At 65.8% G+C, this 54,001-nt stretch carries 61 protein-coding genes and 2 pseudogenes (2 of these 63 running past the window's edge); 35 read left to right on the top strand and 28 right to left on the bottom strand.

The window, feature by feature from the left end:
- Both AC5RW2_RS22760 and AC5RW2_RS22755 read right to left on the bottom strand, forming a co-directional pair.
- Positions 1-652: the 5' portion of an amidohydrolase family protein gene (locus tag AC5RW2_RS22760; protein WP_494074655.1), read on the bottom strand. Its footprint begins 251 nt before the window's first position; the window shows 652 of its 903 coding nt (coding positions 1-652); the start codon lies at positions 650-652; its stop codon lies beyond the left edge, outside the window.
- Between the two features lie 2 nt (positions 653-654).
- On the bottom strand, positions 655-1,587 hold the full coding sequence (locus AC5RW2_RS22755; RefSeq protein WP_494024184.1) for an SDR family NAD(P)-dependent oxidoreductase: 933 nt from the start codon (positions 1,585-1,587) through the stop codon (positions 655-657).
- Between the two features lie 124 nt (positions 1,588-1,711).
- Between AC5RW2_RS22755 and AC5RW2_RS22750 the strand changes: the two genes are divergently transcribed.
- Positions 1,712-2,185: a MarR family winged helix-turn-helix transcriptional regulator gene (locus AC5RW2_RS22750; protein ID WP_494000909.1), complete on the top strand. Its 474-nt coding sequence runs from the start codon at positions 1,712-1,714 to the stop codon at positions 2,183-2,185.
- Positions 2,186-2,480: 295 nt separating this feature from the next.
- Here the strand turns inward: AC5RW2_RS22750 and AC5RW2_RS22745 are convergent, their stop codons facing one another.
- The 7 genes from AC5RW2_RS22745 to AC5RW2_RS22715 form a co-directional block, all read right to left on the bottom strand.
- Positions 2,481-3,344: an ABC transporter ATP-binding protein gene (locus AC5RW2_RS22745; protein ID WP_494000910.1), complete on the bottom strand. Its 864-nt coding sequence runs from the start codon at positions 3,342-3,344 to the stop codon at positions 2,481-2,483.
- The gene (locus AC5RW2_RS22740) at positions 3,334-4,107 is read right to left on the bottom strand and encodes an ABC transporter permease (protein ID WP_494000911.1); all 774 of its coding nucleotides are present in this window, start codon (positions 4,105-4,107) and stop codon (positions 3,334-3,336) included. The genes AC5RW2_RS22745 and AC5RW2_RS22740 overlap by 11 nt, the downstream gene beginning before the upstream one ends.
- A complete protein-coding gene (locus tag AC5RW2_RS22735; protein WP_494000912.1) occupies positions 4,104-4,949 on the bottom strand; it encodes an ABC transporter permease in 846 nt (281 codons plus the stop codon). The genes AC5RW2_RS22740 and AC5RW2_RS22735 overlap by 4 nt, the downstream gene beginning before the upstream one ends.
- Positions 4,950-5,192: 243 nt before the next feature.
- Entirely contained in the window at positions 5,193-5,420 is a 228-nt protein-coding gene (locus AC5RW2_RS22730) for a PLDc N-terminal domain-containing protein (RefSeq protein ID WP_494013690.1), read from the bottom strand.
- Positions 5,421-5,490: 70 nt separating this feature from the next.
- Positions 5,491-6,276, bottom strand: a complete 786-nt coding sequence (locus AC5RW2_RS22725) for an NUDIX hydrolase (RefSeq protein ID WP_494074654.1) — start codon at positions 6,274-6,276, stop codon at positions 5,491-5,493.
- Between the two features lie 85 nt (positions 6,277-6,361).
- Complete coding sequence (locus AC5RW2_RS22720; RefSeq protein ID WP_494074653.1) at positions 6,362-7,405, bottom strand: LLM class flavin-dependent oxidoreductase; 1,044 nt, start codon at positions 7,403-7,405, stop codon at positions 6,362-6,364.
- 29 nt (positions 7,406-7,434) lie between these two features.
- Positions 7,435-8,085, bottom strand: a complete 651-nt coding sequence (locus AC5RW2_RS22715) for an NADPH-dependent F420 reductase (RefSeq protein WP_494074652.1) — start codon at positions 8,083-8,085, stop codon at positions 7,435-7,437.
- 91 nt (positions 8,086-8,176) lie between these two features.
- Between AC5RW2_RS22715 and AC5RW2_RS22710 the strand changes: the two genes are divergently transcribed.
- From AC5RW2_RS22710 to AC5RW2_RS22695, 4 genes are all read left to right on the top strand, one after another.
- Positions 8,177-8,683, top strand: a complete 507-nt coding sequence (locus AC5RW2_RS22710) for a MarR family winged helix-turn-helix transcriptional regulator (RefSeq protein WP_494074651.1) — start codon at positions 8,177-8,179, stop codon at positions 8,681-8,683.
- Between the two features lie 10 nt (positions 8,684-8,693).
- A complete protein-coding gene (locus AC5RW2_RS22705) occupies positions 8,694-8,987 on the top strand; it encodes a DUF503 domain-containing protein (protein ID WP_494000918.1) in 294 nt (97 codons plus the stop codon).
- A 104-nt stretch (positions 8,988-9,091) separates the two neighbouring features.
- A complete protein-coding gene (locus AC5RW2_RS22700) occupies positions 9,092-9,523 on the top strand; it encodes a hotdog fold thioesterase (protein ID WP_494013685.1) in 432 nt (143 codons plus the stop codon).
- A 32-nt stretch (positions 9,524-9,555) separates the two neighbouring features.
- Complete coding sequence (locus tag AC5RW2_RS22695) at positions 9,556-10,386, top strand: aldo/keto reductase (protein ID WP_494074650.1); 831 nt, start codon at positions 9,556-9,558, stop codon at positions 10,384-10,386.
- Between the two features lie 73 nt (positions 10,387-10,459).
- Here AC5RW2_RS22695 and AC5RW2_RS22690 read toward each other — a convergent pair whose 3' ends face one another.
- Complete coding sequence (locus AC5RW2_RS22690; protein ID WP_494074649.1) at positions 10,460-11,563, bottom strand: fatty acid desaturase family protein; 1,104 nt, start codon at positions 11,561-11,563, stop codon at positions 10,460-10,462.
- 303 nt (positions 11,564-11,866) lie between these two features.
- On the opposite strand from AC5RW2_RS22690, the gene AC5RW2_RS22685 reads away from it, so the two are divergent.
- The 4 genes from AC5RW2_RS22685 (at position 11,867) to AC5RW2_RS22670 (ending at position 14,596) form a co-directional block, all read left to right on the top strand.
- Positions 11,867-12,073 carry a cold-shock protein gene (locus AC5RW2_RS22685; protein WP_127512299.1) on the top strand — a complete coding sequence of 69 codons (207 nt, stop codon included), beginning with the start codon at positions 11,867-11,869 and terminating at the stop codon, positions 12,071-12,073.
- 156 nt (positions 12,074-12,229) lie between these two features.
- Positions 12,230-12,925, top strand: a complete 696-nt coding sequence (locus AC5RW2_RS22680; RefSeq protein WP_494074648.1) for a hypothetical protein — start codon at positions 12,230-12,232, stop codon at positions 12,923-12,925.
- A gap of 1 nt (position 12,926) precedes the next feature.
- Positions 12,927-13,616 carry a PspA/IM30 family protein gene (locus tag AC5RW2_RS22675; RefSeq protein ID WP_493989820.1) on the top strand — a complete coding sequence of 230 codons (690 nt, stop codon included), beginning with the start codon at positions 12,927-12,929 and terminating at the stop codon, positions 13,614-13,616.
- Positions 13,616-14,596 (top strand): D-2-hydroxyacid dehydrogenase, encoded by a 981-nt coding sequence (locus AC5RW2_RS22670; protein WP_494074647.1) that lies wholly within the window; start codon positions 13,616-13,618, stop codon positions 14,594-14,596. Before AC5RW2_RS22675 ends, AC5RW2_RS22670 begins: the two co-directional genes overlap by 1 nt.
- A 12-nt stretch (positions 14,597-14,608) precedes the next feature.
- Here the strand turns inward: AC5RW2_RS22670 and AC5RW2_RS22665 are convergent, their stop codons facing one another.
- Together AC5RW2_RS22665 and AC5RW2_RS22660 are read right to left on the bottom strand one after the other, a co-directional pair.
- Positions 14,609-15,286 carry a TetR/AcrR family transcriptional regulator C-terminal domain-containing protein gene (locus AC5RW2_RS22665; RefSeq protein WP_494000925.1) on the bottom strand — a complete coding sequence of 226 codons (678 nt, stop codon included), beginning with the start codon at positions 15,284-15,286 and terminating at the stop codon, positions 14,609-14,611.
- A 110-nt stretch (positions 15,287-15,396) separates the two neighbouring features.
- On the bottom strand, positions 15,397-16,593 hold the full coding sequence (locus AC5RW2_RS22660; RefSeq protein ID WP_494074646.1) for an MFS transporter: 1,197 nt from the start codon (positions 16,591-16,593) through the stop codon (positions 15,397-15,399).
- Positions 16,594-16,688: 95 nt separating this feature from the next.
- Here AC5RW2_RS22660 and AC5RW2_RS22655 point away from each other — a divergent pair, with 95 nt between their 5' ends.
- Positions 16,689-16,850, top strand: coding sequence for a hypothetical protein (locus AC5RW2_RS22655; RefSeq protein WP_494074645.1), 162 nt, complete (start codon positions 16,689-16,691; stop codon positions 16,848-16,850).
- A 74-nt stretch (positions 16,851-16,924) separates the two neighbouring features.
- Positions 16,925-18,610: an amidohydrolase gene (locus tag AC5RW2_RS22650; protein ID WP_494074644.1), complete on the top strand. Its 1,686-nt coding sequence runs from the start codon at positions 16,925-16,927 to the stop codon at positions 18,608-18,610.
- A gap of 86 nt (positions 18,611-18,696) precedes the next feature.
- On the opposite strand, the gene AC5RW2_RS22645 is transcribed toward AC5RW2_RS22650, so the two are convergent.
- Complete coding sequence (locus AC5RW2_RS22645; protein ID WP_494074643.1) at positions 18,697-19,281, bottom strand: PepSY domain-containing protein; 585 nt, start codon at positions 19,279-19,281, stop codon at positions 18,697-18,699.
- A 128-nt stretch (positions 19,282-19,409) separates the two neighbouring features.
- Between AC5RW2_RS22645 and AC5RW2_RS22640 the strand changes: the two genes are divergently transcribed.
- Positions 19,410-20,108 carry a dienelactone hydrolase family protein gene (locus tag AC5RW2_RS22640; RefSeq protein WP_494074642.1) on the top strand — a complete coding sequence of 233 codons (699 nt, stop codon included), beginning with the start codon at positions 19,410-19,412 and terminating at the stop codon, positions 20,106-20,108.
- Positions 20,109-20,254: 146 nt separating this feature from the next.
- On the opposite strand, the gene AC5RW2_RS22635 is transcribed toward AC5RW2_RS22640, so the two are convergent.
- Positions 20,255-20,644 (bottom strand): cupin domain-containing protein, encoded by a 390-nt coding sequence (locus AC5RW2_RS22635; RefSeq protein WP_494049309.1) that lies wholly within the window; start codon positions 20,642-20,644, stop codon positions 20,255-20,257.
- Positions 20,645-20,892: 248 nt separating this feature from the next.
- On the opposite strand from AC5RW2_RS22635, the gene AC5RW2_RS22630 reads away from it, so the two are divergent.
- The 11 genes and pseudogenes from AC5RW2_RS22630 to AC5RW2_RS22580 all read left to right on the top strand — a co-directional run bounded on the left by AC5RW2_RS22630 (position 20,893) and on the right by AC5RW2_RS22580 (position 30,459).
- Positions 20,893-21,906, top strand: coding sequence for a squalene cyclase (locus tag AC5RW2_RS22630; protein WP_494049304.1), 1,014 nt, complete (start codon positions 20,893-20,895; stop codon positions 21,904-21,906).
- Positions 21,907-22,133: 227 nt separating this feature from the next.
- A complete protein-coding gene (locus AC5RW2_RS22625) occupies positions 22,134-22,436 on the top strand; it encodes an urease subunit gamma (protein ID WP_494013669.1) in 303 nt (100 codons plus the stop codon).
- Between the two features lie 16 nt (positions 22,437-22,452).
- Positions 22,453-22,887: pseudogene (locus AC5RW2_RS22620) on the top strand (urease subunit beta); the annotation flags it as partial.
- Between the two features lie 149 nt (positions 22,888-23,036).
- Positions 23,037-24,749, top strand: coding sequence for an urease subunit alpha (ureC, locus tag AC5RW2_RS22615; protein WP_494000933.1), 1,713 nt, complete (start codon positions 23,037-23,039; stop codon positions 24,747-24,749).
- Between the two features lie 30 nt (positions 24,750-24,779).
- Positions 24,780-25,253 carry an urease accessory protein UreE gene (ureE, locus tag AC5RW2_RS22610; protein ID WP_494025142.1) on the top strand — a complete coding sequence of 158 codons (474 nt, stop codon included), beginning with the start codon at positions 24,780-24,782 and terminating at the stop codon, positions 25,251-25,253.
- Positions 25,234-25,947, top strand: coding sequence for an urease accessory protein UreF (locus AC5RW2_RS22605; RefSeq protein ID WP_494013667.1), 714 nt, complete (start codon positions 25,234-25,236; stop codon positions 25,945-25,947). Before ureE ends, AC5RW2_RS22605 begins: the two co-directional genes overlap by 20 nt.
- Positions 25,948-26,011: 64 nt before the next feature.
- Entirely contained in the window at positions 26,012-26,626 is a 615-nt protein-coding gene (ureG, locus tag AC5RW2_RS22600) for an urease accessory protein UreG (RefSeq protein ID WP_494000936.1), read from the top strand.
- Positions 26,623-27,477, top strand: coding sequence for an urease accessory protein UreD (locus AC5RW2_RS22595; RefSeq protein WP_494000937.1), 855 nt, complete (start codon positions 26,623-26,625; stop codon positions 27,475-27,477). Before ureG ends, AC5RW2_RS22595 begins: the two co-directional genes overlap by 4 nt.
- Before the next feature lie 7 nt (positions 27,478-27,484).
- The gene (locus tag AC5RW2_RS22590; RefSeq protein WP_494074641.1) at positions 27,485-28,624 is read left to right on the top strand and encodes a FecCD family ABC transporter permease; all 1,140 of its coding nucleotides are present in this window, start codon (positions 27,485-27,487) and stop codon (positions 28,622-28,624) included.
- Between the two features lie 54 nt (positions 28,625-28,678).
- Positions 28,679-29,674: an ABC transporter substrate-binding protein gene (locus tag AC5RW2_RS22585; RefSeq protein ID WP_494074640.1), complete on the top strand. Its 996-nt coding sequence runs from the start codon at positions 28,679-28,681 to the stop codon at positions 29,672-29,674.
- Positions 29,671-30,459, top strand: a complete 789-nt coding sequence (locus AC5RW2_RS22580) for an ABC transporter ATP-binding protein (RefSeq protein ID WP_494049299.1) — start codon at positions 29,671-29,673, stop codon at positions 30,457-30,459. The genes AC5RW2_RS22585 and AC5RW2_RS22580 overlap by 4 nt, the downstream gene beginning before the upstream one ends.
- 89 nt (positions 30,460-30,548) lie before the next feature.
- Here AC5RW2_RS22580 and AC5RW2_RS22575 read toward each other — a convergent pair whose 3' ends face one another.
- The gene (locus AC5RW2_RS22575) at positions 30,549-30,995 is read right to left on the bottom strand and encodes a MarR family winged helix-turn-helix transcriptional regulator (protein WP_494013663.1); all 447 of its coding nucleotides are present in this window, start codon (positions 30,993-30,995) and stop codon (positions 30,549-30,551) included.
- 337 nt (positions 30,996-31,332) lie between these two features.
- On the opposite strand from AC5RW2_RS22575, the gene AC5RW2_RS22570 reads away from it, so the two are divergent.
- Positions 31,333-31,698, top strand: a complete 366-nt coding sequence (locus tag AC5RW2_RS22570; RefSeq protein WP_494074639.1) for a hypothetical protein — start codon at positions 31,333-31,335, stop codon at positions 31,696-31,698.
- 176 nt (positions 31,699-31,874) lie between these two features.
- Positions 31,875-33,440, top strand: a complete 1,566-nt coding sequence (locus AC5RW2_RS22565) for an amino acid permease (RefSeq protein ID WP_494074638.1) — start codon at positions 31,875-31,877, stop codon at positions 33,438-33,440.
- 131 nt (positions 33,441-33,571) lie between these two features.
- On the opposite strand, the gene AC5RW2_RS22560 is transcribed toward AC5RW2_RS22565, so the two are convergent.
- Positions 33,572-34,204, bottom strand: a complete 633-nt coding sequence (locus AC5RW2_RS22560) for a PadR family transcriptional regulator (protein WP_494074637.1) — start codon at positions 34,202-34,204, stop codon at positions 33,572-33,574.
- 253 nt (positions 34,205-34,457) lie between these two features.
- Here AC5RW2_RS22560 and AC5RW2_RS22555 point away from each other — a divergent pair, with 253 nt between their 5' ends.
- From AC5RW2_RS22555 to AC5RW2_RS22545, 3 genes are read left to right on the top strand one after another with little or no spacing between them, the layout of a single operon-like run.
- On the top strand, positions 34,458-35,201 hold the full coding sequence (locus tag AC5RW2_RS22555; protein ID WP_494074636.1) for a class II aldolase/adducin family protein: 744 nt from the start codon (positions 34,458-34,460) through the stop codon (positions 35,199-35,201).
- A 38-nt stretch (positions 35,202-35,239) separates the two neighbouring features.
- Entirely contained in the window at positions 35,240-36,223 is a 984-nt protein-coding gene (locus tag AC5RW2_RS22550) for an ABC transporter substrate-binding protein (RefSeq protein ID WP_494013658.1), read from the top strand.
- Between the two features lie 11 nt (positions 36,224-36,234).
- A complete protein-coding gene (locus tag AC5RW2_RS22545) occupies positions 36,235-37,224 on the top strand; it encodes a substrate-binding domain-containing protein (protein ID WP_494074635.1) in 990 nt (329 codons plus the stop codon).
- Between the two features lie 238 nt (positions 37,225-37,462).
- Here the strand turns inward: AC5RW2_RS22545 and AC5RW2_RS22540 are convergent, their stop codons facing one another.
- The 3 genes from AC5RW2_RS22540 to AC5RW2_RS22530 form a co-directional block, all read right to left on the bottom strand.
- Entirely contained in the window at positions 37,463-37,969 is a 507-nt protein-coding gene (locus tag AC5RW2_RS22540) for a ferritin (protein ID WP_494000945.1), read from the bottom strand.
- 71 nt (positions 37,970-38,040) lie between these two features.
- Complete coding sequence (locus AC5RW2_RS22535) at positions 38,041-38,571, bottom strand: YbaK/EbsC family protein (protein WP_494074634.1); 531 nt, start codon at positions 38,569-38,571, stop codon at positions 38,041-38,043.
- Positions 38,568-39,290 (bottom strand): alpha/beta fold hydrolase, encoded by a 723-nt coding sequence (locus AC5RW2_RS22530; protein ID WP_494074633.1) that lies wholly within the window; start codon positions 39,288-39,290, stop codon positions 38,568-38,570. Before AC5RW2_RS22530 ends, AC5RW2_RS22535 begins: the two co-directional genes overlap by 4 nt.
- A gap of 166 nt (positions 39,291-39,456) precedes the next feature.
- Here AC5RW2_RS22530 and AC5RW2_RS22525 point away from each other — a divergent pair, with 166 nt between their 5' ends.
- The 4 genes from AC5RW2_RS22525 to AC5RW2_RS22510 all read left to right on the top strand — a co-directional run bounded on the left by AC5RW2_RS22525 (position 39,457) and on the right by AC5RW2_RS22510 (position 43,910).
- On the top strand, positions 39,457-40,554 hold the full coding sequence (locus AC5RW2_RS22525; RefSeq protein WP_494074632.1) for a DNA alkylation repair protein: 1,098 nt from the start codon (positions 39,457-39,459) through the stop codon (positions 40,552-40,554).
- 249 nt (positions 40,555-40,803) lie between these two features.
- Positions 40,804-41,553, top strand: a complete 750-nt coding sequence (locus AC5RW2_RS22520; RefSeq protein ID WP_494074631.1) for a glucosamine-6-phosphate deaminase — start codon at positions 40,804-40,806, stop codon at positions 41,551-41,553.
- A 14-nt stretch (positions 41,554-41,567) separates the two neighbouring features.
- Complete coding sequence (locus AC5RW2_RS22515; RefSeq protein WP_494074630.1) at positions 41,568-42,839, top strand: N-acetylglucosamine-6-phosphate deacetylase; 1,272 nt, start codon at positions 41,568-41,570, stop codon at positions 42,837-42,839.
- Positions 42,840-42,860: 21 nt separating this feature from the next.
- Positions 42,861-43,910, top strand: coding sequence for an MsnO8 family LLM class oxidoreductase (locus tag AC5RW2_RS22510; protein ID WP_494074629.1), 1,050 nt, complete (start codon positions 42,861-42,863; stop codon positions 43,908-43,910).
- 22 nt (positions 43,911-43,932) lie between these two features.
- Here AC5RW2_RS22510 and AC5RW2_RS22505 read toward each other — a convergent pair whose 3' ends face one another.
- The 6 genes from AC5RW2_RS22505 to AC5RW2_RS22480 all read right to left on the bottom strand — a co-directional run bounded on the left by AC5RW2_RS22505 (position 43,933) and on the right by AC5RW2_RS22480 (position 49,169).
- Complete coding sequence (locus tag AC5RW2_RS22505) at positions 43,933-44,847, bottom strand: alpha/beta hydrolase (protein ID WP_494074628.1); 915 nt, start codon at positions 44,845-44,847, stop codon at positions 43,933-43,935.
- Positions 44,848-44,870: 23 nt separating this feature from the next.
- The gene (locus AC5RW2_RS22500) at positions 44,871-46,022 is read right to left on the bottom strand and encodes a cation diffusion facilitator family transporter (RefSeq protein ID WP_494074627.1); all 1,152 of its coding nucleotides are present in this window, start codon (positions 46,020-46,022) and stop codon (positions 44,871-44,873) included.
- Entirely contained in the window at positions 46,019-46,384 is a 366-nt protein-coding gene (locus tag AC5RW2_RS22495) for an ArsR/SmtB family transcription factor (RefSeq protein WP_494013649.1), read from the bottom strand. The genes AC5RW2_RS22500 and AC5RW2_RS22495 overlap by 4 nt, the downstream gene beginning before the upstream one ends.
- Positions 46,385-46,423: 39 nt before the next feature.
- On the bottom strand, positions 46,424-46,549 hold the full coding sequence (locus AC5RW2_RS22490) for a DUF305 domain-containing protein (protein WP_494074626.1): 126 nt from the start codon (positions 46,547-46,549) through the stop codon (positions 46,424-46,426).
- A gap of 26 nt (positions 46,550-46,575) precedes the next feature.
- Positions 46,576-48,660, bottom strand: coding sequence for a heavy metal translocating P-type ATPase (locus AC5RW2_RS22485; RefSeq protein WP_494074625.1), 2,085 nt, complete (start codon positions 48,658-48,660; stop codon positions 46,576-46,578).
- A gap of 158 nt (positions 48,661-48,818) precedes the next feature.
- Positions 48,819-49,169 carry a heavy-metal-associated domain-containing protein gene (locus AC5RW2_RS22480; RefSeq protein WP_494074624.1) on the bottom strand — a complete coding sequence of 117 codons (351 nt, stop codon included), beginning with the start codon at positions 49,167-49,169 and terminating at the stop codon, positions 48,819-48,821.
- Between the two features lie 188 nt (positions 49,170-49,357).
- Here AC5RW2_RS22480 and AC5RW2_RS22475 point away from each other — a divergent pair.
- Positions 49,358-49,650: pseudogene (locus AC5RW2_RS22475) on the top strand (four-helix bundle copper-binding protein); the annotation flags it as partial.
- A 78-nt stretch (positions 49,651-49,728) separates the two neighbouring features.
- Here the strand turns inward: AC5RW2_RS22475 and AC5RW2_RS22470 are convergent.
- From AC5RW2_RS22470 to AC5RW2_RS22460, 3 genes are all read right to left on the bottom strand, one after another.
- Positions 49,729-49,959 (bottom strand): hypothetical protein, encoded by a 231-nt coding sequence (locus tag AC5RW2_RS22470; protein WP_494074623.1) that lies wholly within the window; start codon positions 49,957-49,959, stop codon positions 49,729-49,731.
- Between the two features lie 236 nt (positions 49,960-50,195).
- Positions 50,196-51,386 carry an NAD(P)/FAD-dependent oxidoreductase gene (locus AC5RW2_RS22465; RefSeq protein WP_494074622.1) on the bottom strand — a complete coding sequence of 397 codons (1,191 nt, stop codon included), beginning with the start codon at positions 51,384-51,386 and terminating at the stop codon, positions 50,196-50,198.
- A gap of 472 nt (positions 51,387-51,858) precedes the next feature.
- On the bottom strand, positions 51,859-53,055 hold the full coding sequence (locus AC5RW2_RS22460) for a site-specific integrase (RefSeq protein ID WP_494074621.1): 1,197 nt from the start codon (positions 53,053-53,055) through the stop codon (positions 51,859-51,861).
- Between the two features lie 450 nt (positions 53,056-53,505).
- Between AC5RW2_RS22460 and AC5RW2_RS22455 the strand changes: the two genes are divergently transcribed.
- Together AC5RW2_RS22455 and AC5RW2_RS22450 are read left to right on the top strand one after the other, a co-directional pair.
- Positions 53,506-53,739 (top strand): helix-turn-helix transcriptional regulator, encoded by a 234-nt coding sequence (locus AC5RW2_RS22455; RefSeq protein WP_494074620.1) that lies wholly within the window; start codon positions 53,506-53,508, stop codon positions 53,737-53,739.
- On the top strand, positions 53,736-54,001 hold the 5' end (the start) of the coding sequence (locus tag AC5RW2_RS22450; RefSeq protein ID WP_494074619.1) for an HNH endonuclease signature motif containing protein. The gene runs 307 nt beyond the window's last position; 266 of the gene's 573 nt are visible here — the first part of the coding sequence; it begins with the start codon at positions 53,736-53,738; its stop codon lies beyond the right edge, outside the window. The genes AC5RW2_RS22455 and AC5RW2_RS22450 overlap by 4 nt, the downstream gene beginning before the upstream one ends.

The following is a 54,001-nucleotide window of genomic DNA, read 5'->3' as shown; positions in this document are numbered from 1 at the left end:
TCGAGTTGGCCTCGTCCTGCCAGGGCATCGAAGGGTGCGCCATGATGATCTGGAAGTCCGGGAAGTCGGCGGCGATCTCGTCCAGCAGCAGCGGGTTGGAGTAGCCGAGTTTGATCCCGGAGCCGCCGGGGGTGCCGGCCCCCATGCCGTTCTGACCGGTATGGAACACCGCCGGCAGGCCCAGCGACTGCAGGGCTTCCCACAGCGGGTAGAACCGCTCGTGGGACGGGTTGAAGCCCTGCAGGCTGGGGTGGAACTTGAAGCCCCGCACCCCGTAGTCCTCGGCCAGGGACTTGGCCCGGTCGATGGCCTCCGGACCCGTCAGCGGGTCGACGGAGCCGAACGGGATCAGCACGTCGTTGTTGCGGGCGGCGCCCTCGGCGATGTCCTCGATGCTGTTCGGCTCGTGCTTCAGGCGGGTCCGGGCATCCACGGTGAACACCACCGCCGCCATCTTCAGTTCCCGGTACGTTTCGGCGATCGCATCCAGCGACGGCGTCCGCTCCTCCGCCTTGAAGTACGCGCTCGACGCGTCCATCAGCTCCTGCGGCAGCGAGAGGTGTCCATGGCCGTCGATCTCGACGTGGACGTGCATGTCGATCGCCGCCAGCGACGCGACATCGAGCGCCGGTTCGTAACGCGTGGCAGGCATGGCTATTTCGCCGCCGACTCGGGCTGCAGGTCCGCCGGCAGCTCGGGGAACGTCTCGCCCACGCTCTGCAGCCGGCCGCCGAACAGGTCCTGGAAGCGCTCGCTCAGCGCTTCGTAGTTCCAGCCGCCGTCCAGGAACTCGGTGGCGACGGGCTCCGGATGGGACCACAACTGCAGCCGGTCGCCGCCCACCCCGATCGCCTGGCCGGTCACGTTGGCTGCCGCATCGGAGGCGAGGTAGGCAACCAGCCCGGCAACGTCGTCGGCCGTTCCAAAGCCCAGCTCCTTGCGGAAAAAGTCGGGCATGGCCTCGCCGCGCTCGTCCGCCTCCACGGCCTTCTGGAAAAACGGCACGGTCTTCGTCATCGCGGTGGCTGCCACCGGAATCACGGCGTTGGCGGTGACGCCGGCCTTCTTCATCTCCAGCGCCCAGGTCCGGACCATCCCGACGATGCCGGCCTTCGCCGCGGCGTAATTGGTCTGACCGAAGTTGCCGCGCTGGCCGGTAGGCGAACCGATCGTGATGATCCGTCCCGCGACAGCGTTCTCCTTAAAGTAGGCGTAGGCCTCGCGCACGCAGGTGAAGGTGCCGCGCAGGTGCACGTTGATCACCAGGTCGAAGTCCTCGTCGGTCATCTTCAGGAGCGACTTGTCCCGCAGCACTCCGGCATTGGTCACCAGGATGTCCAGGCGGCCGAAGGTCTCGACGGCGGCGGCCACCAGCTGGCGGGCAGTTTCGGTTGGCCCCACCGGGGCCACGACGGCCGTGGCCTGGCCGCCGGCGCCGGTAATACTGGCGACGGCTTCCTCCGCGACCTGCGCGTCCACGTCATTAACCACAACGGAGGCACCCTGGCGGGCAAGCTCCTGCGCGTAGGCCAGGCCGAGGCCCCGGCCGCTTCCGGTGACGATCGCTGTTTTTCCGGCCAAAGACATCTGCTGCTCCTTCGTCCCGCACGGTGGAGGTGCGTTGCGGTTTATGCTGGTCTAGAACCCATGACAACCCATATGATTGAAAAAGTCAATCATTTTGGTCAGCACCTACTTCTAGCGAGGAACCATGTCCGCAGCAACAACGGCCGTCCGCCCGTCGGCGACCGCCGGCCTTGAACGGCTGTACGGCACCGATCTGGCCAACGAAATCGAGTTCCTCACGGCGCGGGCGCGTTCGCTGGGGTCCGGCCTGGCCAACAACATGCTGGCCGAGCTTGACCTGAAGGTGCGGTCCTACTCGGTGCTGTCGCTGGCGTGCAGCGGGGAGAACCCGTCGCAGCGCGAACTCGCCGACTTCCTGAGCCTGGACCCCAGCCAGATCGTGGCCCTGGTGGACCAGTTGGAGCGGCGCGGCGCCGTCACCCGTGAAGCCGACCCGCGCGACCGCCGCTCCAAGGTCATCGTTGCGACGGCATCGGGCCGGAAGCTGTACAAGCAGGCCGAAGCGATCATCCGCGAGGCGTCGGACGAGTCCTTGGCCCGGCTGAACGAACAGGAACGGGAAACGCTGCGCGACCTGCTGCGCCGCATCGCCTTCTGACCGGCCGAGACGGTCGCCGCGTTCTGCGCGACCTGCTGCGCCGCATCACCTTCTAACCGGCCGCGAAGGGCGCCGCGCACCGGGCGCCGCAGGCCGGCTCTCCCCTCTCCCAAACCCCTCCCTCAACCCCACCCCAACCCCACCCAATCGGCTACTCAGATAAGGCCCTTTCAGCTGAGAAGGGCCTTATCTGAGCAGTCGATCTCGGAGGGCGGGCGGGACCGGCGCGCTGGTTAAAAATCGGAGCCGGCCGCACCCCTTGCCCAGGATGCGGCCGGCGCCCCACTGCCTTCTGCTAGCCGGCGCTGCCGGCCTGGGTGGCGGCGGCGGGGCGGTGGCCCTGCTTGGCAAGCTGGATCTGTTCGTAGACGTGGTGGCGCAGTTCGGTGAACCGCGGCAGTGCCCGGGTGTTTAGCTGGTCGCGCTCGTCGGGCAGGTCGATCTCGAGGTCTTCCTGGATCACGGTCGGCGAGGAGGACAGGATAATCACCCGCTGGCCCAGGTAGACCGATTCGTCGATGTCGTGGGTGACGAACAGGACGGTGACGCCCAGTTTCTTCCAGACCGTGCGGATCAGGTCCTCCAGGTCGGCCCGGGTCTGGGCGTCGACCGCGGCGAACGGCTCATCCATGAGCAGCACCTCGGGCTGGTAGGCCACTGCCCGGGCGATGGCCACGCGCTGCTGCATGCCGCCGGAGAGCTGCCACGGGTAGGACTGCGGCACGTGGTCCAGGCCCACGGCCTCGAGGGCGTCGTCCACGAGCTTGTCGCGCTCGGCCTTGCCCATGCCGGCGTTCTTCAGCGGCAGCTCCACGTTCTCGCGCACCCGCATCCAGGGGAACAACGAGCGGCCGTACTCCTGGAACACCACGGCCATCTTCTTGGGCGGGCCGGTCACCCGGGCGCCGTCCAGCAGCACCTCACCCTCGGTAGGGGCCAGCAGGCCGGAGATGCACTTGAGCAGAGTGGTCTTGCCGGACCCGGACGGGCCGACCAGGCAGGCCAGCTCCCCCGCCCGCAGGTCGAAGGTCAGGTTGCGCACCGCCTCGATGTCACCGCCGTCGGTGTGGTAGACCTTCTTGACGCCGCGCACCGAGAGCATGGCCTGGCCTTCGGGCAGGGTTTTGCCGGTCGGAACCGGGGTGGTTTCAGGCTGCATTTTCTACCTCTCGCAGGCCGTGGTACCAGCGCAGGATCTTGCGCTCGGTCCATTGGAAGATGAATGACATGGCAACACCGATCAGGCCCAGCACCACGATGCCGGACCACATTTCGGGGATCGCGAAGGAACGCTGGAACTGCACGATGGTAAAGCCCAGCCCCGAGGACGAGGCGAACATCTCGGAGATGACCATCAGGATCAGCCCGATCGACAGGCACTGGCGGACGCCGGCCATGATCTGCGGACCCGCAGAGGGCAGCACCAGGTGGCGCACGCGGGCCATGCCGCCGATGCCGTAGGTGTGCGCCGAGTCCGAAAGCACCGAATCAATGGCGCGGACGCCTTCGATGGTGTTCAGCAACACCGGCCAGATGCAGCCGGAGATGATGACCACAATCTTCATCGTGTCGGTGATGCCCATCAGCAGCATCAATACCGGAATCAGTACCGGCGGCGGGATGGCGCGGAAGAACTCCAGCACCGGCTCGGTGAAGTCTCGCAGCCACTTGATCGAGCCGATCAGCAGGCCGGCGACGATGCCCAGGATGATGGCCGCGGCCACCCCGATGATCAGCCGCCCGATCGAGGGCAGCACGTCGGACAAAAGCCGTTCTCCAAACCAGGTCTCGGCGAACGCGTCGACGAGCAGTGCCGGCGTGGGCACGAAGAAGTTTGTCGCGCCCAGCGTCGAGGCCCACCAGATCAGCACGAGGATGACCGGCAGCGCCAGCGCGTAGGCAATGCTTTTCAGGACTTTCACGCGATCACCTCGGAACGGATCGATTCATGCCACGACAGGGTCTTGCGCTCAATGAAGCGCATCACCAGGTTGACCAGCACGCCGATCAGCCCCGTGGCCAGCACCAACGCATACATGCCCGCGATCGCGCCGCCGGACTGCGCCAGCGCGATTTCCCGGCCCAGGCCCGGGGAACCGATCACCAGTTCGGCCGTGATGGCGAGGATCAGCGCCACCGCTGCGGCCAGGCGCACCCCGGTCATCAGGTACGGCAGGGCGGTAGGGAACACCACGTGGCGGACCCGGGCGAATCGGCCCAGGCCGTAGGACTTCGCCGTTTGCATCGCCACGTTGTCCACGTCGGCCACCCCATACAGCACCTGGATGAAGACCTGCCAAAACGATGCGTAGACAATCAGCATCAGCGAGGACTCGATCTTCACGCCGAACAGCAGCACCGCCAGCGGAATCAACGCGACCGACGGGATGGGGCGCAAAAACTCCACCGTGGAGTTGGTGAACTTCCGCAGGAAGTTTGACGAACCGATGATGAAGCCAAGTACCACGGCCAGCAGCACCGCCATCAGCAGGCCAAGGAACCACGCGAGCATGGTCTCGCCCACCGCGAGCCAGAACGCCGCCAGGCCGAAATCGTTGAACAGCACGGCGAGCACCTCGGAGGCAGGAGGCAGGAAGCGGGCCTCAACAATCCCCACCCGCGGCACTAGTTCCCACACCAGCAGGAATGCAAGGATCCCGGCAAGGCCCAGCAACTGCTTGGTGGGACGCTTCTTCGACGGGCGCCGGCGTGACCGGCTGGCCGCCGGACCCTTGCTGTCAGTTGTCACCGCGGGCGCGCTCACGGGAGCATCCCGACGAGGTGCGGCGCCCTATACAGCGCACATTTCATTTCCACTCCTTCTGCCCCGAGGAGAACGGGGATACAGACCGCCCTGTTCGCTAGCCGAACATGCGTTCACTAGCTCAAGTGTGGTCGACGCCACTTGGTGACGTCAAACACTCTAGGCCATCGTTACGCAGGCAACACTGCGCGACGGTCTCTAACACCCCTGAATTGAATAGATCAACGGTTTGTGCAGAGGAGTTCAGCGCTTTCGCCCGAGCAGGAAGTAGGCCGCCGGGCCGATGAAGTTGAGGAAGGACGCGGCAAACCACACCGGCTTCGGCCCGTTGACCAGGGCGGCCGGGCGCTTCTTCAGGTCCTTCAGAGCGGCCGTCTGCAAGACAAGCTGCAGCCCGGCCATGGTGGCTACACGCAGCCGCTGCCCCCCGCTCAAATCCCTCAAGGACTTCTTCTTCATGGCTTTCTTCATGGCGGCCTCCCGGTCGGTTGTGGCAGCAGGTGCCTCAAGTGTAGGCGTGCCGGGCCGGCGGCGCAGGGGCCTAGCGATGCCTTTCGTACCGCCAGGGCAGCGAGGCGGTGGAGAGCCGGTGCCTGGCCCCGGCGGCCGCCGCCGGCCCGGGACCGGGGTAGGCAGGGTCGCCCGCCCACACGATGACCTGTCCGCTGGCCGGGTCGTCAATCACGTGGCTCTCATAGTTGAAAGGCTCCGTGTTCCGAGCGGCTGCCAGTGCGTCCGCCACGGTGTTGAAGCGGCCCAGTTCATGCAGGGTTACCCAGGTCGGCGGGACCAGCCGCATCAGCCCCGTCTCATGCCGGCGGAGCGCTTCGCCGGGCCGCATCCAGGCGAAGCCGGCCAGCTCGCCGTCGTTGAGCACGACCTCGCCGACCGGCGCCGCTGCCGCGAAAAACCATGTTTGGAAGCGGCGGACCAGGCTGTGGCGGGGTACCCAGTTGGATAGGTGTACCAGGTCCTGACCGGCGATCCGCAGACCGGTCTCCTCGAAGGTCTCGCGCGCCCCTGCGATCTTTGCCGCCGCCAACTGCCGACCCTGGTCACGTTCGACGGCGCCGCCGGCCTCTGTGCCGATGCCCGCTTCGGCTTCGGCTTCTGCTTCGGCTTCGGCTTCGGCTTCGGCTTCGGCTTCGGCTTCACGGTAGTCCCCCGGGTCCACCTTGCCGCCGGGGAATACCCAGGCCCCCGCGAAGGATCCACCGCCGGGGCGTTCCAGCATCAGGACTTCCAGTCCCTCCGGGCCGTCGCGCAGCAGGATGACTGTTGCCGCCAGCTCTGCCTGGTCCGTTTGTCTGTCCAGCGCTTTATCCACGCCCTTAGCTTAGGACGGCGGCCGGAGGCGTTGCTTCGAGCCGTGGATAGACATGGCCAGCGAGCGCGCAGGCGGCGCGTCGTGCCTACTTCCGGGACAGCAGCCGCTCAACCCGCGGCTTGACCTCGGTGGCCAGCAGCGTGATGGAGTCGATCAGGTGCTCGTGCGGCAGCCCGCCGATGTCGGTCTGCAGGAAGTGGCGCACATGTCCGAGGTATCCGTGCAGGTGGGCAATCCGCTCGGCCACGTCGTCCGGATCGCCGACGTAATAGGCGCCCGGGGCCTCGGCCTGGGCCAGGAAAGCGCGCTTGTCGGGTGCGGGCCAGCCGCGCAGCCGGCCCATTTCCACGTTGAGGTTGTGCCAGCCGGGGTAGAACCGGTCGAGGGCCTCCTGCTTGCTCGGCGCCACCAGCCCGAGGGCGGCAACGGAAACCTTGATCTGCGGACCGCTGTGGCCGGCCTGGGCCGCGGTGCGCCGGTAAAGCTCGGCCAGTGGAGCGAACCGGTGCGGGGCTCCGCCGATAATCCCGTAGGAGACGGGCAGTCCGAGCTGCCCGGCCCGGGCGGAAGAACCGGCGTTGCCCCCGGTGGCCAGCCAGATGGGCAGCGGCCCGGCGGCAGGGCGCGGCACGACGGCCAGGTCCGCGATGGGCGGCCGCCGGGATCCGCTCCACGTCACTTCTGGGGCGCGGCTGTTGTTGATGGCCATCAGCAGATCCAGCTTCTGCGCATATAACTCGTCGTAGTCGCCCAGGTCGTAGCCGAACAGCGGAAATGTTTCCACCGAGGAACCGCGGCCCGCGGTGATCTCGACGCGGCCGCCCCCGGAAATCGCGTCCGCCGTGGAGAACTGCTGGAACACACGAACGGGGTCGTCCGTGGAGATGATGCTGGCGGCGCTCCCGAGCCGGATCTGCTGCGTGGCGGCCGCGGCCGCGGCGACGATCGCGCCCGGCGAGGACGCGGGCATGCTGGTGGTGTGGTGCTCGCCGATCCCGAAGTAATCCAAGCCAACCGTGTCGGCGTGGAGGATCGCCTCAAAGAGGTTACGGATGGCCTCCGACGTCTCCCGCTGGCTGCCGTCCGGATTGAGCTGCGTGTCGCCGAAGCTGTAGGCACCGATTTCCATGTCTTGTCCTGTTCTGCCTGTTGATGCCGTCATCGACACGCCGGTTCGGTGGCCTCCGCCAAGAGGCCTCGGAGCTCGTCGGCGGCATGGGCGGCGTTGAAAATGCGGGTCCCCGGCTGGAAGGCGCGGCCGGCCGAGAGCGGGCCGGCATCGACCGGGTCGTAACCCAGGCGATCGATGAAGGCCGCGACCAGGGATTTGGCGTCGTCGTGATCGCCGGCAAGAGCCAAGGCTCGGCGGTCGGCGGAACCCGGATCGCGGCCCTCCTCTTCGAGTTCCCGGTACCCGATGTGGTTCAGGGTTTTCACCAGTCGCGCGCCCGCCAGGAAATCCTGGACGACCTCGCTGCTGCCGCGCGGGTCGTTCTCAAAATCGCGGATCACGCCGTCGGTCGGTGCCCAGTAGTTCATCGCATCGATCACGGTCTTGCCGGCCAACCGGCCCGGATCCAGCGTGCGGTAACGGTGCAGCGGGATCGCGGCGAGAACCAGGTCCGCCTCCCCCACTTCTGCGGCGTCGACCGGCTCCGCCCCCGGCGTGATGATTTCCGTCAGCAAGGCGATCTCTGCAGCCGGCTTGGACGTTGCGATCTTCACCCGGTAGCCGGCCTTGAGCGCCTGTCTGGCGAGGGCCGTGCCCACGCGGCCGGCCCCCAGGATGCCAACGGTGCCAAGCTTCATTTCAACTCCAGTCTGCCTATATGCTGTCCGACAGACTATATTCATCGCAGATTATCTGTGCAACTTCGCATGATTAGTTATCATGAGAGGCATGACAGGAGAACGAGCCGCCACAGCAGACAGGACGCACAGCCCGGTTCCCGGCGACTTCGGCTGGAACCTCGGCATGGTCCTGCGCGGGTACCAGTCAAATTTCGAGGAGGCCGTCACCGGCATGCCGGAAGGCATCCGCGGCTACCAGATCCTCTCCGCCGTCGTTCATCGGGACCCGCCGAACCAGCAGGCCCTCGGGGCCCACTTGGCGATTGACCGCACCGTACTGACCTACATCCTCGATAAACTCGTGGCCGCCCGGCTGGTGGAGCGCATCCCCGCCGCCAACGATCGGCGCGCACGGAAAATCGTCCCCACCGCGCAGGGACGGGCCGCACTTTCGGAGCTTGAGGTCCGCGTCGCACGTGCCGAGCAGGACCTGCTCTCCGGCCTGTCGCCGGAGGACGTGCGCACGCTTTCCGCCTTGGTCGAGGTGTTGGCCATGGGAATCCACCGCGCGCAGCCGAACTCCAGCCCGTGCGAGGCGATGGACCACCTGCCCTAGACTCGTCAGCATGTGGATCGGCTGGATTGAGTTCGACCTGCTCCTGGGCGACGTGCACTCGCTCAAGGAAAAGCGTTCCGTGCTGCGGCCGATCATCGCCGAGGTGCGGAAGCGGTTCGATGTCTCAGTGGCGGAAGTCGGCCAACAGAACCTCTACCGGCGGGCCGAGCTGGGCATCGGGCTGGTAGGCGGCGACCGGGCCCATGTGGTCCAGGTGCTGGACACGGCCGAGAACTACATTGCCTACCGCCCCGGCGTGGACCTGCTCAGCACGCGGCGGAAAATACACTCAAGCGACGACTGAGCCCGGCCCCGCGCCGCTGCCTGCAGGCCGCCGTGCGCATCGACCGGCGTGGATCTTGGTAGCGTTGGTCACGCCCATGATCCGTGCCACATCCGGAGGCTCTGTTGACTACCCCCGCCACCGACGAGCAGTTTTCCACCGTCGAGGAGCTTGTCCGCCACCGCTATGCCTCCGACAAAGCGTCGCAACACCTTGGCATCGAGGTGCTGGAGGCCGAAGAAGGGCGCGTGGTGATGTCCATGGGCGTCCAGGACTACATGCTGAACGGTCACCACATCCTGCACGGCGGCTACCTGTTCACGCTCGGCGATACGTGCTTCGCGTTCGTTTGCGAGTCGCTGGGCCGGCCGTCGGTCTCCCGTCAGGCGGAAATAACGTATATCGCGCCCGGCGCGGCCGAAGCCCGCCTGGTGGCCACCGGCGTCGAACGCACCCGCTATGGCCGCAACAACATCGTGGATATCTCCATTCACGACCATGACGGCCAGCATCTGGCCGAGATGCGCGTCTACGGCGTGCTGGTCCCGAAGAAGTAGTTCCGCCCCCCTGCACCGAAGGAGCATTCCCGATGGCCGTAGTGCCCGCGATCGATCTCAATAACGGCGTCAGCATCCCGCAGTTGGGCTTCGGCGTTTTCAAAGTGCCGCCGGCTGAAACGCAGCGGGCCGTTGAAGCTGCGCTGGAGGCCGGTTACCGCCACATCGACACCGCCGCCGCCTACCGCAACGAGTCCGGCGTGGGCGCGGCGATCAGATCCAGCGGGATCCCGCGCGAGGAACTGTTCATCACCACCAAGCTCCGCAACGGCGAACAGGCCGACGCCCGCCGGGCTTTTGATAACAGCCTGCGCGAACTCGGCTTGGACTTCGTGGACCTGTACTTGATCCACTGGCCGGTGCCCTCGCAGAACCTGTACGTGCAGGCATGGCAGGCGCTCGAAGAACTCTACGCCGAAGGCCTCAGCCGGGCCATCGGCGTCTCCAACTTCCTGTCCGAGCATCTACAGACCCTGCTGGCCGCCGGAGGCATGGTGCCGGCGGTCAACCAGATCGAAATCCACCCGACCTTCCAGCAGCGCGAAGTGGCGGCGCTCAGCCGCCGGCACGGCATCGCCGTCGAGGCCTACAGCCCCCTGGGCCAGGGCGCCGATTTGGAGAGCCGGACGGTCACCGCCATCGCCGCAAAGTATCTGGCGACACCGGCCCAAGTGGTGCTCGCCTGGCATCTGGCCAACGGCAACATCGTGATCCCAAAGTCCGCCAACCCGGACCGGATAGCGAAAAATCTGACCGCGGCACGGCTCACGCTCGATGCGGAGGACCTGGCCGCGATCACGGCGCTTGACGCAGGCGGTCGCATCGGCGCGGACCCGGCCACGGCAGCCTTCACGCAGCTCTAGAAACGACGGTTGCCGGTGTCCGCGTTGGACACCGGCAACCGTAGGGAACCTGCTGAGCGCAAGAGGCTGAGCGCTAGAGCCGGCGGTACTCGGCCACCATCGGGCAGTCGAACGGGTCCCGCGCCGACAGGCCAACCTTGTTCAGGTACCGGACCACGATGCCGTAGGACTTGGGCAGCGACGTTTCGGTGTACGGGATGCTGTGGCTGGCGCAGTATTCGCGCACGATCCGGGCGGCCTTGGCCAGGTTGGGCCGCGGCATGCTCGGGAACAGGTGGTGCTCCACCTGGTAGTTGAGCCCGCCCATGAGCGCGTTGATGGCGCCGCTTCCCCCGGGGGTGCGGCCGACGATGTTGCGGCTGGTCAGGACCTGGCGGCTGAGGAAGTCCACCTTCGAGTCCTTGGGGATCAGCGGCATGCCCTTGTGGTTCGGCGCGAAGGACGCACCCATGTAGACGCCAAAGACGGCCAACTGCACGCCGAGGAACGCGAACGCGATGCCGGGCGGGAGGAAGAAGAAGATGGCCGCAATGTAGAGAGTGAGCCGCGCGAAGAGCACGGAAATTTCCCTCTTCCGGCCCTTGACGGGGCCGCGTGCAAACAGCGATCTGATGGAGGTGGCGTGCAGGTTGATGCCCTCAAGCATCAGCAGCGGGAAAAACAGGTAGCCCTGCCGACGGGTGAACCAGGCCATCAGGCCGCGGCGTTCGGCAGCCTGTTCGGGCAGGAAGGAGACGGTGTCCTGCTCGATGTCCGGGTCTTTCCCGATGGTGTTCGGGTTGCCGTGGTGTCGGGTGTGTTTGTTCATCCACCACTGGTAGCTGATGCCCACGACGGCGTTGGCCAGGAACCTTCCGGCGCGGTCGTTGGCCGGACCGGTTTCGAAGACCTGCCGGTGGGCGGCCTCATGGGCCAGGAACGCCAGCTGCGTGAACAGGATGCCCAGTGCGCCGGCAATCAACAGCTGGAACCAGCTGTCGCCAAGCAGTACGAATCCGGTGACCGCGCCCGCCAGCCCCAGCGCCAGTGCAACAAAGAGGCTGATGTAGAACCCCCTGCGCTTTCGCAGCAGACCTGCATCCCGCACGGTGCTCAACAGCTGGGAGTAGCCGCTGGCGGCGGAAGAACCGCGCTTGCTACGGGTAGAAGTTGTCGGTGGAGATACAGATATGCTCATGCAGCCTTCAGTGGTTCGGGTCCGACTTCCCAGCCGCGGAATAGGGCGAGTGCCCCGTAGATGAAGATCACTTTACGATAACAACCTGAACGCGCCCTGAACAGGGGGTGCCGTGGTAGCGCCGTTCGGATTCCCGGCCAAAGTCCTGTACAGTAATTTTTGTAGTTGTTGTGTTGCGCATTTGATTTTGAGCAACAGGCCCTTCACCGAAGGGTTTGTGCTTCTCTGAACGGCGGACGAAAAACACCGCTGCAAGCGACCCGTGAAGTCCGCGGGCCGTGTAAATACTCGGAGGAGTACAAAATGGCAACTGGAACCGTCAAGTGGTTTAACTCTGAAAAGGGCTTCGGCTTCATCGCTCCGGACGACGGCTCGGCCGACGTTTTCGCTCACTACTCGGCTATCGAGAACAGTGGCGGATACCGCGAACTGCGTGAAGACCAGAAGGTCGAATTCGAAACCGTGCAGGGCCCCAAGGGCCTGCAGGCTGCCAACATCCGCGGCCTCTAAGACGGCAGCGGCAACGCCGCTCTAGTCTTTTCCAATGGAGCCGGTTCCCGTACGGGAACCGGCTCCATTGTTGTGCCCGGCTGTTTTGCCCCGCCGTTTTGCCCGGCAATTCACTCCCACTGGCAGGAACCGCTCATCCGGGGGCAAACTTGAGGCATGCCCTTGACACCAGTGCCCGCCAGTACCGGAACCTTTTTGGCCGACATGGTCATGCAAATCCTGATGTTCACCGGCATCGCCGTGCTGTGCGTCGGGACGGCCGCGGCGGTGAGCGTTTGGCTGGTGATCCGCAGGATCCGGCGCTCCCGCCGGTTGCGGAACGGGCTGCGCCGGGGGTCGCTCACCGTCCGCAGTTTCAGCAAGGACGCCGCCGGCCGCCGCCTGGCCCGCCAGCGGCTCGGATTGCAGCGCTCGGCGGAAGCGACGGAACGGACACTCGCCTCCGCTCGGGCGGAGGGCCGCCCCGTCGGGGAACTGCCGCTGGTGGCCGCCAGGCTTGAAACGGCTTCCCGGTCCCTGGACGAACAGCTGAAGTTGGCGGAAGGCGAGCCGGTCCCGGAGGTCAAACGCTCCCTCGCCGCCAGCCTGGGCGGGCGGACCGAACAACTCACCCGGCTGTCGGGCCAACTGCGGCAACACCTGGTGGAAGCCGGGTACTCTGCCGACGCCGAACAGCTGGAACTGGCCGGGCGGCATTTGTCTCGGGAAATCGAGGCGCTGCACGCATGGTCCTCGGCCTACCGCGGTGTCCGCGACGGGCTCAGCCCCGCCGTCCCGCCCCACCTTCGGTCCGGCCCGCCGCGCCGCCAGCCCGCCCCGGCGCGGCGTCGGCCCGATCCCATGAGGAGCTAACGTGTCCATCAAGCACCGCCTTGGACGCATCATCCGCGCCAACCGCGCGGCCAAGGAGACTCCGGTCGATCCCCTGGCGGCCATAGAGGCCAGCCAGCAGCAGCAGTCCGAAGCGGTGGACCAGGCCCGCCGCAGCGTCGCGGACATCGCGGCCGACTGCCGCCGCATCGGGCTGCTGTTGGATGAGGCCAAAGCAGAGCAGGCGTACTGCGACCGCCAGGCCGAAGAGTGCGTGGCCCGCGGCGACGACGACGGGGCCCGCGAGTTCCTGCACCGGAGCATTACGGCGTCGAAGCGCGTGGAAACCCTCGCCCGGCAATATGAGCGCATGGCCGATCAGTGGCGCCGGTTGGACGGGGAGCTCGCCCGCCTGTCCTCGCGGATAGACGAGAGCCGCCTGCGGTACCAGACCCTCCAGGCACGCCACAACGTCGCTCAGGCCACGCTCGGCATGCAGCAGGCCGCCTCGGCGGCAGCCGGCAGCGCAACCGGAATGCAGTCCGCTGCCCGGGATGCCGAGCGGGAGACCCGTCGCATCGAGGCCGAGGCATCCGCCCGCAACGAAATCGCATGGTCGGACCCGGACTCGCCGCAAGTGCAGGAGGCCTTCGAATGGCTGGAGGCCAGCACGGAAGTTGACGACCAGCTGGGCGCGCTGAAGTCGCGGCGCAACAAGGCGCCGGAAGCCTGATGGCCGCAGCCGCCAGACCCGTCGTCACCGTCCTGTACAAAGACCACCTGCCGCCGGGCATGGAGGACGTGGAGGCCGCCGCGGAGGTGCGTTACGCCACCGCGGACGACCTGGAGGAAGCCTTGAACGGCGCCCAGGTGCTGTTCCTCTGGGATTTTTTCTCCCCCGCGCTGGAGGACGCCTGGCATGCGGCCGGCTCGCTGGAGTGGATTCATGTGGCCGCCGCCGGCGTGGACAAGCTCCTGTTCCAGGAACTGCGGGATTCAGGCGTGGTGGTTACCAACGCCCGCGGCATCTTCGACCGGCCGATCGCCGAATTCGTCCTCGCCGGGATGCTCGCCTTCGCCAAGGACCTGCCAGGTCTGCTGTCTTTGCAGCGGGAGCGCACCTGGCGGCACCGTGAGACCGAACGACTGGAGTCCGGCCGCGCCCTCATCGTGGGCACCGGTGCCATTGGACGCGAGATCGCGCGCGTGCTCAAGGCCCTCGGCCTGCACGTTGCCGGGGCCGGGCGCACTGCCCGCAGCGACGACGCGGACTTCGGCGAGGTGTACGCGTCGTCGGAACTCGCCGCCGTCGTCGGAACCTTCGACTGGGTGGTGATGGTGGCACCGCTGACCGAAGAGACCCGGCACCTCGTCGACGCAGCCGTGCTGGAGGCCATGAAGCCCACGGCCCGGCTGGTGAACGTGGGCCGCGGGGCGTGCGTGGACACCGACGCCCTGGTGGCGGCGCTGCGATCCGGCGCCATCGCCGGGGCCGCCCTGGACGTGTTTGAAACCGAGCCGCTGCCGGCCGACCACGCGCTCTGGAAGATGGACAACGTGATCATTTCGCCGCACCTCAGCGGTGATGCCCGTGGCTGGCTGCCCCAGCTGGCCGGGCAGTTCGCGGACAATTTCGCCCGCTACACCCGGCAGCAGCCGTTGGAGAACATCATCGACAAGACGCTGGGTTTCGCGGCGCCCGCAGGATCCTGAACGAGCAGGGCGCTACCCGGCTAAGCGGGCTTCAATGCCGTCAAGCAGCAGGTCCAGCGAGAATAGGAAGTTCTCGTCGTCGTCGATAGCTGACATGGAGGCTGCAGCAGCCGCAGCGTTCGGGAAGCGGCCGGCCGGAGCTTGGGCGTAGGCTTCTGCCCAAGCCCGAACGTCCGTTGCCGACTTCTCGCCCAGTAACTTCAGGGCAGCACTGAAACCTGTCCAGGCGAGCATAAAGTCGGCGCAAGCCCGGTAAATTTTGACAACGTCGTCACCCTCGAATCCTGCTTTTCGTAAGGTGGCGAGGATCGTCTCCACGAAGCGCATCTCGGACTCTTGTCGCGTCACACGCACGGCGGCGAGGGCAGCCACTTGGGGATGTGCCAGGTAGGCCCTGCGCCCGCGAATGAGCAACTCCCGGATGTCCTCTCGCCAAGATTGGGTTGGCTCAAAATCACGGAGGGCTTCGCCGATCAGACGGTCTGTCAGCGCCAGAAGCAGTTCGTCTTTGTCTTTAAAGTGTCTGTACAGTGCGGTGGGGTCCGCGCCCAGGGCTCGCCCGATGCGGCGGAACGTTAGTGCGGAAGCACCGGACTCGTCAGTCAGCTGCAGGCAGGCATCGATGATGATTTCGCGATTGAGCCCTTTTGCCCGCTGCCGGGGATTAGCGAGTTCCGCCTCTGCCCCCATTAGGTTTCCCGCCCCAAGATGTGCGCCACACCTGTAGCCTCGCACATCGGATGCCGTGGTGTCAGGTGGAGGAGGGCGGAGACGGATTCTCGCCGTTCACTGTTCCCCAGCTACACGACTGCGTCCTGTTGGGTCCTCACTGACTCGACGATTTCACCACCACGCTCCGCAACACCGCTGGCGCGGGATACTGCGTACAGCAGCACTCCGAAAATGAGGCTGGGAATACCGATGGCCAGTCCCAAAGCATCCGTGCTGATGATACCGATCAGGCTGCCGCCGACGACCGGTCCCAGTGCAACGCCGACGATGTAAACGCCCGTGACCAGGGTTGCCACGCGACCTGATAGATCCATCCGCGCGGCCAGCGCGAAGACCAGCGCCAGCACGGCGCCGTACATCGTTCCAGCCACGACAATGCCTGCCGACATTGTGGTTGCTTCGTCGGCTGTCAAGACCAGGTATTTGCAGATGGATCCGATGGTGATTATCAGTCCGATGGCCAGCGATCGGCCCAGGAGCTTCAGGGCAAGCGGGGAAAGCAGCGCGCCCGCGAGACCGCCGACAACGCTGAGCGAAAGGACGAGGGAAAGGTCCTCGAGTGTCATCCCGGCATATTCAGTGCCAATCACACCGGAGATGGCGTAGACGAGGTCTTCGGTCATGCTCCAAAGCCCAAAAACCAACGCCAAAATGATGGCCTTGATCCCGATCTGGCGCCCCGAGACGGGTTTCTGGGCTACCTCGATGGGCACGTTGGGCAATCCTCCGGCGGCGAGCAGTCCGACCAGCCCTACTGCCGTCAGGATGAGCAGAATCGTGCGGAGGTCGCTGCCGAGGACCGGCACGATAGCCAGAAGTGCCGCGGCAGCCAGGCGGTTGACGATCATGACTATGTTGACGGTCTTGTCCGGATCACGGGTCGCAGCGGAAGCTGCGGTACCGGCAGCCACCACTGTGCCGGCGCCGATGCCCGCAAGCACAACACCGATGCCAACGGCGGTCTCGTTCAGAGTCGCGGCGCCCACACCGAAACCGAGGGCCATAACCAGCAGGCCTATTCGGGCAACTCTGGGACGGTCTCCCTTCGCGACCAACTTGGTACAGGCGAAAATGCTTGCTGCGGTGCCCAGTGACATTGCCGTGGCCAGCGCAGAGGCCGCAGTGATGGACATGCCGAGGTCCGCAATGAGCGCCCCGATCAGCACGGGTACAAGGTTGGCCGCAAGCAGAGCCATCACCCACGTGCCAAGAAATCCAATAATTACCCTGGGCGTGAGAGGTGGGATGGAACTGGTCGGAAGCATGTGTTTCCCTTCGAGGGGTTAAGGCTAGTGGAGCGATCGACACCTGTCGGTAAAGTCAACGGCGTTGTCAACGGCGCTGACTGAAGAGTGGCATAGTGACCCACTTCACCACAACAGTCCCGGCTGTGATCTGGATCACAGTCCTGATCCGGGCGCGCCGCGGGCCCGAAGAGTGTCACGCAAGCAAAGTCAACGATGTTGACTTTGCGGCTGATTGCCTGTCTCATGATGTGCACCTGCTCATCATTCGCACCTGACACCATCCCCGGCGGAGACGAGCAGCGGGTCGAGGAAAAGCCGCCGGCCCAGGAAAGGACCGCAAAGGAGCAGCATGACCGACTGGGTATTCCACTCCGGCAGGATCTTCGACGGGGTGCGCCTGCGACCGGACGTTACGGCAGTCGCCGTGACCGGCGGGCGGATCACGGACGTCGGCACGGACGATGAGGTGCGTGCCGCGGCCGGGAAAGCGGCGGAAACGGTAGATCTGCGCGGAAGGCTGCTGTGCCCGGGTTTTACCGACGCCCACGTACACGCCGTTTACGGCGGGATTGAACGACTCAGCTGTGACCTGTCGGAGGTCTCAGGGGCAAAGGCCGCGCTCGCCACTGTGCGGGAATACGCCGCAGCTAATCCCGACAAGGAGTGGATCACCGGTGGTGGTTGGTCCATGGCCGACTTCCACGGCGGCGCCCCTCGCAAGGAGCAGTTGGACGAGGTCGTTGCAGACCGGCCGGTGTTTCTCCTTAACCGAGACCACCACGGGGCCTGGGTCAACTCCCGGGCCCTTCAGCTGGCCGGCATCGATGCCCGAACACCGGACCCTGCTGATGGGCGGCTGGAACGGGACAGCGACGGTAACCCCACTGGCACTCTGCATGAGGGCGCCATGGACCTTGTGGGCAAGCTGGTGCCGGAACCCACCGATGCGGAACTGGCCGAAGCACTGCTCGAGGCACAGCGATTCCTGCACGCGCAAGGCGTCACGGGCTGGCAGGAAGCGATCCTTGGGGACTATGCAGGCTACCCGGACGTCAGCCGGATATACCGGCAGCTGGCCGGAAACGGCATGCTCACCGCACGGGCCACAGGAGCTTTGTGGGTGCCGCGCACCACAACGTCGGGCAACCTCGCGGAGCTGGTGGAAGGATTCGAAGAACGGCGACGGGAGAACGGAGCTGCGGGCTTCACCACCACGAGCGCCAAGATCATGGTGGACGGAGTGGCTGAGAATCAGACAGCGGCGATGCTGGATCCCTACCTGCGCCCGTGCACCTGCACCGGAGGTTCCAACGACCACGGCGCAGCGGACTCCCGCGGCCTGACGTATATGCCCAGGGAAGTGCTCCTCGATGCGGTCGCAGCATTGGACGGTGCGGGCTTTGACCTGCACATGCACGTCATTGGAGACCGGGCGGTGCGCGACGGGCTCGATGCCATCGAGCACGCCCGCAACACCAACACAGGCGGCACCGCCAGACGGCACCATATGGCACACATCCAGATCGTCCACCCGCAGGATGTGCCGCGCTTCGCCAGACTCGGTGTCACAGCCAACGCCCAGGCCTTCTGGGCGCAGAATGACGAGCAGATGACCGAGTTGACCTTGCCGATCCTCGGACTCGAGAGGGCTGGCTGGCAATATCCCTTCAACTCCCTCGTCTCCTCCGGCGCCGCTTTGGCAATGGGATCGGATTGGCCGGTCTCCACCCCCGACCCTTGGCAGGCTATCCATGTGGCCGTCAACCGCCGCGGCCCCGAAATGTCGGGGAAAGAGCCTCTCATACCAAGCGAGGCCCTGGCCTTGGAGATTGCCATGGCCGCCTATACTTCCGGTTCAGCAAGGCTGAACCGCCTTGATCAGGGCGGCCTGCTCCGGGTGGGCGCGTTGGCGGACCTGGTGGTACTGGACCGCCAGCCCTTCGATCTGGCTTCAGAAGACCTGCACACCGTGGCTGCCGCCATGACCATGGTGGGCGGACGCGCCGTGCACTACCGCCAGCAGGCATGGGCATAAGAGGTGGCCACCACGACAGGTTCGGCCCCGGGTAAAAGGCCCGAGGGCAAAGATGCACCCGAATGGCCTTCGGAAGGTTCGCACTCTTAGCGGATCTGCTCACCGGTGACGGCGTCGATCAATACGTCGGCGCTGGAGCCGTCTTCGCGGTCGATCTCGATCTCCCACACCGGGAGGCCGTCCTCATCCCCCAGCGTCACCTCGTCCACGTTCCCCGGTTCGGCTTCCGCAGCGGTAACAAGTGCCTCGGACATGGAAACCCTGGCTTGCTCCAACTCTCGGGCCTGCTCCGGTTCGGCACCCCCGGATTCCCGTTGCTCAAGCACCTCGCTGCCGTCCGGCGAGACCTGCACCTCGAGCTCGGCATCGACGTCGAAGACGTCCACCTCCCAGGCCTGAAGCCGGTCGCTGTAGTCGAGTTCGATCGCGGAACTGCCGCGGACGGCACTCACCGCGGTTTCGACCGCGGCCCGCGCATTGCGTTCACCGGGCATGGCAGATCCGGTGCCGCCAGGGCTCGGGTTGCCGGCCCCGGCCGGGGTTTCGGCCGGCTGGGCCTGGCCGGGTTCGGGCTGGGATATGTCGTCTCCGGTGGCGTCACAGGCCGACACTGTAACGGCCAGCCCGGCAGCAATCGAAAGGGCGGTGAAAGTCTTCCTCAGCTGTTCCATAGACCGATTCTCCGCCCCGACAACCGGCTTGGCCATGCCACGGGCCCTCCGCCGCCCGGCAAGCACGACAACATGCGCCGCTGTCCTAGACTGGCAACGAATGCCCCCGAGTGATCAGGAGTAGGACTTTGGCCGACAACCCGACGTACCAGAACGTCACCTTCGAATCAGCAGGCACCGAGGCCCATGGTTATCTGGCCGTGCCCGAGTCCGGGTCGGGCCCCGGCGTCATCGTCATCCAGGAGTGGTGGGGCCTGGTGGACCACATCCGCGATGTTGCCGACCGCCTCGCCGCCGAAGGTTTAGTCGCGCTGGCACCGGACCTCTACGGCGGACGCATCGCCCACGACGGCAAGGAAGCCGCCGCGATGATGTCCAAGCTGCCGGAAGAGGAAGGCGCCCGGCTGCTGGCCGGCGCCGTGGACTACCTGCTGGCCCACGAGTCAGTCACCAGTTCCACGGTGGGTGCCATCGGTTTCTGCATGGGCGGCGGCTTTGTGCTGGCGCTGGCCGCGCAGCAGGGAGAGCGAATCAGCGCGGCCGTGCCGTTCTACGGCGTCGGCCAGGGCGTGCCCACATCGTACGAAGGGGTCCGCGCCGCCATCCAGGGCCACTACGGTGAACAGGATAAGTCCTACCCGGTGGAGAAGGCCAAGGCGCAGGAGGAGCAGATCCGCCGCGAGTCCGGCGCGGAAGTGACCTACTACTTCTACGACGCCCCGCACGCCTTCCACAACGACGAGAACCCGCAGGGCAACTATCGTCCCGAGGAGGCCAAGCTGGCCTGGAGCCGGTCCGTGCAGTTCCTCAAGGACAAGGTCAAGTAGCTTCGGGGATTATGGGACGACGTCGGTGCTCACCCGGGCACCGACGTCGCCTTTCTTCTCTCACAAGGCTCGGACGGCCGCCGCACACTGCTTCAAGACCATCTCCGACGGAAAAGCTGACCGGCAGGACGGAGCAGTCCGATGCATCATTCTGCTTCGGATGACTCCCGCTCTGGTGTGAGATAGAGCTTCCGCAGGGTTTCGTGCACCGTCCACGTGGTGCGCATCCCTGCCGACAGCAGCATCAGGGAGCCTGGGGCCAACGGGACCGCCGTCCCGGCGGCGTCATGGGCGTCGTCGTGGTGGAACGCCACGGTGGCGCTGCCGGAGACGACCAGAAACAGTTCATCGGCTTCCGTATCGTTCATGCTGCCGGTGGACATTTCCCATACGCCAACGCCGAGGTCGCCCAGCCGGCCCAGGCCATGCAGGCCGGTAGTCGGCGCGCCCTCGGCCACTTGGGCAGCCGGCACGGGCAGATGGTCCAGTGTCAGGTCGGTGATATTCAGCGGCAATCCGGGAATCAGTGTCTTCATCAGGGCGCTCCGTTCGCGTGTTGGCCATAAGGTCCGGCATCGGTGGCTTCAACATGCTGCCCCGGCCGGGCCTCCCATCTCTGTGATCGCATTCACCCATTGTGACCGCCTCTGGCCACTTTTCCGCGGCGGCGGTCTCCGGCCACGACGTCGTGCCCACCCAGCGCAGTCCTTCGGTTCCCCTCCCCGAGCGGCGCGGGGAACCGAAGCCATGTTGTTCTTTTCCGGGGGCCGCTACTCTGTTGATCATGAAGCCCGAGGCGGCGTTGGTCGGCTGGCTGCTCGACTCCGATCCGGCACTGCGCTGGCAGGTCGAACGGGACCTCGCACATGCGCCCCCCGAACGGTGGGCCGCGACAAAAGCGAAGGTGGCCACCGAGGGCTTCGGCGCGCGGCTGCTCGCGCACCAAGACCCCGATGGACAGTGGGCGGGCGGGGCCTATTTCCCCAGCGACTTCGACTTCCAGGGGCCGGAAGCGGCCGAGGGCGCCGGACAGCCGTGGACCGCCACAACCTGGTCGCTCAATTACCTCCGGGACTGGGGCCTCGACGCAACAGCGCTTGCCGGCACGGCGGACCTGCTCGCCGCCAATAGCCGCTGGGAATACGAGAACCTGCCCTACTGGGACGGCGAGGTGGACTGCTGCATCAACGCCTTCACCCTGGCCAACGGCGCCTGGCTGGGTGCGGACGTGGGCGGGATCGCCACCTGGTTCATCGAGCACCAACTGCCCGACGGCGGCTGGAACTGCGAATGGATCGAAGGTTCCACCCGCTCGTCCTTCCATTCCACACTCAACACCTTGAAAGGGCTGCTGTACTACGAGTCCGTCGCCGGGGGCTCGGACGATCTCCGCGCCGCCCGCCACGCCGGCGAAGAGTACCTGCTGGAACGCCGGCTGCTGTACACCCGGTCGACCGGTGAACTCGTCGGGCCTTGGGCCGCGCATTTCGCCTACCCGTTCCGCTGGCTCTACAGCGCACTGAATGCCGTGGATTACTTCAGGTCGGCCACGCTCCACGACGGCACGGCTCCCGATCCCCGGCTCGCCGACGCCGTGGAGGTGATCCGTGCCGCGCGCCAGTCGGACAGCACCTGGCTGCAGGAACGCCGCCACCCCGGCCGCGTATGGTTCGACGTCGACGTGCCGCCGGGTGAGCCGTCCAAGTGGCTTACGTTCTACGCCACGCGCGCGCTCGCTTGGTGGGACGGGGCGGAAGCCCTCCCGCCTGCTCCGGGCTACCGGTCCGAGACCGTGTGACCTTGGTCGCGGTCGCTTCAGCAGGACGAGCCGACCGGGTGTGAAGGACACCGGGAAGCTCGATGTCAAGCAATTGTGAGGCGGTGATGCCACCGGATTCCCACCAATTTGCCGGGTGCGATCTCCGTGGCTATCGTTGCCTTATCCACGGGCCTCCCGGTCTAGTCTCTGACCGGTTGTAGATAACGGGTGGACACTTCTTTTTGTTACGGACTAGGGAGTTCTACATGCATTTAACGCCCCGTGAGCACGAAAAACTCATGATTGTGGTCGCCGCCGACCTTGCCCGAAGGCGCCGGCAGCGCGGCCTGAAACTCAACCATCCCGAAGCGGTGGCCCTGATCACCTATGAACTGATCGAGGGCGCCCGCGACGGCCGGACCGTCGCGGACCTGATGAGCTACGGGACCACGATCCTCTCCCGCGGCGACGTCATGGATGGCGTGGCGGAGATGATCGCCGATGTGCAGGTCGAGGCCACTTTCCCCGACGGCACCAAGCTGGTCACCGTCCATAACCCGATCCGCTGAGCCTGAGGAGAGACCCATGAAACCGGGAGAATACATCCTGCGCGGCGAGCCCATCATCTGCAACGAGGGCGCCGAGACCCGCATCATGAACGTGACCAACCGGGGCGACCGGCCGGTTCAGGTCGGTTCGCATTACCACTTCGCCGAGGTTAATCCGGCGCTCGATATGGACCGGGTCGCCGCGCGCGGCTTTCGGCTGGACATTCCGGCGGGCACGGCCGTGCGATTCGAGCCAGGCGATGCGCGCAGTGTGCACCTGGTGGAGATCGCCGGGAACCGCGAGGTCTACGGCTTCCGGAACCACATGAACGGGTCGCTGGGCGCCAGCGTCCCCCCGGCCTACACCGACGCCATCGGCGGCACCGCCGGCATCAACGCCGAGGCTGAGCCCGAACTGGCGGCCGAATACGACATCGACCTGCCCAACGTCGGCGTCGAGGCGGCCGGCTTCCACACCACGTACGGCATGGACCTGGTCGACGAATCCCGCGGCCCCAAGGCCGGCGGCGCCGCCAAGAAGGCGGGCGGACGCGGCGAGGCCGCGGAGCAGACCGAGCAAAATGCTGCGGAGAAGACCGACGGCGGCGGGGAGGAACAGCGATGAGCTTCGAGATGAACCGCAGGCACTATGCGGAGATGTACGGGCCGACTACCGGCGATGCGATTCGGCTGGCGGACACCGACCTGCTGCTGGAGATCGAACACGACTACACCCGCTACGGCGAGGAAGTTGTCTTTGGCGGCGGGAAGGTCATCCGGGACGGCATGGGCCAGAACGGACAGCGCACCCGCGACCAGGATATTCCGGACACGGTCATCACCAACGTCGTCGTGCTGGATTACAGCGGCATCTACAAGGCCGACGTGGCACTGCGGGACGGGCACATCTTCAAGATCGGCAAGGCGGGCAACCCGGACATCTCCGACGGCGTCGACATCACCATTGGTGCCGCGACGGACGTGATCGCCGGGGAGCACAAGATCCTCACCGCCGGCGGCATCGATACGCACGTGCACTTCATCAGCCCCGACCAGGTGCCGGTGGCCCTGGCGAACGGCGTCACCACCCTGATCGGCGGCGGCGCCGGGCCGTCGGATGCCTCCAAGGCGACCACCGTGACGCCGGGGCCGTGGCACATCGGCCGGATGCTGCAGGCGGTGGACGACCTGCCGATCAACATCGGACTGCTTGCCAAGGGCCACGCCAGCGCGCGCGGTCCGCTGGCCGAGCAAATCCGGGCCGGGGCCATCGGCTTCAAGGTGCACGAGGACTGGGGCGCCACAACCTCCTCGATCGACATGTCGCTGCGGATCGCCGACGAGTTCGACGTGCAGGTCGCCATCCACGCGGACACCCTCAACGAATGCGGTTTCGTGGAGGACACCATCCGCGCCATCGACGGCCGCGTGATCCACACCTTCCACACCGAAGGCGCCGGCGGCGGGCACGCCCCGGACATCATCCGCGTCGCCGGGCTGCCCAACGTCCTGCCGGCTTCGACCAACCCGACTCTGCCCTACACCACCAACACGCTCGACGAGCATCTGGACATGCTCATGGTCGCCCACCACCTGAACCCGGACATCCCCGAAGACGTAGCCTTCGCCGACTCCCGGATCCGCAAGGAGACCATCGCCGCCGAAGACGTGCTGCACGACCTCGGCGTCTTCTCGATCACCAGCTCGGACGCCCAGGCCATGGGCCGCGTCGGCGAGATGGTGCTGCGGACCTGGCAGGTGGCGGATGCCATGAAGCGCCAGCGCGGCAAGTTCGAGCAAGACCCGGAAATCGGCGACAACTTCCGGCTCAAGCGTTACGTCGCCAAGTACACCATCAACCCCGCGCTCGCCCACGGCATCGCCGACTCCGTCGGCAGCGTCGAGGTGGGTAAGTTCGCGGACCTGGTGCTTTGGGACCCGGCCTTCTTCGGCGTCAAACCGGAAATGGTGATCAAGGGCGGACAAATCGTGCAGTCCATCATGGGCGATGCGAACGGTTCCATCCCTACCCCGCAGCCGCGGACTCTGCGGCACAACTTCGGGGCGTTGGGCAGCGCCGTGCACTCGTCCTCGATCACGTTCATGCCGAAGATCGCCATCGACGAGGGCATCCCGGACCGACTGAACCTGCGCCGGACCGTCCGCGCGGCCCACGGCATCCGCACCCTGACCAAGGCAGACCTGAAGTACAACGGGGAGACGCCGGACATCCAGGTCGACCCGCAAACCTACACCGTCACGGTCAACGGTGAAGTAGCCACCTGCGAGCCCTCGACCGTGCTCCCCATGGCCCAGCGCTACTTCCTGTTCTAAACCGAGCCATACCTTGAAAGGACGTAGTCAATGATTATTGAGCGCGTCATCGCCAACCGGCACGATCTTCCGCACACGGAGCTTGCCGGCCTGCACGAGGAGAAGGTAGCACTTCCCAGCAGCGAACTGGTCAAACGCGTCCAGCGCGTGACCACCGATCACGGCCGCGAAATCGGCATCCGCCTGGCCACCCCGGGAGACCTGCGCGACGGCGACATCCTGTTCCGCGACGAGTCGAACGTCATCGTCGTCAGCGTCCTGCCCACGGACGTGCTGGTGATCGCCCCGCGCACCATCCGGGAAATGGGCGTGGTGGCCCACAGCCTGGGCAACAGGCACCTGCAGGCGCAATTTTTCGACGCCGGAAGCGACTACCGGGCGGAGGTCATGGTGGTGCAGTACGACCACACCGTCGAAGACTACCTGCAGCACATGCAGGTGCCCTACTCCCGGCAGGAGCGGGTCATGCCCGTGCCGTTTCGACATGCCGAACACACGCACTGAGGCACCCGGGCGCCACCCGTCGTCGTACCTGCTGCCCCTGCTGCAGCTGGCCGACTCCGCCCTGCCCACGGGCGCCTTCAGCCACTCGTTCGGGCTGGAGACGTTCCTGTCACGCGGGCTGGTCCGCGACGAGAAGACCTTTGCGGTCTGGCTCGGCCAGTTCATCCACACCCAGCTGACATACAGCGACGGCCTTGCCATCCGGCTGGCCCTGGAAGCCCGCTCGACGGCGGAACTGCGGGAGCTGGACGCGATGCTGGCGGCGCAGGCCCTGCCGCGGCAGGTGCGCGAGGCGGGCGTGAAAATGGGTGCGCGGATGCTCCAGATTGCCTCGGTCATCCTCGACAGCGACGAGATCGAGCAGTACCGCGAGGACGTCGCGAGCGGCGAATGCAGCGGACATCCGGCGCTGGCGTTCGCCATCGCCGGGCGAAGCCTGCACGTTCCGCTGCCGGAACTGCTGGGCACCTACCTGTTTTCGACGGCGACCTCGCTGACGCAGAATGCCATCCGCGGCATCCCGATCGGCCAGGACGCCGGGCAGCGGGTGCTGCGCCAGGCCCATCCGGAGATCACCGTCGCAACGGCGAGGATCGCCGGACTGGGACGCGGCGACTTCGGCGCCGCCGCCCCGGGACTGGAAATCGCCCAAATGCGCCACGAGCGGCAGCGCGCCCGCATGTTCATGTCCTGACCCGCCGTCGCACGCAACAGACCCGGCCGCACCGCGGCCGGCCCACGGAACAAGGAGTAAGACAATGGAACCCATCAAGATCGGTATCGGCGGCCCCGTCGGCGCCGGCAAGACCCAGCTGGTCGAACGCCTGACCCGGCACCTGTCCGGCGAAATCTCCATGGCCGCCATCACCAACGACATCTACACCATTGAAGACGCGAAGATTCTGGCCGCCAACGGCGTGCTGCCGCTGGACCGGATCATCGGCATCGAAACCGGCGGCTGCCCCCACACCGCCATCCGCGAGGACACCTCGATGAACTCCTCCGCCGTGGAGGAATTGATCAAGCGGCACCCGGACCTGCAGGTCGTGTTCATCGAAAGCGGGGGCGACAACCTCTCGGCGACGTTCAGTCCGGAACTGGTGGACTTTTCCATCTACATCATCGACGTGGCGCAGGGCGAAAAGATCCCGCGCAAGGCCGGCCAGGGCATGATCAAATCGGACCTGTTCATCATCAACAAGACCGATTTGGCGCCGCACGTGGGTGCAGATTTGTCGGTCATGGAGTCCGACTCGAAGGAATTCCGTGGAGACAAGCCGTTCTGCTTCACCAACCTGAAGACGGACGAGGGCCTGGACAAGGTCATCGACTGGCTGCGCCGCGACGTGCTCATGCAGGACCTGGCGCAGTGAGCGCGGCCCAGCCGGCGGGCGTGCAGCTTCCCACCGGTGAGCTGCGCCTGACGGTGGGCCTGCGCGGCGGCCGCGGCGTCGCCACCTCGCAATACCACCAGGGCGCGCTGCGGGTTATCCGACCGCATTACCTGGACGCGTCCGCGCAGGTCGCTTACACGATCGTGAATCCGGGCGGCGGCTACCTTGGCGGGGATGTCTACGAGGTCGACGTCCAGGTCGAGGACCAGGCCCGCCTGTTGCTGACCACCCAGTCCGCCACCAAGATCTATCGGACGCCGGGCGAACCGGCCGTGCAGCGCACCCGGTTCCGCCTCGGCCCCGGCGCCAGCCTGGAGTACCTGCCCGACCAGCTCATCGCGTACCGGGAGGCCACCTACCGCCAGGAGACCGTCGTCGAGCTCGCCGCGGACTCCTCCCTGGTGATGTGTGACGTGGTCACTCCCGGCTGGTCCCCGGACGGCAGGCCCTTCCGGTACGAGGAGGTGCGCATCCGCAACGACATCTACCGCGACGGCCGCCTGCTCGCCCTGGACAACCTGCTGATCCGCCCCGGCGATCCGGACGCGCCGCTCTCCAGCATGCTCTTCCTCGAAGACTATTCGCACCTGGGCTCGATGCTCGTGGTGGACCCGCGGGTGGACGGCGACCTGGTGCGCGAGCTGCAGGACCGGTTGGCCCCCATGGATCCCGGCGGGCAGCTCGGCCTGTCTCTGCTCAACGGCCCCGGATTCGCCCTGCGCGCCCTGTCCCGCAGCACCGACACGCTGAACGCCATGCTGCACGCCGCCGTCGACCTGCTCCGCCACCGCTGGTTCGGCCAGCAACCACTGAATCTTCGCAAGTACTGACCCAGCCTTGTTGGAGGCACTGATCATCTTTCCGTCATCGGACCCTACCCCACGCGCACGCGACGTGCGCGACGGCCAGACCCCACGCGGCGCGGACCCGCTGCTGCGGGCAAGGCTCCGGCGTCGTCATCTCTTCTGGGTAGTGGCGCTGGCCGCGCTTCTCGTCGCCGGAATGGTGCTGTCTGTGGCGACCGGGCCTGTCATGCTGAATACCGCGACCGTGGTCCAAGTGATCCTGTCGCATATGCCGGGCCAGCCGTCCGGGTATCAGCCCGATCCGACAGCCTCGACGATCGTCTGGGACGTCAGGATGCCCCGCGTGCTGCTCGGATGCGTCGTAGGTGCCGGGTTGGCGGTGTGCGGAGCAGCGCTGCAGGCAATGGTGCGCAACGTGCTGGCCGACCCCTACCTGCTCGGCATCAATTCCGGAGCCTCCAGCGGTGCGGCAGCCATGATCCTGTTCGGCGTCGGTCTGGGGGTGGGCGAACACGCTCTGCCCGCCAGCGCCTTCATCGGCGCGCTGGCCGCGTCGATGATGGTCTTCCTGATCGCGCGCTCGGCCGGACGGGTGACCTCAATGCGGCTGCTGTTGGCCGGCGTTGCGATCGGCTACGCGCTGACCGCCGTGACCAGCTTTCTGGTCTTCGCCTCCGGCTCGGCAGAGGGCGCCCGGTCCGTCATGTTCTGGTTGCTTGGGTCCCTGGCTTTGGCCCAGTGGGGAAGCCCCTTGGCCATCGTCGTCGTGGTGGTCCTGATTACCAGCTGCCTGCTGACCCTTGCCGGAAGGCGCTTGGACGCGCTGGCCATCGGCGACGAAACCGCGCACATCGTCGGCGTTGCACCCGGCCGGTTCCGCACCCAGCTGCTGATCATCATCGCCCTGTGCATCGGTGTGGTCGTCGCTGCCTCCGGATCGATCGGCTTCGTTGGACTGGTAGTTCCGCATCTCGCCCGCAGGCTGGTCGGTGCCGCCCACTCCCGGGTCATCCCGGTCTCTGCCCTGCTCGGTGCCATCTTCCTGATCTGGGCCGACCTGCTCGCACGGATGCTGCTGCAGCCGCAGGAGTTGCCGATCGGGATCATCACGGCTTTCATCGGCGCTCCCTTCCTGCTCTACCTCATCCGCAGGATGCGCCCGGCGGGCTGAGCGTCACCCCACGTCCGCGTTATCGCCCACATCCACTAGCCCGAGGAGAATCTCATGAAAGCTGCCGCCCACCTGCTGTCCGCTGCAGCCGCGGCGGCAATCGCCCTCGGCCTGGCCGGCTGCGCCGGGACTTCCGGGAACGCCGGGACACCTGCAGCACCCGAGGCCGATGGCTACCCGCTGACCATCACCAATTGCGGCGCCGCGGTCACCCTGGACGCGCCGCCGGAACGGGTTGTCATGCTAGACAGTTCACCGGTCTCCTACTTGGCCGCACTCGGTGTCATGGACACAGTAGTGGCCCGCGCAGGTGTCTACCCGGCCGAATACTTCGACCCGGCCACGCAAGACGAACTCGCCCGCATTCCGCTCTTGACCGACCGCCTGGACACCACGGGCCACCTGCAGATTTCGCAGGAAGTCGTGTTGGCGCAGCAACCGGACTTGGTCCTCGGTACGGCCGAAAACCTTAACCGTGAAACACTAGCCGCCGCGGGCATCCCCATGCTGCAGGAACCGTCCTTTTGCCCCAACGCCTCGGAAACCCCGGGGTTCAGCACCGTTGCGGATCAGCTGCGCACCTACGGCAAGATCTTCGGCGTCGAAAAACGGGCCGAAAAAGCAGCCCGCGAGCTCAAGGCCCAGGTGGAGCAGATCACCTCCGAGACGGCCAACACCGGCCGCCGCACTGCGGCCGTCCTTTACCCGACGGTCGGCGGCGGAAGCACCTACGCCTACGGCACAAGGTCCATGGCCCAACCGCAGTTGGAGGCCGCCGGGCTGAAAAACGTTTTCAACGACGTCGACCAGCGGGTCTTCGAGGTCACCCGCGAGGAACTCATCGGCCGCAACCCCGATGTCCTGATCCTGCTCCACTCCGCCGGGGACCCAAGCAGAGTGGCCGACGCCGTCACATCTTTGAAGGGAGCCTCCTCTATGACCGCGGTGGCCAACGACGACATCCTCGTGCAACTGTTCAACTTCACCGAGCCGCCGTCACCGCTGTCGGTCACCGGACTCGAGCGGATCGTCGAGCGGTTCGGCCAGTGATTTCCGGCTCCGGCATCTCCTTCTCCTACGGCTCCCGCGACGTCCTGGATCGCGTTGACCTCCACGCCCGGCACGGCGAAGTCCTGGGCGTGGTGGGACCGAACGGCAGCGGCAAGAGCACCCTGCTGCGGATCCTGTACGGATCGCTGGCCCCGCACACCGGAACGGTCATGCTGGACCATAAGGAACTGCGCCAGCTCAACGCGCAGGAGCGCGCCCGGACGGTCTCAGTGGTCGTGCAGGAGACACCGGGCGACCTGCCCCTGCTGGTTTCCGACATGGTGCTGCTCGGCCGCACCCCGCACCAACCGCGGCTGGGCCGGCGTAAGGCGCGGGACGAACAGGCCGCGGCCCGGGCACTGGAACGGGTCGGCATGCTGGGCCGGGCGGACCAGGGCTTCGACCTGCTCTCCGGCGGGGAACGGCAACGTGTTTTGATCGCCCGGGCGCTGGCGCAGGAAGCGACGCACCTGCTGCTCGACGAACCGACCAACCATCTGGACATCCGCTATCAGCACGAGATCCTCAAGCTGGTGCGCGACCTGGCGGGGACCAGCAACCATGCCGTCGTCGTGGTCCTGCACGACCTCAACCTCGCCGCTGCCTACTGCGACCGCGTCCTGCTACTCAATGAAAGCCGGGTGGTTGCTGCCGGCACACCGTCCGAGGTGCTGGTCCCGGAGAACCTTGAGCCGGTGTACAAGATCGGGGTCAGCCGTTTCCAGTTCGACGACGGCTTTCAACTGGTATTCAGACCATTCCCTTCAGCTAATCCGCCAGGCTGAGGGCGTCCCTGCTCCACGGCCATCGGTCAAGATCATCGGAGGCCCAACCACACCAGCCACGGAAAAGGTTCCGTCGTTGGTCCGCCGGTTTAGCCGGGACGCAATGGCCTCTTGGTGCCGAACCTGTCGTTGCCGAGGTCCCGGACGACACCGATGAGTTGATTCTTGAGTTGCTCGGTCTCGTCGTCCTCGCCCAGAAGCTCTTGTCCCAATTTCACCACCTGGTGGAAGGTCTCCTTGCCGCGTTCGGAGATGTTGACCCGTTGCTCGCGCCGGTCGTTCTCGCCGCGGACGCGGGATATGTGACCAGTCGCTTCCAGCCGTGCCAGGGTCTTGCCCACGGTCTGTGGCTGCACCCGCACCCGCTTCGCCAGTTGTGCTTGGGCCATCGCCCCCTCCGCGGCAAGGATCTCCAGGACAGTCGCACCCGCATGGGTCAAGCCGAGGGAGGCCAGCCGCTCGTTCCACTCGTATTCGACAAGCCTCGCTGCTGTGGAGAGAAGCCGGGGCATGTGCCACTTGGATAGATCAGGCATGCAGAATTATAAGCAAACTGATCTTCCTGAGGTCAATGGTTTATCCATAGCGGAGAGCAGAATAGGCCTTTATTTCTGCCCAGCGCGGTGCCGGCGACCCAGCCGGCACCGCGCTGCCCCGTCGAAAGGCCAACCCGTACGACCCCTGAAGGATAAGCCGCAGCCAGGTTGCCGTGGAGCCGCTCTGCCCGGGCCAAGCCCGGCCCCGGCATCTGTCGTATTGAAACGGTGCTGTAGGCTTCGATTTAGGAGGCAGGTCTGTCTGTCTCCAGAACGCAGCACGCGCTCTCTCACCGAGCGACCAAGCGCTGCCTTTTTCCCTTGGAAAGGGACATCGATGGATTCCGTGACCGATACCAATACGCTGCCCCTGTCGATCGCGGAGTTGGACTCCACGATCTATACCGGACAGCCAGCTGCAACAGCCGAACTGCCTGGAGGCCAGGTCCAGACAGCTTCCGACCTGACACCCGGGCAGAAGAAAGCGCTGGAGGCCGTTACCGTGCGGGCGGGACAGGTCGAGGCGGCGGAATGGGCCCTGGACCAGGCGAAGGCCGTCTTCCAAGAGCAGACAGCCGCCGCGCTGGCCTCCGGAGTACCTGCCGAACTGGTTGCCGCAGCTGCCGGAACATGCGCCTCCGCCCTCCCGGCACCGACCGACGGGGCGGCAGCGAACCCGCCGGATCTGGTGGCCGTCGGCTGACCTGCTTCACCCGCGTCCCGCCCTCATGGCGCGCCGCTACACCGTCCCGTCATAACACTGTCGTGGGCGGCCCGGACTGGCTCCGAGGCGCCATCCCCTACCCGTTCTCCGGGCTGTTCGCCCCCTCAGCCCCGGGTGGGGTTTTCGGGGTAGGCCATCCTGAGAATACTGGTCCCATGAGCCTCTTTCGGACCAAGTCAATCGAGCAGTCCATCGCGGACATGACGGAGCCAGGGCGGGAGCTGAAGCGCACGCTGAGCACCTTCGACCTGATGGTCCTCGGTGTGGCAGTCGCCGTCGGGGCGGGCATCTTCTCCGTCGGCGCGAAGGCCGCCGGCAGCTACGCAGGCCCGGCCGTGACCGTGTCCTTCGTGCTGGCGGCCATCACCTGCGCGCTGGCCATCATGTGTTACGCCGAGTTCGCGTCAGCCATTCCCGTGGCCGGCAGCGCCTACACCTATACTTACGCAACTCTGGGCGAACTGCTGGCCTGGATCATCGGCTGGGACCTGATTCTGGAGCTGTTCACGGCGGGGGCCGTCATTGCGAAGTATTGGGGGATCTATCTCAGCAACGTCTTCCTGCTCTTCGACATTAATGTCCCGACCACGGTGAATGTCTTCGGCCTGGAGCTCACCTGGGGTCCGCTGCTGATCGTTGCTGTCTTCACGACCCTGCTGGTTCTTGGCACCGAGCTGTCGGCGCGGGTAAACAATGTCTTCACCATCATCAAGGTTGCCATTGTCCTGTTCGTGATCGTTGTCGGCTTCACGTACGTACGGGCAGAAAACTACACGCCGTTCGTGCCGGAGCCGGTCGCCACGGCGAGCGCCGGGGGGAACGTCTGGACGCAGTCGCTGTTCTCCTTCCTCAGCGGCGCCGAGCCCCAGCAGTACGGCGTGGTGGGCATCCTGGCGGGTGCGGCACTGGTGTTCTTCGCCTTCATTGGATTCGACGTCGTGGCTACAAGCGCCGAAGAGGTGCGCAACCCGCAAAAGACGCTGCCGCGGGGCATTTTCGGCGGCCTGGCGATCGTGACCGTGCTGTACATCCTGGTCACCCTGGCCCTGACGGGCATGGTGTCCTACCGGGAGCTGGCGGAAGCCGACGAGGCCTCGCTGGCCACGGCGTTCATCGGAGTCGGGGCGGATTGGGCCGCACAGGTCATTTCGGTGGGCATCCTGATCGGGCTCACCACCGTCATCATGGTCCTGTTGATGGGCCTCGCCCGGGTTGCCTTCGCGATGAGCCGTGACGGCCTGCTGCCGCGATGGCTCAGCCACACCACCGAGCATCAAAAGACCCCGGCGCGGGTGCAGATCCTGGCCGGGGCCCTGGTTGCCCTGGTGGCGGGCTTCACCAACGTGGACGTTCTGGAAGAAATGATCAACATCGGCACCCTCTCGGCCTTCGTGCTGGTGAGCATCGGCATTGTCGTGCTCAGGAGGAAGCGGCCGGATCTGCCCCGCGCCTACCGTGTCCCGGGCTCGCCCGTGGTGCCGATCCTCTCCGCGGTGCTGTGCTTCTGGCTGATGCTGAACCTGACCACGCTCACGTGGGTGCGCTTCGCTGTCTGGCTGCTTATCGGCTTCGCCATCTACTTCCTCTACGGCCGCCAGCATTCGCGGCTGAACCATCCGGAGCTCATATCACTCGAACACGAGCGCGAGGAACACCGCCGACTGGAGCACGAGCAGCGTGTCCGCGGCCGGAAGGACCACCGGCACAACCCGGAGCCCTAGCTCCTGCGCCGACCATTCCGCTGGAAATATGCCATGCCCGCACGCTTGGCGGACCACCGGTGACGCCGTCCTCCGCATGCCGTCAGCGTAACCAGCGCCTCAACCCGGAAACCCGATATCAGCGGTGGCGGTTAGCCGGGGTGGATCGGGGTCGTCCAGTAGCTTGGATCGGAGGAAGCGGCTGCCAGATCAGTAAGCAGGGCAATGCCGGACACGGCCCAATCGATCTCGCCTTCCGCTCGGGCTATGAGGCCACGGTAGACATGAGCCTTAAAAGCCACGATGGCCGCATGCTCACCTTCCGGGGAGCGTGCAAGGCGGCGGCGCATGAGGTCTGTTCTGGCGTTTTCTATATCTTCCAAATGCGCAACGTATCCATCGCGAAGCTGTCGGTAATGATCGGCGTGTGCTTCGAACTGCCGTCGCGCGTTGGCGGGAGTGGAGAACTCCAGGTACAGCGCTTTGAGGTACTGCGGATCCCTGAGCGGTGGCTGGGGGCCGACCTCCTCAACCCACCGGTTCAGCTCCGCTCTGCCTATATCAGTCAGGTGGTAGGCGATCTTCGTCGAACGGGAGCTATTCGAACGCTGTACGACCTCGGCGGAAATCAAGCCTGCGACTTCCAGTTTCCTCAACTCGGGATAGATCTGCGTGTGCCCGGCGCGCCACACGTGCTCGACGCTGCGAGCGAATTTCTGCGTCAAGTCGTAGCCGGTGAACGGGCCCGATTCTATGAGCGCCAGTAGCGCGTGACGCAAAGACATCTCCGGCTTCCCTTCTCCGCGGACTTCCCACCATCCTACTGAGTAAATACATATGTAAGTGTTGACAGATGTACGGATTGGCGGTTGCATTCTTTCTAACACCAGAGTGACGGGCATCACTCTAGCGACAGAAGGGCCGGCGACATCCTCGGCCGGGCCTCCAGTTGCTGGAAACCACATCCAGACCAAGCGAGGCCAAGCCAGCATAAACACAGGCACCCGCAAAACCGGCCCGGAAGCAAAGGATCCGAACATGCACTCCAAGGCGATCCCGTCAACGCCCGCATCGCAAAGATCGACAGAGATTTCCGACCTCGTGGACGCCAATCACATACTGTTCGACCAAGGCGTTTTGGACGCGTTTGGGCACGTAAGTGCACGCGCTTCGTACGATTTCACCAAGTTCCACCTGTCACGAAATCTCGCACCTGGCATGGTCACGGAAGAGGACATCCAGGAATTCGACCTGGACGGAAACACCAAAGACTCCCGACCGGCCTACCTTGAGCGGTACATCCACGCTGAAATCTACCGCGCCCGCCCGGATGTCCGGGCAGTGGTTCACAGCCATTCTCCCGCGGTTGTCCCTTTCAGCGTCGTGGATACGCCGCTGCAGCCGGTGTTGCATATGGCTGGCTTCCTGCCCCTGAAGACGCCGGTGTTCGAGATCCGGCAGACCCTTGGAGACGGCTCCGATTTGCTGATCCGAGATGGAAGGTCCGGCTCCGACCTCGCGAACGTGCTTGGTGCCGGTTCGGTAGCACTAATGCGCGGACACGGATCCGTCGCGGTGGGCGATTCACTGAAGATCGCCGTGTACCGGGCCATCTACACAGAGATAAACGCAAGGGCCCAAGCAGAAGCCATGCGTCTGGGTTCCTACACGTGCCTGACCGCTGAAGAGGGGGTAGCAACAGTTATCACCATGGCATCACAAATTGAACGTGCATGGGGTGTGTGGCGCGCACGCGCTCAGTCACGGGTGAGCGGCAGCTAACTCCTTCTGCCCTCCCGATCCTGCCCAAGCAAAAATCCATGAAGGAAGAAACAATGGGACGCTCATCAATCGCTGTCGCCGCCGCCGGACTACTCAGCCTCGTCCTCTCAGGGTGCGGTGGTGCGGAACCCGAACAAGCGGACAATCCGTCCGCCGGAGAACCAAGGGAAGTAGTCATAGCAACCCAGGCAATCGTGGACTCCGCCCCTCTATACCTGGGCGCCGAAAAAGGCTTGTTTGAAAAGCAGGGCATTGACCTGACAATCGAGACTTCCGCAGGTGGAGCGGCCGTAGTGCCCGGCGTGGTTTCGGGCGATTTTGATTTCGGCCGTGGAAACTTGCTTTCCACTATGCTCGCCGCCGACCGTGGCCTGGACCTCAAGTGCATTGCAAATGCCAACACAACCGCAGGCGACCCCGATTTTGGCGCAGTCGTCGTCCTCAAAGACTCTCCCATTAAGACAGTCGCAGATCTCGCCGGGAAAACGGTGTCAGTGAACACGCTGGCAAATATCGGGGACACCACAATCCGCTCGGTCGTCGAGGACGCGGGCGGGGATCCCTCCAGCATCAACTTCGTGGAGGTCGGTTTTTCGGAAGCGCCCGCTGTACTGGAGAACAAACAGGTAGACGCGGCCTGGATTCTTGACCCTTTCCTGACGGAAGCGCTTGATCACGGTGCCCGGGTGGTGTCGTATAACTTCTCGGAGTTCCATCCCGAGCTCGATATCTCGTGCGTCTTTGCCTCCCAGGCACTCATCGAAAGTGATCCGGAACTGGTCAGCAGCTTCCAAACGGCTATGAACGAGTCGCTTGAGTACTCCCAGGAGCACCCCGACGAGGTCCGCGACATCGTGAGCTCCTACACCAAAATCGACCCCGAAGTCCTGGACCGGATCGTGCTGCCAGTATTCAGAACCGAGTTCAACCGCGAAGCCGCCCAGAAGCTGGGTGAAAAAGCGACGCAATACGGCACTCTCTCCAAGGAGCCTAATCTCGACGAACTGCTGCCCCCGCAGTAGGAAGGACACCTGTGACGAAACTAAGTCTTTCCCTCGCAGCCGTTAACTACGACAGATTGCGGGCCATCGAGGACGGCCGCATTCGACCGGAAGGTATCGACCTCAACTTCATTTCTCTACCTGTGGAGGAAACCTTCTACCGGCAACTGAAGTACCAGGAATTCGATGCCAGTGAGATGAGCCTGTCCTCGTATGTCCTGACCCTCAACGAGCCCGATCCTCCCTACATCGCCCTTCCCGTCTTTCCCTCGCGCTACTTCCGGCACCAAACGATGTTTATTAACAGCAGGTCCGGCATCAACGAGCCCGCTGACCTCATGGGCAAGAGAGTAGGCGTCCCCGAATATCAGATCACCGCCGGGGTGTGGCAGCGAGGGATGCTCCAAGACAAATACGGGATCAACCCGGAAGACATGGCTTTCTATTCAGGCGGGGTGGAGAACACCGGCCGAGCAGAAAAGCTCGAACTGGATCTGCCGCCTGGGGTTAACGTGGAACCGATCCGCCCTGACCAGACACTGTCGGAAATGCTCGTCAACGGTGAACTGGATGCTCTCTTCACCGCGCACGTCCCCTCCGGATTCTATGAGCACGAGCACATTAGGCGGCTATTCCCCGATTACAAAACGGTTGAACAGCAGTACTTCATTGAGACCGGGATTTTTCCCATCATGCACGTTCTGGTGGTGAAACGGTCGCTCTATGACCGGCACCCGTGGCTTGCCGCTTCCCTGATGAAAGCATGCGACGAAGCCCTTCAGATAGCACGGGCTGACTTGATGTACAGAAGTTCACTGAAGATCATGCTGCCGTGGCTTTCAGACCACGTGGAAGAAACGCAACGGGTCTTGGGCGATGACTATTGGACCTACGGTATAGAACCCAACCGGAAAGTGCTCGAAACCTTTCTTCGCTACTCCCATTCACAGGGCCTGGCAAAAAAGCTTTGGGATCCGGCAGAAATTTTCGCTCAGAACGTGGCGAGCTCCTATGTCATCTAACAATGCAATCCGGCCCCCTGGAGAGGTTGGGCACCATCCCGCTGCGGCGCGACCGGCACGGGAGAGGCATGCCCAGGGACCCGTCGGACGGGTGGGAACCGTCCGAGGAACTGGAACAAGGCTGGCAGCAGATCCATCCGGACCTGCTCATCCGCCGGCTACGCGAACGCGCGCAGCTGGCAGACACGAGCAGGCGGCGTCGGCGCCCGCCTGGGCACCGACGCCGCCTGTCGCTTTGCTAGCTGCTGGCTTCGCCGGTACGGGAACCGAGCTGCTCGTCCAGACGCAGCAGGCCGGGCCCGTCGTCGTTGACCAGCTTGACCCGGCCGATGATCTCACCGACCGTGGCTTCTTCCTCCAACTGCTCGTCGACGAACCAGTTGAGCAGCGGGATGGAGTCGATGTCGCCCTCCTGCTGGGCGAGCCGGTACAGGTCGCGGATCGACTCGGAGACCTTCTTCTCGTGTGCCAGCGAAGCTTCGAACGCCTGCAGTACGGTCTCGGCGAAAATTGTCGGAGCCGTGATCGCCTGGATCTTGGGGTGGGCGCCGCGGTCCATCATGTGCTCGATGAACTTGTTCGCGTGGACCACCTCTTCCTCGGCCTGGGCGCGGAACCAGCCGGCGATCCCGGGCAGGTCGATGGCATCCATCTCGATGGCGAGCTGGCGGTAGACCACGGAGGCCTGGAGTTCCAGCGTGACCTGGTCATTAAACGCTTCTGCGAGTTTTCCTGTGAGTCCCATGGCACCAGATTAGGCGCCGGTTTGTATCCCCGCCAGCAAGGTAAGGCAAGCCAAGATTAGGGAAGCCTCGGCTACCCGTTCCCTGAACTGCCGGTGGCGCTGAGCGGCACGCCGGGCTTCGCCAGCCCTTCAACCACGACGGCGAGGGGAAGCTTGGCCAGCTCCTCCGGCTTGAGCAGCAGCTTGCTGGAGCGGTTGCCGCCGCCCATCACCACGCGTTCCCGGTCCAGCACGGCGGCATCGATGTAGACGGGGTGGCCGGAGGTCCCGACGGCTGTCACTCCCCCAATCTCCATGCCGGTCACCGCCTGCGTGGTCTCCGCGTCGGCGAAGGACGCGCGCTTGACGCCCATCAGTTCGCGGACCGTCTTGTTCACATCCAGCCGGGCGGTCCCCAGCACCACGCACACCGCGTACCTGGCCGGTTCCACCTTCTTCGACGCCACCAGGATGGTGTTGGCCGACTGCTCCAGGGCGAAGCCGTAGTGTGCACAAAACGCCGCCGTGTCCGCCAGATCCGGGTCGCAGTCGAGGACCTCATAGACGAGACCGTTCCCGGCGAGCGCTGCCTCGACGGCGGGCAGCAGTTTGGTCGTGCTCACTGCGCCCCGGTTGCCTCGACGGTCTTGGTGACGGCGGCCAGGATGGCTTCGCCGAGCTCGGCCGGTTTGGTGAACTGAGGCCAGTGCCCCGTGGGCAGGTGCACGTACTCCACGTCCCGGATTCTGGCCAGTTCGACCACTTGGGGTGCGCCGGCGTCGATCCAGCCCTGCAGCTGTTCGGGCGTGAACTCGCAGGTGATCACCGTGACCGGCACGTTGAAACGCCGCTCGTCAAAGAGGTGCTGCGGGTCGGAGGCGACGCCCCTTGGCTGCGGGATGGCCCGGGCGCGGAACGCGGCGCGGAGCTCCTCGTCGAGGTCCACCAGGTCTTCCTCCTCGAAGAGGCTCCAGTCCGGCAGCGGCACCTCGTCCCCTTCGGCCGGCAGTTCGTCGTTGATCACGCCGCCTTCGCCCAGCGGCCCGCTGTCCACGTAGACGGCGCGGGCGATCCTGTCCGGCCGCTGGTCCACCACGCCGTGGATGATGGCCCCGCCGCCGGAGTGGCCCACGAGGGCCACCGGCCCGTCCAAGCCGTCCACTGCCTTGACGGTCGCGTCGATGTGGTCGCGCAGTCCGATCCCCGCGCGCGGCGCATCCGGCGCTTCCAGTCCGGGCAGGGTCAGCGGGTGTACCCGGTGCCCGGCGGAGACCAACGGCGGGGTCACCTCCGCCCACGAGGATGCGTCCAACCAGAATCCGGGTACCAGGATGATGTCCATGTCAGGTGACTCTAGTGCCCGACCGTGACCCCGAACACCCTTGAGGCGGAATTCAGGACAGCCACGGTCCCTGAGACGGCACACGGAGGAGCACGGCGGCGGCCCGCCTGCCCGAAGAGCCATAGGCTGGCTTCGGAAGGCTTATTGGCCCGACCCGGAGGACCGCATGGGAATCATGAACGACCTGCTGGGGCCGGCCGCCGTCGAGCAACTGGGCACTTGCCTGGCCGGAACCGGTGACCAATCTGCGTGGCCGGCGCTTCGGGAAGCGGGAGGTCGGCTTGAGCCGCTGCCCCTGCGGGCCCGCGCCGACGTGCTGGCGGAAGCGCTCCTCGTCGACCTGGCTGCCGGTTACGAACCGGCCGCCGCCGTGATCCGCGCGGCGCTGGACGACGGCGCCTTCACCGGCTGGATGCTCTGGCCGGTGGGTGAGGCGGCCGTGACCCGCGCCTTGGAAGACGGGAGTCAGCGGGCCTTCGACGACGCGATGGCGCTGCTCGCGGAACTGACTCCGCGGATGACGAGCGAGTTCGCCATCCGCCGGCTGTTGATCCGAGACCTGGACCGGGCGCTGGGAATCATCCGGGACTGGACGGCCCACCCGGATGACCAGGTGCGGCGGCTGGCCAGCGAAGGGACGCGGCCGTACCTGCCGTGGGCCGTCCGGGTTCCCGGTATCGTCGCCCGGCCGGCGGCCACCTTGCCGATCCTCGACGAGCTGTTCCAGGACGAGAGCGACGCCGTCCGCCGCTCGGTGGCCAACCACCTGAACGATGTCTCGCGGCACGCCCCGGAGGACGTGGTGGCGACCGCGGCCCGGTGGAACGCTGCGCCGGGTGCCCACACCGCCCGGGTGGTACGGCACGGGCTGCGCACCCTGGTGAAGAAGGCCCATCCCGGTGCGCTGGCAGCGCTGGGTTTCACCTCCAACGCCCTCTCGGTGGCCGTCCCGCAACTCGAGCGGGACACTGTCCACCTGCCCGGGGAGCTCGGCTTCGCCGTCGAGATCCGCAATGAAGCGGACGCCCCGGCCCGGGTGGCGGTGGACTATGTGGTCCACTACGTCAAGGCCAACGGTTCGCTGGCTCCGAAGGTCTTCAAGCTGGCGGTGGCCGACCTCGCCGCGGGCGAGGCCCGGCAGTTCCGCAAAGCCCACGCCTTCCGCCAGATGACCACGCGCGTGCATTACCCCGGCCGGCACCTCGTCCAAGTTCAGGCCAACGGAACGCTGTCGCCCGAGGCGGGCTTCGACGTCGTGCTCTGACACATGCGCCGTGCGCACACGTTGGAATTCGCTCTCGGCATGGTGCGCCCGCATCTACCGGCTTGGGCCGGTGACATCCGGTAATCTTGCTCCAACGTTTCTCCGGGGTGCAGGCCCTGACGGCACACCCGGAGGCTCCGACCCGTCCCACAAGGAAATGCGCATGAAGTTTGACTTGCCCTTGCCGCAAAGCACGTGCAGCGCGGCGCGCATCCGTCCAGGCGGACTCATCCGACAGACAGGACTCCTATGACCCCGTTGGCCGAGCAGGAACGCAAGCTCCAGGTTTCGCACCACGACGCTGAAGACATCGGCGGGCTGGCCGCCGACATCGTTGCCAGCCTCCTCGAAGAGCTGCCCCGTCCCGTCATCGGGCTGGCCACCGGGTCTTCACCGCTGCCGCTGTATCAGTCCTTGGCGCGGCGCCGCCTGGATCTGTCCGGGGTCCGCTGGTTCGCGCTGGACGAATACGTGGGACTTCCGGCCGGGCACCCGGAGAGCTACGCGCAGGTGATCGACCGGGAAGTGATCCGGCCGCTGGGGCTCGACCGGGCGTCGGTCCTGCTGCCGGACGCCGACCGGGCCGACGTGGACCGGGCCGCGGCGGACTATGAAGCGGCCATCGCGTCGGCGGGCGGGATCGACCTGCAGATCCTGGGCATCGGCCACAACGGCCATCTGGCCTTCAACGAGCCCGGCTCGGCCCTGGATTCCCGGACCCGGGTCGAGGAGCTGACGATGACGACGCGCCGGGCCAATGCCCGGTTCTTCCCGTCGCTCGACGACGTCCCCACCCGCTGCATCACGCAGGGCCTGGGCACCATCCTGGATGCCAGGCGGCTGCTGTTGTTGGTGCAGGGCCGGGACAAGGCCGACATCCTTCACCGCGCGCTGACCGGGCCCGTCGACCCCGACTGCCCGGCCTCGGTGCTCCAGCTGCACCCGGACGTCACCGTCCTCACCGATGTCGAGGCGGGCGCCCGGTTTTCCGCCGGATAGGCCTCGATTCCGCCATGACACGTCACGGCGCCGGCAGCACCAACGGCTCCCCCGGCCCGTTCGGCGAAGCGGAACGGGCCCCGCTGCCGGGCGGCCGGACAATCCTCAGGGGCAGAATCCATACCGGCGAGGTTGAACTGCGGGACGGAGCCGTTGCGGTGTCCGGCGCGGAGATCAGCTACGTCGGCCCGACGGAGGCCCTGCCGCCCGGCGAGGCGGACACCGTCGTCGACGTCCCCGCCGGCCAGAGGGTGATCCCCGGGTTGGTCGACCTGCACTGCCACGGTGCCTTCGGCGTCGATTTCACCACCGCCCCCGAAGCGGACGCGCGCCGCGCGGCGGCCGGCATCCATGCTGTTGGCACCACCACCCTGCTGGCGAGCCTGGTGACCGCTCCGCCCCCGGATCTGCTCGGCGGACTCGACGTCCTCTCGCGGATCGCCGCCGACGGCGAGATAGCGGGCATCCACGTGGAGGGGCCGTTCCTGTCACCTGCACGCTGCGGCGCCCAGGACCCACGCTGGCTGCTGGAACCGGACCTCGGCCTGGCACGGGAGCTGCTCGCCGGCGGCCGCGGCTTCCTGCGCACCATGACGTACGCGCCGGAACTGCCCGGCGCCGACGAACTCGTGGAACTGCTCGCCGGCCACGGCGTGGTCCCCTCGCTGGGACACACGGCGGCGGAGAGCGCGGTCGCGGCCGGCTCCCTGCGCCACGCACGGACTGCCCTCGCCCGGCGGTCTGGCGAGGGGCCGGCGGTGCCCACGGTGACGCACCTGTTCAACGGAATGGAGCCGCTGCACCACCGCTCCCCCGGCGCCGTGGTCGCGTGCCTCAGGGCCGCCCGCGCCGGCGAGGCCGTCGTGGAGCTCATCGCGGACAATATCCACCTGCACCCCGACCTCGTCGTGACCATGTTCGAACTGCTGGGCGCGGACAACATCGCCTTGGTCACCGATTCGATGGCGGCCGCCGGACTATCGGACGGCGTGTACTCCCTGGGACCGGCGGAGGTGCGGGTGCACTCGGGAGTGGCCCGCCTGGCCTCCGGAGCCATCGCCGGAGGCACCGCCGGCATGATGGACGTGGTGCGGAACGCCGTCGAGGCCGGAGTGCCCTTCGACCGGGCCCTCCGGTCGGCCACCGTGGTCCCGGCCCGGACCATCGGCCTGGCCGGCAGCGTCGGCACCTTGGCTGACGGCATGTTGGCCGACCTCGTGATCATCGATGAGGCCCTGGCGCTCACCGGCGTCATGCGCCGGGGCCGGTGGCTGGGCCGTCACTGAGCGCGGCAGGACCGGGCGGGGATGGAATACCAGCCTGCCGGCCACGTTGTGACTGGTATGCAGCCTGCCTCCCTTCCGGTCTCCATCCTGGACCGCGCCAACGCTCGTGAGGGCACCTCGGCGTCGGCGGCCCTGGGCGCCACCATCCGCCGGGCCCGGCATGCCGAGCAGTTGGGCTACCACCGCTTCTGGGTGGCCGAGCACCACGGTGTGCCGGGGATCGCCGGTTCGGCTCCGACGGTGCTGATGGCCGCGGTGGCATCGCAGACGGAACGCATCCGCGTCGGCTCCGGCGGAGTGATGCTGCCCAACCACCAACCGCTGGTGGTGGCCGAACAGGCCGCCACCCTGCAGGCACTTTTTCCCGGCCGGATCGATCTCGGGATAGGACGCTCCGTCGGATTCACGCCGGCGGTACGCGCGGGGCTGCGGCAGGAGAAGGGCGCCGCGGACCGCTTCGGCGACGACCTGGCAGAACTGATGGCCTATCTCGATGGCAGCGCCGCCGTCACTGCCCGCCCGTACGACGGCGGTGCGACGCCGCTTTTCGTGTTGGCCACCGGCAAGGGGGTGGACATTGCCGCCCAGGCCGGCCTCGCCGTCGTGGTGGGCGGTCCTGCCTCTACCGGACGGGATGCGGAACCGGCCCGCAGGGTTCTGGCTCGCTATCGGAAGGATTTTCGACCCTCCTTTTCATACCCCGAACCGTACGTGATCGCCTCTGCGACCGTGGCCGTTGCCGAAACCGCCGACGAGGCGCGGGACCTGCTGCTGCCCGAGGCGTGGGCAATGGCGTTGTCCCGCACCCGCGGGGAGTTCCCGCCGCTGGCGCCCGCCGACTCCGTCCGGTCAGCTCCGATGACCTCCCGGCAGGAGCGCCTGGTGGCCGAGTCCCTGGCCGCCTCGGTGCACGGAACCGCCGACCAGGTGGGCCGGCGGCTCGGACGCTTGCTGGAGGTGACCGGTGCCGACGAGCTCATGGTCACCACCAACACCTTCGATACGGCCGCGCTGGCCGACACCGACCGGCGGCTTGCCGCGCTGTTGGGCCTCCGGCGTCAACTCAGTTGAACTACTTGGCGGCGGGTGCGGGTCAGGCCCCGGACACGGTTTCGACTTCCACGCGGACGACGTCGAGGAACTTCTGGAACCCCGGTTCTTCCACTGGAAAATGTCCGCATCCCTCGAGCTCAACCAGCCGATGGTTCCCGGCAAGCCGGCTCAGGAACCGGCTGCTGATCCCTGTGGGGGTCCACCGATCCTCGCCCGGATGGACCAGCAGGACGGGCGGTCCGCCGTATGACTCCGGCGGCACTGCCGGGCCGGCCTCCAGGAACGACCGGAACCAGCTCAGTGGCATGGAACCTCCCCCGCCGCGCGAATCGCGCAGGACCTGGGCGGATAGTTCGGGGTCGTTGGAAATCTTCCGCATCGGAGCGACCCACCGCAGCGGAAAAGGCATCCGCTCAGGCGGCCCGCTGATGGCCTTGAGGAAGGGCGCCGCGAGACGGGCCATCCACGGGGCACGCACGAGGGCCGAGCGAACGCCGGGGTCGGTGCCGTCGAGCAGGCACGTCACGATCACCCGGTCGCCCCTGCCGCTCAAGGCAGCAGCATCCAGCGCCAGCATGCCGCCCATACTGGCCCCCAGGAGCAGCAGCGGCCTCTGATCGGCGATGCGCGCCGCCAGGTCCGCCAGAAGCCGCTGCCAATCCTGATACGAAATGCGCGCGCTTCCGCGGGGACGCGTACGTCCATAGCCCGGAAGGTCAACGAGCGTGACGAGGGCTCCCAGTTGCGACAGATGCGCCGCAAAGGGCCACATGGCCGCAGCGTTCCCTCCCCCGCCGTGCACCAGAAGCATCCGCACCGGCGCTTCAGGGGCCCCGACGTGTTCCACGTGTACGTCCCACCCGCGCCACGCCCAGGTCTCTGCGCGCCGTTCAACCGACGGATCGATTGGACGAACGTAGGGCTCGTACCTACGGTCGGCCGCTGTGAAACCCACGCCCTGATCCTTCCCGACGACGCTCATTTACGCCTGCCCGCCAAACCCAGGTCCGGGCGGAGGGCTTCGGCGGGTGTAGGCGTCAGGGACAAATAGCCGATTCCGGGAAGCGCCTCGCGGAGTCCGGCGGTCAGACGTCGCCGGAGAAGATGGTAACCGTCGACGGTCATGGCCGGGTTCACCACAAGCGTGGCGGAAACATTGAGCCGATGGCCATTCCAGCGAAGCCGCACCTCCGTCAGTCCCTTGACTTCGCTCTCGGCCAGCAGAATCTGTTCGGCACGGTCGACGAGTTCAGGCTCCACGCCGTCGAGCAGGCGGCGGCCGATGTCCCGGGCGGTGCCCCAGAGCAGGACAATGATCGCGGCGGTGATGACCAGGCCAACGATGGGGTCGGCCAGCGGGAAACCGAGCCAGACCCCAATGACACCCAGAACCACGGCCAGCGACGTGAAGCCGTCGGTGCGGGCGTGGATGCCGTCGGCCACCAAGGCGGCCGAGCCGATGCTCCGCCCGACCCTGATCCGGTAGATGGCCACCAACTCGTTGCCGGCAAAACCGACGAGCCCTGCCGCGAGGACCCAACCCAGGTTGTGCAGGGGCTGCGGGTTCAGCAGCCGGTCAATGGACTGCCAGCCGGCACCCAGGGCCGAAAGCGCGATCATGGCCACGATGAACAGTCCGGCAAGGTCCTCGGCCCGGCCAAAGCCAAACGTATAGCGGCGGGTGGGCTGCCGCGTCCCCAGGATGAAGGCGGTCCACAGTGGGATGGCGGTCAGCGCATCGGAGAAATTATGGATCGTGTCGGCCAACAGGGCGACCGAGCCGCTGATCACCACGACAACCAGCTGCAGCACGGCGGTGGCACCGAGCCCTGCGAGGCTCAGCTTTACCGCGCGGATGCCCTTTGCACTGGATTCCAGCGCATCGTCGATGGAGTCGGCGGTGTCGTGGCTGTGCGGGACAAAAAGCCCGTGAAAAAACCCTTTCAGCCCCGTCGGATGATCGTGGTCGTGGCCGTGCGGGTGCTCGCCGTGGCTGTGGCCGTGCCCGTGGTTGCCGTGGTCGTGGTCATCGTCGCTGGGCCCGTGACCGCCGTGGTCGCGCCCGTGCTCGTCTGCTGCCTCTTCGGCCTCGCCGGCTGCAGAGTGTCCGGCCTGCGGATGCGCGCTCATGATGCCTGCGGCCGGGGGGCGCTGTGATGTGCCGGAAGACCACCGAGGGAGTGCTCCGCCTGGAAAACAGCATCGGCAACCAACTGCCGGGCATGTTCGTTCTCCAGCCGGTAGTACACCTTGGTGCCCTCCTGCCGCGCCGCCACGATGCGTCCCAGGCGCAGTTTCGCCAGATGCTGCGATACCGCGGCCGGCGACTTTCCCACCGTCTCGGCCAGTTCGTTCACCGGCAGCTCGGTATCCCGCAGGGCCAGGATGATGCGCACGCGGGTGGCGTCGGCCAGCATCGCAAAGACCTCGACGGCCAGCTCAACATACTGGCTGTCTACGTCGAGCCTGCAACCCTTCTTATCTGCATTCATACGCAGATGATTGCACAACCCGCCCCGGACGGCAATGGTTCACCGCGGGAGAGTGGTCAGAGGCTGGCGAGGGATTTCGCCTTCCTGGTCTTCAATGATGGTCTGTGCCAGTTCCTTGGCCTGCGGGTTGGAGCCCCGGTCCACTTCCTGCTCGGCCATCTTCACGGTTCCCGCGCGGGCAGAGGCTCTGGCTACTGGATGCGTTCCGGGTCCAGGTCAATCCGCCGCAGCACCTGGGCGTTGAGGGCGACCACAATAGTGGAAACGGACATCAGGATCGCCGCGATGGCCGGGGAGATGGCGACTCCGGCGAAGGCAAGCACACCGGCGGCCAACGGCACGGCGATGATGTTGTAGCCCGTAGCCCAAATCAGGTTCTGGATCATCTTGCGGTAGCTGGCCCGGGACAGGTCGATCATCGACAGCACGGACCGGGGGTCGTTGCCCGCCAACACGACGCCGGCAGATTCCATCGCCACGTCTGTACCGGCTCCGATGGCGATGCCCACTTCGGAGCGGGCCAAAGCTGGCGAGTCGTTGACGCCGTCGCCGACCATCGCCACTTTCAGACCGCGTTGCTGCAGTTCGGTAACCTTCTTGTCCTTGTCCTGCGGCAGGACCTCGGCGAAGACCTCGTCGATGCCCAGATCGCGACCCACGGAGTTTGCGACCTGGCGGGCGTCCCCGGTGATCATGGCGACCTTGAGCCCACGCTCCTGCAAGGCCCTGACTGCCGCCCGAGACTCGGGACGCACCCTGTCTTCCAGGGCCAGCGCCCCGATAATCTTGCCGTCGCGAACCACGTGCAGCACACCGGCACCCCGATCCATCCAGGCCGAAGTTTCTTGGGCTACGTCCGCCGCCTCGGCCAGCTTCAACTCCCGGAGCATGTTCGGCCCGCCCACGGAGATGTCGGCCCCGTCCACCACGGCGCGCACGCCCCGGCCAGTGCTGGAGGTGAAGTTGCGGCCGGTCAGACCCAGTCGTGCCGCCTCGGCGTGTTCGGCGGCAGCCCTGACGATCGCGCGGGCGACGGGGTGTTCGCTGTCGGATTCGGCGGCCGCAGCCAGGGCCAGCAGCTCGCCTTCAGTCACGCCCTCCACTGCGGCGACGGCGGTGACCGCGTGTTCGCCTTCGGTCAGCGTGCCGGTCTTGTCGAACAGGACGACGTCGATGGTGCGCATCCGCTCCAGGGCGATGCGGTTCTTGATCAGCACGCCGGAGCGGGCGGCGCGTTCGGTGGAGATAGCGATGACCAGCGGGATCGCGAGGCCGAGCGCATGCGGGCAGGCGATGACCAGAACGGTCACCGTGCGAACGACGGCCTCGTCGGGACTTCCGAGCAGCAGCCAGGCGCCAAAGGTGATGATGCCGGCCACCAGCGCGAAGTAGAACAGCAGGGCAGCAGCCCGATCTGCCAGGGCCTGCGCCCGGGACGACGATGCCTGGGCCTCGGCCACGAGGCGCTGGATGCCGGCCAGCGCCGTGTCGGAGCCCACGGCAGTGATCTGGACCCGCACCGAGTTGTCCGTGGCGACCGTGCCGGCGACCACCGTATCGCCGGTCGCCCGGCCGACGGCTTTGGATTCCCCGGTGATCATCGATTCGTCGAACTCGGCCCCGCCGTCGATGATCCGCCCGTCTGCGGGCACGCGGGCACCTGAGCGCACCAGCACGATATCGCCGGGGGCGAGGGACCCGACCGGCACGGTGCGGACACTTCCATCGCTGTTGACCACGTCCGCCTCGTCCGGCAGCAGGGCAGCCAGCGCGTCGAGCGCTCCCTGCGCGGAGCCCAGGGCACGCATTTCCATCCAGTGGCCCAACAGCATGATCACGATCAGCAGCGCCAGTTCCCACCAAAAGTCCAGGTCGAACCCGCCGATGCCCAGGGTCGTGATCCAAGAGGCGGCGAACGCGACCGTGATGGCCATCCCAATCAGCAGCATCATGCCCGGCTGCCGGGACCGCAGTTCATTCGCCGCGCCCTTCAGGAAGGGGGTGCCGCCATAGAAGAAAATAATGGTGCCAAGTACCGGGGGGATCCACGCCGCCCCTGGGAACCCCGGGACGGTGTATCCCAGGAGCATGGCAAACATCGGGCTGAAGAACACCACCGGGACCGAAAGGACCAGGGACAGCCAGAACTTGTTCTTGAACATGGCCGTGCTGTGCCCGGCGTGCTGGCCATGCGTATGGACGGCATGTTCTTCGTCCACCGCCGAATGTGCGGGTCCGTCCGGCATGGCCTGCCCGTGCGTTTCATGGTCGGTCATCATCGGACCCTGGCCCTGATGCCGATGCTCCGGGCCAGGTCTTTGGGTGTGCTGGCCTGAATTGTCGAGGTGCTGCGAATGCTCGCTTTTCATGGCTCTTCTTTCGCGGGCGCCCCTGCCTTTGAAGTCGGGGCGGCCCTTCGCGGGAAACCTGATCTTCAGGAGGCAATAAGCTCGTAGCCGGCGTCGGCGATGGCCGACCGAACGGCGGGGTCGCTGGCGGGCGATACCGCCAGAAGGGTGACGGTGGAAATGCCGCCGGGAACGAGGGCGACCTGAACGTCCCTCACGTCGTCGAGAGCGCCCAACGCGTCCGCAACGCTGGAGGCGCAGTGTCCGCAGGTCATGCCGGCCACCCGGTACTCTGCCTGAACGGCCGGCACCATCGACAAAGCTTCCGGCTCGCGGCGGGCGGTCCGTTCTTTCGAGACGCAGGTCGGGGCGCAGCAGGAGCATCCTTGGGCGGACTTGGCGGTCAGGGACAGTTCCCGGTTTAGGGACTCGGCCATGGTGTTCTCCTCACACATCATCGGTGCTGGCTGCGGGAAGTGGGAACGCCAGACCCTTGGAATGACGCTCCGCCGCCGAAGCCGGTGAGGACCTTCACTGCGTTGAAGCCCTGTCGGGCTCGTGACGCTTGTTCCGGTGAGACTGAAGCTATACCCCCCAGGGGTATCTGTCAAGGTAACGTAAGCCGTGCCTCTCGGAGGACATGGTTGCCGACCTCACCAAGTGCATCCGCACCAATCTGGACTGCGCCGACATCTGCGCAGCCACCGGCCGCGTCCTCTCGCGCCACACCGGCTACGACGCCAATATCACCAAAGCACTTCTGGAGGCCTGCCGGACTGCCTGCAAGGCCTGCGCCGACGAATGCGGGCAGCACGCGGAGATGCACGAACACTGCAAGGTCTGCGCGGAGGCTGCCGCCGGTGTGAACGCGCCTGTGACGAACTCTTGGCCTCGCTGGGAAGCGGCGCTTCCAAATAGGCCGGCCCACCTCTTATCTCGCTGCAGGCGGCAGCCGCCTGTCGCCGGCCCGGGACTCGGGGCCCGGGGCACTCCCAGCTAGGAGCCGATCTTCAGGCCGTTCCAGCCGCCTACACCTACAGTGATTCGCTGTTGGATTTTCTTCGAGGAGACGTGGTATTTGCTGCTGACACCGTTTGGAGCGGTGTAGGTCTGGTAGGTCGCGCTGAGCGGTGCCGCGGCTTGGGCCGGAGTGCTGACAACCAGGGCTGATGCGAGCACAGTCGTCCCGAGGACTGCTCCCAGGAGCGCGCGGATGAGGGCCTTCATCAAACTGGATCCGTTCATAGTGCTGCCGCACTGCGCGAATGCGGGCACGGGTGCTAAGGGATGCAATCGGACGTAAGGGCTCATCCGTAAGGAATCTCGGGAAAGCGTGCCAGTTGCCGCTATCGAAGCGCTCTATCCGAACGTCATAACGAGGCTGGCTCGCAAAAACCGGCCAGAACCGCTCCGTCCTGTCGGCAGCGGTCCGGCCGCCTGTATCCTGCCTCGCTGCGAGATACTCAGGCCCGTCCCTTCAGGATCAGATGCCAGTAGACCTGCGGGAGGATCCGCCGGTCCATCACCCACTGCCAGCGCCGCTCCTTGGCCATCCTCAGGCCCGGGTAGCTCGGTTGGGGGCGATATTGGTCGTCGAACTCAGCAAAGAACGCGGTGCGGCGGCTCAGCGTGAACGGGCAGACTGAGTAGCCGTTGTAACGCGCGTCAGGCGCGCGCCCGCCCAGAACAGCGGTGAGGTTTTTCGCCAGTACCGTGGTCTGTTTGCGGAGCGCCCCGCCGGACTTGGAGTTCCGTGTTCCGGCGGCGTCGCCGAGGGACCAGACGTTGGGAAATCGCGGATGGCGCAGGGTCTCCGGATCCACCTCGACGAAGCCGCCACTGCTCCCTTTCTGCGGCAGCGACGTGGCCTTCAACCAGTTCGGCGCCGACTGCGGCGGAACCGCGTGCAGCAGGTCGTACCGGACCTCCCGGTTCCCCGACCCGCCGTCCAGCACCAGTGTCTGCGCCGCGGGGTTGACCGAGGCGACGGTGGTGGAGGTCCTCAACGTGATTCCGTACTCGTCGATCTTGCGCTGCATCTCCCGGTCCACCTCCGGCATCCCGAAGACGGTAGGAGTCGGGACCACCATTTGGACGTCGATGTCCTTCAGCACGCCCTGTTGGCGCCAGTAGTCACAGGCCATGTAGGCAATTTTTTGGGCGGCGCCTGCGCACTTTGCGGGCCCCGGCGGCTGGGTGAATACCGCCGTGCCGGAGCGCAGCCCTCGCACCAGGTCCCATGTCTTGGGGGCAAGTGCGGCGTCGTAGTTGGACGAGCCGTGCGGCGAAACCATGGCCTCGGCCAGCCCCGGGACATCGCCCCAGTCCAACTGCAGGCCCGGGCAGACCACCAAGTGCTCGTAGCCAACACGATCGCCTCCGGCCAGGACGACGACGTTCTCCTCCGGCCGCACATCGGCCGCCTCCCCGCGGATCCAGTCAACCCCCTGCGGCATGACATCTGCCTGGGGTCGGACCGCTTCGGCCATCCGTGCAGCCCCGGCTCCTATATGGGAGAACAGCGGTTGGAAGTAGTGCTGATCCCGAGGTTCGATGATTGCGATGTCCTCGACCTTCCACCGGCGAAGCCGCGCGGCCAGCGAGATTCCCGCATTGCCGCCGCCGACAACCACTATTTGATGGTGCTTGTCCATGTTTCGGCCTTCCGTCGTTGGCGGCCGCGCCCCCGCCGCATCCGCCCAGTCCACAGCGCCCAGGGCCGTCCGTCAAGGGCTGGAGCGAGCAGGGACCGGGTCATGAAACGTCGAACGTCGATCTCCAAAATGCAGCGGTATGCGCAGTATGGGGCTGGGCCGTTACGGCAGCCCTGTACGATGAAGCGGTCGGGTTCCGGCACATGCGCAGGGCCGCGATTGGCGGCTGCGAGCACCAGCGCGACCGGTGCGCCAGCGGGTTTCTATGCCTCATCTAGCGGCATGACGGCTAGAGCGGACGTTGGCCTCAAGGCCCTTATCACTGCCAAAGTATGTGGAAAGGGCGTCGAAGTCCCGCGTCTTCAGTGGAGCTTAGGGGAATCGAACCCCTGACCTTTTCATTGCGAACGATAGGTAGAACCCTTATAAAGTCAAGGCAATAGGCACTTTGAGTGACGAAAAAGTGACGACGCTACTTGAAGCCCAAGGCTTCCAGCGCGGCATTAAGGCGCGCTGCGCTGTCGTGCAGGTCGTCGTCAAACAGACCAGCGTAGGTATCCAAGGTCATCGTTGCCGAGGCGTGTCCAGCAATCCGTTGCACCACCTTGACGTTAGCCCCGGCCTTGATGGCAAGACTTACCGCGGTATGCCGCAGGCTGTGGAAGGTGGGGCGGGGAAAGGCATCGTCATCCGAGGCCGCAGCTGCGGCCTCGATCGCTGGCTGGTAGTGACGCTTCGCGAATAGGCCGTTCCTGAGCACACTCCCCCGAGTGGAGCTGAATACCCGTTCCGTGCTGTCTCTGCCCTCAATCTCTACAGCGAGCCTGTCTGCAACCAACGCAGGAACCGGCACCGTTCGATTCTCCCCGCCTTTCGTCGGCCCGAGGATCAGTTGCCCTCCGACCTCTGCAAATGCCTTTGTCACGGCAAGCTGGGGCTTGTGACCAAGCGTCACATCGCCCACCGTCAGAGCGGTAATCTCCCCCCACCGCAATCCGGTTACGCCAGCAAGCAGGATCATCAGCTCATACTCCCCGGACTGCTCTGCTATTGCCAGAAGTTGAGGCATCGTCAAATAGACATGCTCGCGTGTGCGCCGCTTTTCGGGCACGTAGTCGGCTTGCCCTGTTGCGTCCTTGGCTGGATTCGTTGGAAGGTACCGACGCCGGACGGCAAACCCCATAAGTCGCCCGAAGGTGAGGGCGATCTCCCGGCGAGTAGCCGCTCCAGCTGGCTTCCCGTCTTTGCCCTTTAGTGTCGTAATCCACTCTGACGTCCGGTCATAGGTGACTCCAGAAAGCGGTGTCTCGCTCCAGCGCGGACCAATGTAGTTCTCGAACTGGCGACGATAGTTGTCCACCGTTTTCGGACTGGCCGGCTTCCGCCCGGTGGCCCCTACGCTCTTGATCCTCTCGATCCACTCCGCGTAGAGCTTACCGACCGTCAGCTTTTGGCTCAGCTTGGGGTCGATGTAACCGCCACCACGCAGAGCCTGCCTGTTCCTGGCCTCAAAGTCTTCAGCTTCCCGCTTCGTCCCGAACCGCTTACGCTTCCGGTTCCCGTTCGGGTCCGTCCAATCAACCTGGAATCGGCGGTCCTTGGCCGGTGTCGCTGCCCAAGTCTTACCCGTCTTTTTACTTTCCCCAACGATGATGTTCTCAATTGCCACAGCATGACCTTACCGTCACTGACGGACAAAAAGAGAATGTCGTCACTTGATGGGCAGCACGCTCCAGAGTGGGGTGAATACGAAATTGAGTACTTGCAGGACTTGGCTTACGCGCTGCAGGCACCGGCCGAACACCGCGTGTAGCCCGGCCTGGCTGGCTCCGTTCAGTAGAATGGAATTGACAACGCGGCGAGAAGCTGCGTGTCGCCGTTAGACGGCGCGCCGGAAGGCGCGCCCTCTCTTGGCCCAGCCATGGGATTCGTGGAGATCCCCAGAGTTTCCACCGGACGCGCAGCCTTGCCCGCTGAATGGTCCGGTGTTGATCCTCGCTCCACCCTGCCGAGGCATCGGACAGAGCCGCAGTTGCGCCGCTAGGGCGAACGCGCCATTCGATCCGGCATCACCACTGACACAATGCCGCGCCGTGCGCGGCTCCACCTTGGGAGATCCATGTCCACTATTACCCTGCCCGAAAGCGGGCCGATCACTGCCAGCATGGCCCGAAGCATCACCGGGAACATGTACCTCGACCGCAAGGAAACAGCGGCTTACATGGGGGTCAGCGAGAAGTTCCTCGCCACCCATCTGCACGACGGACCACGGCGCATCCGAGCAGGGGTGAAGATCCTTTACCGCCTGTCCGATGTCGAGTCCTGGCTGAAGCAGCAGGAAGTGGCCCGATGAACTCGGCCCAGACCTGCACCACCGACGGCTGCGAACGCAAGCGTAGGGCCAAGGGCCTATGCTCCATGCATTACCAGCGCCAGTTGAAGCAAGGCACCACGGGCGACGCTGCCCCGCAGCGGTTGGTCGGCGCGCCTGCCGCCGTCAAGCTCGCGGCGTACTCAGAACCAGCTGCAGACGGCAGCGGCTGCATCCTCTGGACCGGCGCGAAAGCTGACCACGGCTACGGCGTTTTCCGCCTAGCCGGCCGGCAAGTGCTGGC

The organism is Arthrobacter sp. B0316-1-20, from assembly GCF_059091865.1.
This window is presented reverse-complemented; position numbering and strand designations above follow the sequence as displayed.

Excerpts from the sequence above, each read along its gene's own strand:
- AC5RW2_RS22660 (WP_494074646.1), bottom strand. The coding sequence starts at position 16,593 with ATGCTTCCGACCAGTTCCATCCCACCTCTCACGCCCAGGGTAATTATT.
- AC5RW2_RS22635 (WP_494049309.1), bottom strand. The coding sequence starts at position 20,644 with ATGAAGACACTGATTCCCGGATTGCCGCTGAATATCACCGACCTGACA.
- AC5RW2_RS22730 (WP_494013690.1), bottom strand. The coding sequence starts at position 5,420 with ATGAAGAAAGCCATGAAGAAGAAGTCCTTGAGGGATTTGAGCGGGGGG.
- AC5RW2_RS22455 (WP_494074620.1), top strand. The coding sequence starts at position 53,506 with ATGTCCACTATTACCCTGCCCGAAAGCGGGCCGATCACTGCCAGCATG.
- AC5RW2_RS22630 (WP_494049304.1), top strand. The coding sequence starts at position 20,893 with ATGAAGCCCGAGGCGGCGTTGGTCGGCTGGCTGCTCGACTCCGATCCG.
- AC5RW2_RS22650 (WP_494074644.1), top strand. The coding sequence starts at position 16,925 with ATGACCGACTGGGTATTCCACTCCGGCAGGATCTTCGACGGGGTGCGC.
- AC5RW2_RS22720 (WP_494074653.1), bottom strand. The coding sequence starts at position 7,405 with ATGGAAATCGGTGCCTACAGCTTCGGCGACACGCAGCTCAATCCGGAC.
- AC5RW2_RS22680 (WP_494074648.1), top strand. The coding sequence starts at position 12,230 with ATGCCCTTGACACCAGTGCCCGCCAGTACCGGAACCTTTTTGGCCGAC.
- AC5RW2_RS22495 (WP_494013649.1), bottom strand. The coding sequence starts at position 46,384 with ATGAATGCAGATAAGAAGGGTTGCAGGCTCGACGTAGACAGCCAGTAT.
- AC5RW2_RS22500 (WP_494074627.1), bottom strand. The coding sequence starts at position 46,022 with ATGAGCGCGCATCCGCAGGCCGGACACTCTGCAGCCGGCGAGGCCGAA.
- AC5RW2_RS22515 (WP_494074630.1), top strand. The coding sequence starts at position 41,568 with ATGACACGTCACGGCGCCGGCAGCACCAACGGCTCCCCCGGCCCGTTC.
- ureG (WP_494000936.1), top strand. The coding sequence starts at position 26,012 with ATGGAACCCATCAAGATCGGTATCGGCGGCCCCGTCGGCGCCGGCAAG.
- AC5RW2_RS22560 (WP_494074637.1), bottom strand. The coding sequence starts at position 34,204 with ATGTCTTTGCGTCACGCGCTACTGGCGCTCATAGAATCGGGCCCGTTC.
- AC5RW2_RS22550 (WP_494013658.1), top strand. The coding sequence starts at position 35,240 with ATGAAGGAAGAAACAATGGGACGCTCATCAATCGCTGTCGCCGCCGCC.
- AC5RW2_RS22670 (WP_494074647.1), top strand. The coding sequence starts at position 13,616 with ATGGCCGCAGCCGCCAGACCCGTCGTCACCGTCCTGTACAAAGACCAC.
- AC5RW2_RS22685 (WP_127512299.1), top strand. The coding sequence starts at position 11,867 with ATGGCAACTGGAACCGTCAAGTGGTTTAACTCTGAAAAGGGCTTCGGC.
- AC5RW2_RS22485 (WP_494074625.1), bottom strand. The coding sequence starts at position 48,660 with ATGACCGACCATGAAACGCACGGGCAGGCCATGCCGGACGGACCCGCA.
- AC5RW2_RS22530 (WP_494074633.1), bottom strand. The coding sequence starts at position 39,290 with ATGGACATCATCCTGGTACCCGGATTCTGGTTGGACGCATCCTCGTGG.
- AC5RW2_RS22510 (WP_494074629.1), top strand. The coding sequence starts at position 42,861 with ATGGAATACCAGCCTGCCGGCCACGTTGTGACTGGTATGCAGCCTGCC.
- AC5RW2_RS22470 (WP_494074623.1), bottom strand. The coding sequence starts at position 49,959 with ATGAAGGCCCTCATCCGCGCGCTCCTGGGAGCAGTCCTCGGGACGACT.
- AC5RW2_RS22745 (WP_494000910.1), bottom strand. The coding sequence starts at position 3,344 with ATGCAGCCTGAAACCACCCCGGTTCCGACCGGCAAAACCCTGCCCGAA.
- AC5RW2_RS22525 (WP_494074632.1), top strand. The coding sequence starts at position 39,457 with ATGGGAATCATGAACGACCTGCTGGGGCCGGCCGCCGTCGAGCAACTG.
- AC5RW2_RS22625 (WP_494013669.1), top strand. The coding sequence starts at position 22,134 with ATGCATTTAACGCCCCGTGAGCACGAAAAACTCATGATTGTGGTCGCC.
- AC5RW2_RS22480 (WP_494074624.1), bottom strand. The coding sequence starts at position 49,169 with ATGGCCGAGTCCCTAAACCGGGAACTGTCCCTGACCGCCAAGTCCGCC.
- AC5RW2_RS22715 (WP_494074652.1), bottom strand. The coding sequence starts at position 8,085 with ATGAAGCTTGGCACCGTTGGCATCCTGGGGGCCGGCCGCGTGGGCACG.
- AC5RW2_RS22750 (WP_494000909.1), top strand. The coding sequence starts at position 1,712 with ATGTCCGCAGCAACAACGGCCGTCCGCCCGTCGGCGACCGCCGGCCTT.
- AC5RW2_RS22605 (WP_494013667.1), top strand. The coding sequence starts at position 25,234 with ATGCCGAACACACGCACTGAGGCACCCGGGCGCCACCCGTCGTCGTAC.
- AC5RW2_RS22465 (WP_494074622.1), bottom strand. The coding sequence starts at position 51,386 with ATGGACAAGCACCATCAAATAGTGGTTGTCGGCGGCGGCAATGCGGGA.
- ureC (WP_494000933.1), top strand. The coding sequence starts at position 23,037 with ATGAGCTTCGAGATGAACCGCAGGCACTATGCGGAGATGTACGGGCCG.
- AC5RW2_RS22575 (WP_494013663.1), bottom strand. The coding sequence starts at position 30,995 with ATGCCTGATCTATCCAAGTGGCACATGCCCCGGCTTCTCTCCACAGCA.
- AC5RW2_RS22540 (WP_494000945.1), bottom strand. The coding sequence starts at position 37,969 with ATGGGACTCACAGGAAAACTCGCAGAAGCGTTTAATGACCAGGTCACG.
- AC5RW2_RS22690 (WP_494074649.1), bottom strand. The coding sequence starts at position 11,563 with ATGAGCATATCTGTATCTCCACCGACAACTTCTACCCGTAGCAAGCGC.
- AC5RW2_RS22755 (WP_494024184.1), bottom strand. The coding sequence starts at position 1,587 with ATGTCTTTGGCCGGAAAAACAGCGATCGTCACCGGAAGCGGCCGGGGC.
- AC5RW2_RS22710 (WP_494074651.1), top strand. The coding sequence starts at position 8,177 with ATGACAGGAGAACGAGCCGCCACAGCAGACAGGACGCACAGCCCGGTT.
- AC5RW2_RS22555 (WP_494074636.1), top strand. The coding sequence starts at position 34,458 with ATGCACTCCAAGGCGATCCCGTCAACGCCCGCATCGCAAAGATCGACA.
- ureE (WP_494025142.1), top strand. The coding sequence starts at position 24,780 with ATGATTATTGAGCGCGTCATCGCCAACCGGCACGATCTTCCGCACACG.
- AC5RW2_RS22705 (WP_494000918.1), top strand. The coding sequence starts at position 8,694 with ATGTGGATCGGCTGGATTGAGTTCGACCTGCTCCTGGGCGACGTGCAC.
- AC5RW2_RS22695 (WP_494074650.1), top strand. The coding sequence starts at position 9,556 with ATGGCCGTAGTGCCCGCGATCGATCTCAATAACGGCGTCAGCATCCCG.
- AC5RW2_RS22520 (WP_494074631.1), top strand. The coding sequence starts at position 40,804 with ATGACCCCGTTGGCCGAGCAGGAACGCAAGCTCCAGGTTTCGCACCAC.
- AC5RW2_RS22570 (WP_494074639.1), top strand. The coding sequence starts at position 31,333 with ATGGATTCCGTGACCGATACCAATACGCTGCCCCTGTCGATCGCGGAG.
- AC5RW2_RS22585 (WP_494074640.1), top strand. The coding sequence starts at position 28,679 with ATGAAAGCTGCCGCCCACCTGCTGTCCGCTGCAGCCGCGGCGGCAATC.
- AC5RW2_RS22565 (WP_494074638.1), top strand. The coding sequence starts at position 31,875 with ATGAGCCTCTTTCGGACCAAGTCAATCGAGCAGTCCATCGCGGACATG.
- AC5RW2_RS22665 (WP_494000925.1), bottom strand. The coding sequence starts at position 15,286 with ATGGGGGCAGAGGCGGAACTCGCTAATCCCCGGCAGCGGGCAAAAGGG.
- AC5RW2_RS22645 (WP_494074643.1), bottom strand. The coding sequence starts at position 19,281 with ATGGAACAGCTGAGGAAGACTTTCACCGCCCTTTCGATTGCTGCCGGG.